Origin of the sequence: Rhodanobacter terrae (assembly GCF_042657005.1) — a bacterium.
Classification (GTDB): domain Bacteria; phylum Pseudomonadota; class Gammaproteobacteria; order Xanthomonadales; family Rhodanobacteraceae; genus Rhodanobacter; species Rhodanobacter terrae.
The window spans coordinates 57,672-115,342 of sequence record NZ_JBHSNG010000008.1; the positions used below are offsets into that span (position 1 = coordinate 57,672).

Below are 57,671 nucleotides of genomic sequence, written 5' to 3' on the forward strand. Positions count from 1 at the left end.
ATGTCGATCAGGCCGTCGCCCTTGACCGTGACCTTGGCCACGCCGTTCTTGCCGGAAAGATTTTTCAGGTCGAGACTGATCCGCGCCTTGTCGCCCGCGGCCATCACCCGCGGCGTGCTCGGCTCGACCACCAGCGGCGCGCGCACGGTGATGTTGCCGTCGGCGTTGCCGTAGCGCGCATCGGTATACGCCAGCGCGGACAAGCGCAGGCTGCCGTTGAAGTCCGGCACGTCCACCTGCAGCGTGGCCTTGCCGCTGGCGTCGAATGCGGCCGGCCCCGCGAACAGGTCCACGATCTGCACTTTCGGATTGAGCCGCGCGGCATGCGGCATCGCCTTGCCGCTCATGTCGCCGCCGTAGCGCAGCTTGGCCTCGGTGCCGTCCATCGCCTCGATCAGCCGGCTGTACAAGTCGTACGCGTCGGTGGCCAGCGAGCGCTTGGCGAACAGCCAAGCCCACGCATCGGGCACCGGGTAGTTGGTGATGTTGAGCACACCCTGGTCGACCGCCGACAACGTGACGTACGCCTGCTTGCCGGCCAGGCCGTCGGCCTGCACGGTCACCTTGAGCGGGTTGCCCGGACGCATCATCGCCGGTGCGTCCAGCTTCAGCGGGATGCGCCGGTCGGTGCGGTCCATGTTGACGTGTTCGATGCCCATCGAGCGCGCCGGCGTGGTGTGTTCGTCGGCCGCGCCGCCACGGAACACCAGCGCCACCACATAGACGTCGTGGCGTTCCCAGTCCCTGGTCACCGGGATGTCGAAGGTGGCGCCGGCGGTGGCATTGATGTTTTTGGTGTAGAGCAGATGATCCGATTCGACCAGCAGCACGCCGGGGCCGTCATGCGGCGGCGTCACGCTGACCTTCATGGTGTCGCCGGCGCGATAGCGCGCCTTGTCCAGCTGCAGCTTGACCTTGTCGGGGCGCGCTTCCTTGCCGAGATTCTCGTCGTCCCAGCTGTAGCCGGCGAAGAACGGGAAGGTGGTGGTCAGCTTGGTCTGCGGGTCGTACACCTGCAGCTGGTAGCCGCCCCATTGAACCGGGAAGTCGAGCTTGACGCGCTGGCCGGCGGCGACGTCGACATCTTTTTCCTCGACCAACTGGAGCTGCTGGTTGGCGGTGGATTTCCAGTTGTCGCCGTGTTCGTACAGCCAGTAGAAATCGCGCAGCTCGCGCTGCAGCCGCACTTTCAGATGCGAGCCGGCAACCAGCTTGCCGTCGACGTTCGCGCGCAAGACTTCGAAACTCGCCGTGCCTTCGCTTTCGGAGCCTTGTTTCGGATCGAACAACGGGCGCACGCCGACCAGCTCCGGCGCCGGCCAGTACACCCGCTTCAATACGCGGGTGACCGCGCGGCCGCCGCTTTCGTACACGCTGCCGGACAGGCTCACCGCGAACGGTGCCACCGGCTTGACGTCATCGGGCAGGCTGACATCCTGTTCCAGCTGGCCGTGTGCATCGAGCTTGGCATCGACCGCATCGTCGGCGCTCTTGGGCAGGTCGATCAGCGGGTCGCCGAAGAACGTATCCGGCAGGTTGGCGAGCGGGTGCACTTCCGGCGCGACCAGCAGCTTGGCGGTGAAACGGTTGCCGTCCGCCGGCGCGCCATACAGATAGCTGGAAGCCACCTTGAGCTTCAGCGGCTCGTCCGGCATCAGGCGTGCCTGCGGGCTGGACAGATCGACTTTCAGCCGCTCCGGCAGAAACTCCTCGACGTGGAACGGGAAGGCCTGCACCGATTCCTTCGAAGCGGGATCGAGGCGGAATTCCAGCTGCCACAGACCGGTCGGCGCATCGGCCGGAATCGCCTGGCTCAAATCGAAATAATTCAGCTCGCGCGGCTCCATCCGCTTGTCGATCAGGCTGCGCCCGTCCGGCTGCTTCAGCCGCACGAACAACGACTGCTGTTTCATCGGCATGCCGTCGTAATCGCGCAGCAGCGCCGACACGCGCAGCGTCTCGCCTGGCCGGTACAGGTCGCGGCCGGACCACGCATACACCTCAAACGGCGCCTGCTTGCGCCCGGTGATATCGAAGTTGGAAACGTCCAGCGCGGGCCGGTTGAACGGCAGCACCGAGACATCCTTGCCGTGCCGCGCGATCAGCACGTCGGTCGCGTCGATCTTGTAGGCGATCAGCGCATTGCCGCTGGCGTCGGTGGTGGCCTTGAGTTTGCTGTTGCCGCCCGCGCCGTCGATCTCCACCGCCACGCCGCTTACCGGGGAACCGTCGCGCAGCGAGGCGACGTGCAGCAACACGTTGTCGCGATACACGCGAAGATGCAGCCCGAGGTCGCTGACGAAGAACACCGAGGTGTCGTACGAACTCTTGAACGTGCCGCCCTGCTTGATCACCGCCATGTACACGCCGGGCTCGGCGAGCTGCCTGATGTCCTGCACCGGCAGGTAGGTCACCGCACGCTCGTTCTCGGCGCCGCCCAGGGTGTAATGGTTGGCGTAGACCGAGTCGGCCATGTCGGTGATCGGACGGCGCGTGCGCGTGCCGCTGTCGCAGTTGTTCCAGGGGCTGATCTCGTGATCGAGCTCGTAGCTGTCGCGATGCTTGTTGGCGGGATAGGCGCAATACAGATCCGACAGTGCGTCATCGTGCACGCGGAAAAATTCCACATCCGCGTCGTGCACGTTCATCGACACCACCGGCAGCCCGCGCGTGCCGCGTGCCGGCAGCACGCTGCCGTGCGAGGCGAAACCCACCGCCGGCGGCAGATTGCCGGAGTACACGTCGTGCTTCAGCTCGCGCCCCAGCGTGTGGCCATCCGCGGCCAGCAGGCCGGCATGCAGCTGCACCGCGTAACGCTGGTTGGCATTGACGAACGGAAAGCTCAGCGTCTTGCCGTCGGGCTTCAGGCTCCAGCTGCCGCTGACCACTTCGCCGTTCGGCCCGGTCACCGCGATCTGTTGGTCGAACGTCTGCGCCGATGCCAGCGGCGCGTTGAATTGCAAGGTCAGCGCGCTGCGTGAATCCTGCGTTTCCGAACTGGCCGATACCAGCGCGAAGGCCGACCTGCCGGCCGCCTCCGCAGACTGCGCCGAGGCATTGCTGGCGGGTACGCCCTGCAATGTGGGTTTGCCGCCGTCGTGGCTGCGGTTGCAGGCCGCCAGCAGCAGGCCGAGCAGCAACGGAAACAGCGCGCGCGACAGCACGCTTTTCGACAGCAGACGGCGCGAAAAGCACTCGAACGATTGAACTGACATGTGACCCCTCTCCCTAGGATTGCATAACAGTATTGCCGGATTTCATGGCGGCTTGGTGGCGCCGATCGGGCGCGCGGATTTCACTGATGGGGCGACGCCACGGCCCGATCGTGCACGTGCCGGCCCAGCCAGTCTGCCAGCTGCATCATGACCTGGCTGCGTCCGGGCTCGGCTTCGTTGAACAGTTCGTGATAAAGCGTCGAGAAGAAGCGTGTGGTCAGCTGGCCGGTCGACGTGGCCTTCCGGGCGAAGGCACGGCTGCCGGACGGATCGACCAGCTCGTCGCTGTCGGCGACCAGCAGCAGCGTCGGCTGCGCCAGGCTGGCGGCATCGGCAATGCACCCCGCGCCTTCGCGGAAGATGAAATCGGCCAGCCGCGGCGTGACCCAGCCATGCCGCAGCGGGTCGCTGCGATAACCGGCCGCCACTTGCGGATCGTGCGAGAGCTTGTCGGAATCCAGCCCGTTGCGCAGCGGCAGACTCGGCGCGACACGGCTCAGCATCCCCGCCAGCTTGATCAGCCGGGGCGATTCCCAGCTGCGCAGGGCCGGCGACGACAGCAGCAGGGCCGGTGGCGCGATGCGGCCATCCAGCGTGGCGCGCAGCGCGACCAATCCGCCCATGCTGTGGCCCAGCAGCAGCGGCGCGTGGGGCAGCCCACCGCTGTAGTCGTTGTAGACACTGGCCAGATCTTCCAGCAGATCGTCGCGATGGCGCAGCGCCCCGCGCTGGCCCGGCGTCCGCCCGTGGCCGCGCTGGTCGTAACCGCGCACCGCATAGCCGCGCTGGTTGAACCACTGCGCCAACCATTGGTAGCGGCCGCTGTGTTCACCCAGCCCGTGCACGATCAGCACCGCGCCACGTGCCTGCGGCAGCGGCCAGTCGCGCAGGAACAGGCGCTGGCCGTCGGGCATGGCGAGCCATGCCGTATCCCGCGCGCGGTCTGCACCACTCTTCTGCTGCGCCGGTTGTCGGTGTTGTTCCACGTCTGCGCTTCCCCTCCGGTGTCCGCCACTATCTGTCCGGCAACGCCATCGACCGGACGGCTCATGCGAGGCCACGACGTGCCGGCCGCTCCTGCCCGGGCCGCCTGGCCGATGCTGGCGCTCAGTGCTCCATGACTTTCAGGTTTTTCGTCAGCCCGTCGAGCTTGCTCTTCATGTCGGCCTGGGGATGCGTTCCCTCGATGCCGTAGAACGCCGTGTACAGCACCGTGGGCGACTTGCCGCCAGCGGCAGCGGGCACGACCACGGCGTCGATCTTCATCAAGCTGTCCTCGTAGCGCGCCACGGCGTTGTAGGGATATTGGCGCTCCGACAATTTCTGCCAGCGGCTCGTCATGTCGTCGTCCAGTCCTGACGGCGGCGCGACGAAACGCTGGACGTTGACGTTGTTGTGATCGTCGGAGGCCGTGGTTTTCCAGACATCGATATCCGCCACATCCCAGACCGGTCGACCGTCGTCCAGGGAGAATCTGAAACCGAGGAACATCAGGTTGTCCGGCGTGATCGCCTGCACTTCGGGCGTGTACGAAAAAGCCACCCGCGGCGACGCATAGCTGAAGCGTCGGCCGTAGTCGAAGTCGATGTGGATGTTCCTGAGCGCGGCCGGCTGCAAGGCCGGCTCGGCCAGGAACGCCTTCCATTGCGCCAGGCTGCCTTCGTATGTGACGTAAACGAAGTTGCTCAATTCGTCCAAGTCCAGCTTCGTGTCGTGCTCGTTGGCGGCAGGCACGAACCGGCTCAGCATCACGCAGCCATCCGGGACCGGCAGCGAGTACTGCACGATCAGCGCATTCGCGTAGGGCAGCGGCCAGACCTCGACGTGCCAGGGGCGTTGCCAGCGGTCGATGTGCACGGACTGCAGGGTCGGCTTGCCGAACGAGGTCACCTTGATTTTTTCGCCGCCGACCGTGCGCTGGAACATGCCGGTTCGGGCCAGCAGATCCATGCGCAATGTCGCGTCGCCATAAAACTTCGCCGCGTCCACACCGTCCGGCCGGCGCAGATGGAGCAGGCCGTTGTGCCCTACGGCGCCGGCGTCCACGTATCCGTTGCCGTCCAGCACAAAGTGCTGTGCCTGCCTGCCCATACGTTCCCATTCCCCGTTGCTGCCGCGCACGATCAGCGTGGGGAAATTGTCGAGTGGCGTTTGCTGGTACAGCAGCCGCGCGGAGCCTTCGCCGTTGGGAAACAGGTGGGCCGACTCCTTCGCGAGCAAGGCCTTGATCTGCTGATCGCTGAAGGCGTCGAAATGTTTCTTGAACTCGCGATAGAACGCGGAAAGACCGAGCGGCAGCTTGAACTGCGCCTTGAAGGTGCCGTTCTGAAGCGTATCGAAAATATCGAGCTGATAGGCGGCACGGGAGTCCATCACGGCCTGACCGTCCGGCGCAGCCAGCACCTCGCTGATCGGCAGTGCATAGTTGAGGTTCTCGTTCGCCGATTTCATCAGCACGATGCCGATCAGCTTGCCGTCCTTGTCCAGCAGCGGGCCGCCGCTGTTGCCGGGCGAAGCGGCCGCCGAGAAACGCATCCATTTCCAGCGGCCGTCCTGCTCCTCCGGGGTGTCGGAGGTGTAGAGGCCATCGCGGATCACCACGCCGGTACCCAGCGCGTTGCCGACCGCATAGACCACCTCGTTCAACGCCGGCTTCGCGTTGACCTCGAGCGCGGTGGCCGCCGCCGGCTGCTCCGCCAGCGAAAACACCACGAAATCCTGCTGCAGCGAAAACTTCTCGATCTTGTCTATGGGATACACATGGCCGCCGGCATCCCGCAGCGCGGGCGCGCCCCACAGACTGCCGACACCGACCTGCAGCACGTGGGCCGCGGTGACGTAGCGGTTGTCGCCCAGCGCGAAGGCGGTGCCGATCGAATAGTACTTGTCGTTGCGTTCCTGATACGGCAGCAGCTCCAGCGGCAGCGGCTTCTCGTAGGTCAGCGGGTCATTGACCGGCTTGGCCGCCACCACCTCGAACGTGGCCGCCTGGATCTTCGGCAGCACCGCCGGATCGAGGCTGGCGGCATGCGCGGTGGCGCCGTACAGACCGACGAGGGCAAGCAAGGCCAGCCGGCGGAAAGCCGAGCGCATGGTGCCGGCCTTGCGCGGAATCGTTTCGAGAGCGTGCATGAGAATCCTTCGCATGAAGGCCGCCGCCGGATTCCCTCATGGGGGCCCCTGACCTGCGCCAGCCGAGCCCGAATATTGACATGTCGGAATGGCGCTTGCATCGACAGAAAGACGACTTTCGACGGCCGATTCGATGACGGATTGCACGGATCGCGGACGGTCCCCATATATGATCGGGTGAACTTTTCTCCGCCGCCGCACGGGCAGCCACCGATGCGTCTGGATCCAAGCCCGCTGGACGATTTCCATCCGGCCGTCGCCGCCTGGTTTCGCCATGCCTTCCCGGCACCCACCACGGCGCAGGCGGCCGCGTGGCCGTCGATCCACGCCGGCAACCACACCTTGGTCGCCGCACCGACCGGCTCGGGCAAGACGCTGACCGCGTTCCTCGCCGCGATCGACGCGCTGGTGCGCGAAGGCGTGGCCCACGGCGGCGTACTGGCCGATGCCACCACGGTGGTCTACGTGTCGCCGCTGAAAGCCTTGTCGAACGACATCCACATCAATCTGGAAGCGCCGCTGGAAGGCATCCGCGCCGAGCTGGAGAAGCTCGGCCTGCCCGACGTGGCGATCCGCACCGCGGTGCGCACCGGCGACACGCCGCAAGTGGAACGCAACCTGCTGCGCAAGCAGCCGCCGCACATCCTGGTGACCACGCCGGAGTCGCTGTACGTGCTGCTCGGCTCGGACTCCGGCCGCGCGATGCTGGCCGGAACGCGTACGGTGATCGTGGACGAGATCCACGCCATCGCCGGCAGCAAGCGGGGCTCGCACCTGGCGCTGTCGCTGGAGCGGCTGGAGTCGCTATGCCAGCGACGCTTGCTGCGGATCGGGCTGTCGGCAACGCAGAAGCCCATTGATATGGTCGCCGACTTTCTGGTCGGCGGTCCTGCTCCCTCTCCCCTTTGGGGAGAAGAGGCGAACGCGAGAAGCGACGTCACCATCATAAATACGGGACACACGCGTCCGCGCGACCTCGCGATCGAGGTGCCTCCGGTGCCGCTGGAAGCGGTGATGTCGAACGGCAGCTGGGAGCTGGTCTACAACCGGCTCGCGCAACTGGTGCAGGCGCATCGCACCACCCTGGTCTTCGTCAACACGCGGCGGATGGCCGAGCGCGCCGCGCGGCATCTGTCCGAACGGCTGGGCAAGGAAGCCGTGGCGGCCCACCACGGCAGCCTGGCCAAGGAGCAGCGACTGGATGCGGAGCAGCGGCTCAAGCGCGGCGAGCTGTCGGTGCTGGTGGCGACGGCGTCGCTGGAGCTTGGCATCGACATCGGTGAAGTCGACCTGGTCTGCCAGCTCGGCTCGCCGCGCTCGATCGCCGCGTTCCTGCAGCGCGCCGGCCGTTCCGGCCACAGCATCGACGGCACGCCGAAGGCGCGACTGTTCCCCGCCACGCGCGACGACCTGATCGAATGCACCGCCTTGCTCGATTGCGTGCGCCGCGGCGAACTCGACGCGCTGATCATGCCGCCGCAACCGCTGGACGTGCTGGCACAGCAGATCGTGGCCGAGGTCGCCTGCCGGGAATGGGACGAGGATGCCCTGTACGCTCTGGTGCGCGGCGCCTATCCGTACCGCGAGCTGGCGCGCGCCAGTTTCGACGCAGTGGTGCGCATGCTGGCCGAAGGATTCACCACCCGCCGCGGCGCCCGTGCGGCATACATCCACCGCGACGCAGTGAACCGCCAGCTGCGTGCGCGGCGCGGTGCCCGGCTCACCGCGCTGACCTCCGGCGGCACCATTCCCGACACCGCCGACTACAAGGTGGTGCTGGAACCGCAGGCCATCATCGTGGGCACGGTCAACGAGGATTTCGCGGTCGAGAGCATGGCCGGCGACATCTTCCAGCTCGGCAACACCAGCTACCGCATCCAGCGCGTCGAACGCGACCGGCTGCGGGTGGAAGACGCGCGTGGCGCGCCGCCCAGCATTCCGTTCTGGCTGGGCGAGGCGCCTGGGCGCAGCAATGAGCTGTCGTTCGGCGTGTCGCGCCTGCGCGATGAAATCTCCGCCCAACTCGACGCGGGCGGGATACCGTCGGCGATGGCGTGGCTGCACGACGCAATCGGCCTGGACTTGGCGGCCGCGCAGCAGCTGGTCGACTACCTGGCCCGCGCGAAGGCCGCGCTCGGCGTGCTGCCCAGCCAGCACACGCTGGTGCTGGAACGCTTCTTCGACGAATCCGGCGGCACCCAGCTGGTGATCCACACGCCGTGGGGCAGCCGCATCAACCGCGCGTGGGGGCTGGCGCTGCGCAAGCGCTTCTGCCGCCAGTTCAACTTCGAGCTGCAGGCGGCGGCGACCGAGGACGCGATCGTGCTGTCGCTTTCGACCAGCCACAGTTTCCCGCTGGAGGAGGTCGCGCATTACCTGCACTCGAACACCGCCGAACACGTGCTGATCCAGGCGCTGCTGGACGCGCCGCTATTCCCCGCGCGCTGGCGCTGGAACGCGGTGACGGCGCTGGCGCTGCCGCGTTTCACCGGCGGCAAGAAGACCCCGCCGCCGCTGCAGCGGATGAAGAGCGAGGACCTGCTCGCCGCAGTGTTCCCCGATCAGGTCGCCTGCCTGGAGAACATCGTGGGCGAGCGCGAGGTGCCCGATCATCCGCTGGTCAACCAGACCATGCACGACTGCCTGCGCGAGGCGATGGACGTGGATGGCCTGCTGCGGATCCTGCGCAAGCTCGAAGGCGGCGAGATCGCCATCGTGGCGCGCGATCTCACCGCGCCCAGCCCACTCGCCGCCGAAGTGCTGAACGCGGCGCCGTATGCGTTCCTCGACGACGCACCCCTGGAGGAACGCCGCACCCAGGCCGTGCAGACACGCCGCTGGAACGAGGCCGACAGCGCCGACGACCTGGGCCGGCTCGATCCCGACGCGATCGCCGCGGTGCGCGAAGAGGCGTGGCCGCAGGTGCGCGACGCGGACGAGATGCACGAGGCGCTGACGTTGCTGGGTTTTGTCACCGCGGCGGAAGTCGATGCCAACACTGGCTGGAACGAGCGGCTGCAGGCGCTGGCGACAGCGAAGCGCGCCACCTTGCTCGCGATCGACCCTGTAGGAGCGGCCTCGGCCGCGATGCCTTTGACCACTGCCGCGCAGAGCATCGCGGCCGAGGCCGCTCCTACAGGGAAATCCAGCGTCTGGACCTCCGCCGAAAAGCTGCCGCTGTGGCAGGCGCTGCATCCTGCAGCCTCGATGCATCCGCCGATCGCCGCACCCGTCGAATACGCCTTGCAAACATGGACACGCGAGGATGCCTTGCTGGAACTGGTGCGCCATCGCCTGGGCGGACTCGGCCCGGTCACCGTGGCGGCGCTGGCGCAGTCGATGTCGGTCGGGCGCGGCGAGATCGAAGCCGCACTGACCCGGCTGCAGTCCGAAGGCTACGTGATGCAGGGCCGTTTTACGGCCGATGCCGTCGACACGGAATGGTGCGAGCGGCATCTGCTGGCGCGCATCCATCGCTACACCATCGGCCGCCTGCGCCGCGAGATCGAGCCGGTCAGCCGGCGCGCGCTGATGCGCTTCCTGTTCGACTGGCAGCACGTGTCGGCGGCCACAAGGCTGAGCGGGCCGGATGCCCTGGTCGCCACGCTGGCGCAGCTGGAAGGCTACGAGGCGGCGGCCGGCGCCTGGGAGTCGGAAGTCCTGCCGGCGCGCATCGACGATTATTCGATCAGCTGGCTGGACGAGCTGTGCCGCGCCGGGCGGATCGGCTGGAGTCGCCTGCGCGCCGGCAGCGGTGGTGGCGGCGGACCGTTGCGCGGCACGCCGATCGTGCTTCTTCCGCGCCGCGACATGGCCGTATGGACGTCTGTTTCCGCGGGTGACGATGCGCAGGAAATCCTGCTGTCGTCGCGCGCGCAGGCCGTCGCCGATGCGCTGCGCGAACAGGGCGCCTTGTTCTTCGACGAGCTGCTGGATGCCACCCGGTTGCTGCGCACCGAACTGGAGGACGCGCTGGGCGAACTGGTCGCCGCCGGCCGGGTCAGCTCCGACAGCTTCGCCGGCCTGCGCGCCCTGCTGCTGCCCGCGGCGAAGCGCGACGGCGGCCGCCACCGGCGCCTGCGCCGGCACCAGCTCGGCGGCATCGAGGACGCAGGGCGCTGGGCGTTGGCACGGATCGCAACAAAGGGCGCTGTCGTCCCCGCAACTAAAGGTGGCAGCCCGGTAGATCCCGAGACGATCGAACACATTGCCCGCACCCTGTTGCGCCGTTACGGCGTGGTGTTCTGGAAGCTGCTTGAGCGCGAGGCGCCTTGGCTGCCGTCGTGGCGCGAACTGCTGCGCGTCTATCACCGGCTGGAGGCGCGCGGCGAGATCCGCGGCGGGCGCTTCGTCGAGGGCCTGGTCGGCGAACAGTTCGCCCTGCCCGAGGCGATCGCGCCGCTGCGTGCGGTCCGCCAGCGCGCCGACGACGGCGAACTCGTCTGCCTCAGCGGTTGCGATCCGCTGAACCTGGTCGGCACGGTGCTGGTCGGCGACAAGGTGCCGGCGCTGGCCGGCTCGCGCGTGCTGTATCGCGACGGTGCGGCGATTGCCGCGCTGATCGGCGGCAAGGTCACGCCGCTGATCGATCTGTCCGCCGCCGACGCCCAGTTGGCGAGACACGCCTTGCTGCGCTATCCACCGTCGTTGCCGGAAGCCGCGGCGGCGGCAGGCGGGGGCCGCTGAGTGCCGGCACCGCGAAGCACCAGGACATCAATTGGTGGGAGCGACTTCAGTCGCGACGTTTTTGGTCGTGTGGCGGGATTGTCGCCAGAAGCATCGCGGCTGAAGCCGCTCCTACAAGAGCGCGGGGCAGTTAGAGTTTGAGGCGGATGCGTCGGCGATCCATGGCCCGCACGATCAGCCACCACACCGCCACGAATACCACCGCGAGGGCCAGTGACGGGACGTAGGGGCCGAACCGCGGCATCATCCAGCTGGCAGACAGGTGTCGATAAAGCCAGCCCTGCCCCAGTCCCGGCAGCAGGATCTGCATCAGTTCGGAACCGGCATACGCGGCGATCGCATTGACGCCGAAGCGCCGTCCCCATGCCGGCCAGCCGCGCCGGTCGATCGGCAGATGGAACGCCAGCAGCGCCAGCGCGGCCCAGCCTGCCGTCCACAACACGAACGACGACGTCCACAGATTCTTGTTGAACGGCAGCCACAGCGACCGCGACCCACTGGGTGCGCGGCCTGGCGTAGAGCGCGAACAGCGCAACGCCCCCGTAGCACACGCCGATCCGGTGCAGCACGCCGGGAAAGCGCAGGTGCGCGCCGGGCATCCACCACCACGCAAGCACGTTGATCAGCACGCCGAGGCCGGCGATGCGCAGGGCACGTATCGATGCGGCACGCGTCAGCGCCGCGCGATCGGCGCCATGTTCCAGCCGCGGCAGGATCGCCAGCACCACCGACACGCCGACCGCGAACGGAAAGAACGGAAACACCAGGTCGGTCGGCGTGCAGCCGTTCCACGTCGCGTGCTCGAGCGGCCAGTAGACGTGACTCCAGTCGCCCGGGTCGTTGACCGGCGGCATCGGCGCCACGGTGCAGCCACGCAGCGCATCGCGCGAGGCGAGCCGGCGCGTCGGGGGTTCACGGCGCCACTCCTTCCGGCAGCAGCGCGACGCGGTCCAGCGCGTATAGCGGACCGTCGATGGGCGCGGTGTAGAGCAGGCACAACGCATGTTGCCCATGCTGCGCCGGCAACGCCGCATGGAGTTCGAATTTTCGGGCACTGTGCGCCGGATCGGGCAACGGCATGCTCGCCAGCACCGGCCCGCCGCATCGATCCAGATGCACCACCAGCTCGCCGAACGGCGTGGTGTGCGGATGCGACACCACCAGCTTCGCCTCATGCGCCAGCGCGTAGTTCCGTTCTAGCCGCACGGCATCGACATGGATCGTCGCCAGGCCGTCCATCGGCGTGGCCGGATACAGCTGGCAGCTGTTGAACAGGTTGGTGCTGTACACCGGCGCCAGCGAGGTGGCGTCGGGCAATGGCTGCACGCGCAGGCGGAAATCGCTGCCCGGACAGTTCGGCATCTGGTGGCCGCTGACGCTCAGCAGATCCGCTCGCGAGAGCGCGCGCTGGCGGGGCGCGGCAAGCGTGCTGCCGTCGGCGGCCAGGGTCACCGCGCGCACCGTGGCGGGCAACTTCACCGTCAGCGGTGCCTGGTACTGCGGCGAGTCGCGCCCCGGCACGCTGCCGTCCAGCGTGTAGTGGAGGGCGCCGCTGCCGGCCTGGTTGGACAATGTGACCTGCGCGGTGCCGCTTACCAGCGCCGCATTGCGGTCCAGCGCGATATCCACCGCGAACGCGCTGTCGGCGTAGGCGATGCCTTGGGCGCGATAGCGCGCGAACTGCGCCGGCAGCCGGCGGGTGAAACTGTTCCAGTCGCGCGACGCCGCCGGCGACCAGTCCACCTCGCTCAGCGCTGCGAGGCGGGGGAACACCGCGTGCTCGACGTGCTGCATCGTCGGCATGTGCTCGGTCCATGCATTCGCCTGCGCGCCCAGCACGTGTCGCGCCTGCGCCGCGTCGAGCTCCTTCGGCACCGGCTCGAACGCGTAGACGCTGGCGAGGTCGCGCACCGGCATGCGTCCGGCGGTTTCGTCGATGCGGTCGCTCTGCAGCTGGTCGAAATACAGGTCCGGCGCGGGCGACAGCACCACGTCGTGCCCTTGCTGCGCCGCCTTGATCGCGCCTTTCGTTCCGCGCCACGACATCACCGTGGCATCGGCCGGCACGCCGCCGTCGAGGATCTCGTCCCAGCCGACCAGCCGGCGCCCGTGGGCGTCGAGGTAGCGGCCGACGCGGTCGATCAGCCAGCCTTGCAGCGCATCTTCGTCCTTCAGGCCCAGCGCATGCATCTTCGCCTGCACTGCCGGCGAGGCCTGCCACTGGTCCTTGACCGCTTCGTCGCCGCCCACATGGATGTACTTCGAGGGGAACAGCGCCATCACCTCGTCCAGCACATGGGTGATGAATCGGAAGGTGGCGTCGTCGACGTTGTAGAGGTACGGATTGACGCCCCAGTCCACCGACACCGGCGGACGCCGGCCGGTGACGCCGAACTGCGGATACGCCGCCACCACCGCCTGCGCATGGCCCGGCATGTCGATCTCCGGCACCACCGTGATGTAGCGCGCGGCGGCGTAGGCGACGACGCGGCGGATGTCGTCCTGCGTATAGAAACCGCCGTAACGCTGCGGCTCGCCGTCGTGTCCGGCATCGGGCGGCGTGCGCCACGCGCCGATGCGGGTGAGTTCGGGATAGCGCTTGATCCGGATGCGCCAGCCCTGGTCGTCGGTGAGATGCCAATGGAACATGTTGAGCTTGTGCTCGGCCATCTGATTCAGCAATTGCTCGATCTCGGCCACGCTCTGGAAGTGCCGCGCGGAATCGAGCATCAGCCCGCGCCAGGCGAAACGCGGCTGGTCGCGGATATGCAGAGCCGGCAGCTGCAGCGCGCCGTGTTGCGCGTCCGGGGTGAGCAATTGCCACAAGGTCACCGCGCCGTAGAACAGCCCGGCATCGTCGCGCGCGGTGATGCGGATGCCGTCGGGCGTGACATCCAGCGCATAGCCTTCGCGGCGCTCTACCGGCGCACGCGGATCGCGCTGCAAAACGATGGCGCCCGACGTGGCGCCACCTTGCCGCACCGAAAGATGCAGGCCGCGGGTGTGGGTCAATCGATCGGCCAGCCAGTGCGCCGTGCGGCGAGTGGCGCGGTCTGGCCCGGCGACCACGATCGGCGTGCGGGCGTCGAGCCGGAACTCGCCGCTGGCGAGGCTGATCTGGCTCGGCAACGGAATCAACGACGGCACAGTGGCGGCAGGCGCCGCGTGCAGCGGCGACAGCACCAGCAGGCAGAACAGCAGGAACGAGCATCGGCGGATCATCGGTTTTCTCCGTCGCCAGCGCCGGATCATGCCATGCACGGCGGTTGCCCAACGCCAAAAAAACGGGCCCGCAAACGTGTGTTCGGGCCCGGAAGGGGGAAAATTGTGCGCGCCGTCCCTGGCGCGCGGAGATGCGGCTTCGGATCAGAACTTGAAGTTCACGCTGAGGTAGTACTGGCGACCGTTCGTGTAGAACGCTTCCGGGGCCTTGCTGAAGCCCAGGCCGGCCTGCGAACCCTTGATGTAGTAGCGCAGCGTCGGGTTGTTGAGGTTCATCGCGTCGAACGAGAAGCTCACGTGGTCGTTGAGCGTGTAGCCTGCCGAGAACGACAGGTAGCCCGTGCCCGCCTGCCAGTACGGCAGCAGCGGCATGCCCGCACCCGAGTTGCTCATCATGCCGTCGTAGAACGCGGAGCGGTAGGTGTAGTTGATACGCGCGTTCCAGCGACTGTCTTCGTAGAAGGCGGACAGGTTGGCCGTGCTCTTGGAGGTGCCGAACAATGGGCGGCTGCCTGCCGCCACGTTGTTTGCCAACGTGCCATCGGCATTGTAGAGGTACGTGCCGCCCGACGAGTGGCCGTTGCTGTAGGTGTAGTTGACCTGCGTGCCGAAGTGGTCGCCGATCGGCTGGACGTAGTTCAACTCCACGCCCTTGAGGGTGCCGTTGACGTTGACCGGCACGCTGACCAGATAATTGCTGTAGACCGGCGTGTGCGACGGATTGCTCACGCCGTAGGTCAGGTAGTTGTTGAGATAGGTGCGGGTGACCGCGCCGTAGTCGTAGTAATCGTGCATGTCCATCTCGTACACGCTGGCCGACAGCAGGCCGCGCTTCGAGAAATACCACTCCAGCGATGCATCGAAGTTGGTCGAGATGAGCGGCTTCAGGTAGGGATTGGGGCCACTGCCGGAACCCAGGGCGCCGGCTGTCTGCGGGTCGGTCAGGCTCACGAAACCGGCCAGCTGGCCATAATCCTGCCGGGTCAGCGTCTGCGAGGCCGCGAAACGGGCCAGCAGGCTGCCATCCTCGTTCAGATTGAACTTCAGGTTGAAGCTCGGCAGCAGCTTGCCGTAGTGGGCCTTGTAATGGTTCATGTACCAGCCGGCGGGATAGAACGCCGAATTGAGGTACGGCCCGCTGTAACTGGATTCCAGGATGGAAGGACTGGTATAGCCGACGTTCTCGTTGGTGGATACGTAGCGAACGCCGACATTGCCGCTCCAGTTGGAACCGGTGAAGTTGGCCTGCATGTAGGCCGCGGTGTTCTTCTCCGTCATGGAGTAGATGCCGTTCGGATAGAGGCGCGAGCTGGTGTCGCCAGTCACCTTCCGATTGGCATAAGCGTCATTCAGTGCCTTCAGCTGCGCGGGCGTCCAGTACCAGATATTGGATGGCATCTGGCCCACGCCAAGATCACTGGCGAAGCTGCCGGGGTAGTTGCCGCCACTGGCCGGGTAGATGGTGGAACCGGTACCGAACTGTACGGCCGACGCCCAGTTGGGACCCTGGGCGACATCCGTCGGGCTGTCGTGCGTATGCTTGTCGTATCGCGCGCCGAACTGCAGCGAGGAGAGCGGGCCGTCGCCGTCGAAGTCGAATTCGCCGTCGGCCTGGAACCAGTGCGCCTTGTCGATCACGTGGACGTCCTGCTCGCCGAAGATCCAGTCGAGACCGGCAGTCGCCGGATCGAACGCGTTGTTGGTTCCGCCCAGCGTCCAGTTGGCCGGCTTGCCGAGACCATTCAGCGAGTAACCGCCGGCTTGGCCGAAGCCCGTGTCCATCTCCATCACGTCCTGGGTCGGGGTATTGCCCGTGCCCCGGGTAACGCCGCCCTGGAACTTGAAGTCGAGGTTGCTGGTGGCCCGCCAGTCGGCGTCCAGCGTGAGGTACGAACTGGATTCGCTCTCGCCCGGACGCGAGATCATGTCGTAGATGCCCTGCGACACGCCGGGCTGCGCCGCTATCCCTGCGCTGGTGAGCACATTGCCGCTGATCGTATAGCTGGTCAGCGTGTCGCCCGGCAGGCGATCCCGGGTGCGCAACATGTAGTTGCGGTTGTAGTCGGTGGCATCCATCTTGGAGTAGAAGCCATCGAGGTTCAGCGTCAGGTTGTCGAGCGGCTTCCACTCCACGTCGATCGAGCCGCCCTTGCGCTTGCGCTCCTGTGTGAACAGCGCGGCGCCCGGCAGGTTGGGATAGAACACGCCGGTGCTGCCATTGCCCTTGTCGGTCAGGCCCAGTTGCTGGGCCACCGCCGAACCCGCCGGGATATACGAGTAGCCGAGCATTTCCTGGCCGTCGCGCTGCAGGCTGCGCTCTTCATAGAAGCCCTGCAGCATGACGCCGAACGTATTGTCATCGTTCTTCCAGTTGACCAGCCCATTGAACTGCGGCTTGGTGGTCCCCGGAAGATCGGCGTACGCGCCACCCACGCTGGCCTCGGCGGAAAACGGCTTGCCGAATTCCAGCGGCTTGCGGGTGATGATGTCGATGGAACCGGCCGCACCGCCTTCGAGCAAGCTGGCCTCGGAAGTCTTGTGCACCACTACCTGGCTGACGATTTCCGACGGCAGCATGGAATAGCTCACGCTACGGGTGCCGCCTCCGCCAACCACGAACCAGTCGCCCGAGGCGAGGGCATGGCCGTTGACCGTGGTCAGGGCGAGCGACGGCGCGCTGCCGCGGATGCTGGCGCGATCGGCCTCGTCAAAACCGCCTTCGGCGCCGGCGGCATCGGCGATGTTCACGCCGGGCAGCTGGCCGATGGTGTCGGCCACGTTCTTGGCCGGCAGTTTGCCGATGTCCACGGCGGATACCACCTCGACGTGCGAGTCGGCAGCCTGCTTGGTATCGAGCGAGAGCTGTTCGCTGTTGCGGATGCCGGTGACGATCACGGTGTTCAGAGTCGTGGCGTTGGTCTTGGCCTTGGTCTTGGCCTTGGGTTGGTCCTGTTTGGCCTGGTCGCTGCCGGTCGCGGCCTGACTGTTGTCCTGCGCAAACACCGCACCGGATATGCACAGACCGGTGATGATGCTGGCGGCTAGTAGTGTCTTGCGATAATTCATGATGTCCTCCCCTCAGAGGCTGGCTTGAATCAGAGCCGTCGTGGCGACGGCCATGGACTTGTGTTGCGGCTGGCTTGGCGCCGTGTCACTGGATGGTGCTCAACTCACTCTCCCTGCCGCTCATCCAGGAACCAGCCTGCGGCGCCAATGACACCAAGCTGGCCGTGCTCGAGCAGTCGTACCGGAACCTGTTGCAGATAGGCGCGCATCACGCCCTTGTTGAAGTAGCGTTCGGCGAAACTGCTGGCCAGCAGCAACGGCTGGATCTGCGGCAGGATGCCGCCGGCCAGGTAGACCCCGCCGCGGGCGCCGTACAGCAGCACCAGATCGCCGACGAAGCTGCCGAGCAGGCCGCAGAACACTTCCAGCGTTTCCACCGCGGCGGCATCCCCGCCGGCCAACGCGGCACCGGTGATCTCGGCCGGCGTCAGCAGCCGTGCAGCGCCACCGCGCAATTCGCACAGCGCGCGATAGAGCTTGAGCAGGCCTGGACCGGACAGCGCGTCCTCGAACGACACATGCGGGCGATCGCGGCGGAACACGCGCAGGATCTCGATCTCGCGCTCATTGCCCGGCGCCAGCGAAATCTGTCCGGCCTCGGTGGCCAGCACCTGCGCACGCGGCTGTCGCGGCAGCAGCACCGCCGAGCCCAGTCCGGTACCCGGCCCCATCACCAGCACCGGGCCGCCGACGGCGGACGGGGAGGCTTCGATGATCGACCGCGTTTCGCCGGGCTCGATGAACTGGGTGGCGTAGGCGACCGCCTCGAAATCGTTGATCACCGCCAGCCGGCTGATGCCGAGGCCGTCGCGGATCTCCCGGATCGACACCGGCCACGGCAGATTCTCGTTGACGATGGCGTCGTCCAGCACGTAGCCGGCGCAGGCCACCGCGCACTGGCGAATCTGGCCCTGCGCCGCCGCGTGCGGCGTGCGGGCCAGCTGCTCGACGAAATCCCGCAGCATCGCGGTGAGGCCGGTCCAGTCGGCGCAGCTGTAACGGTGGTAGTGCAGCACGCTGACCGGATGCTTCCCCGCCGTATTGCGGACGACCAGGCCGATGCGCGCATGCGTACCACCGACGTCGGCGGCCAGGAACGGCTCGCCGGACCCCGATGCAGCAGCCAACGCTGCCGACGGTTCCGCTGCATGACGCTGGTTGGCGACTTCCCCCACTCCACCCTCCCCGTGGCCGGCAACCTCCGGTTCGATGCGTCGATGATTCGCCGCCGACCGGGCCTTGGCCTGATTCGGACGGAGTCTGCTGTCGAAATGACAACGTTGTCAACCGGGTCAGCGACAAATTCGGGAACTTTCGATACTGCATTGCAGCAATACCGCCGCAGTAGTCCGCAAGATCATTCATGGAAGCATCGTGGATGGCTTTACACGGCGGCTTTCAGAAAAATCTTGCGGCTCCGTGGCGCCCCGCGGCAGTGCCGCACAGGCACGCCGATATAGCCGTCTGGATGGCCCGATCGGGGCTGCGGACGGTCGTTCTTGGCGCGGTATTAATTGACAACGTTGCACTTTCCGGCGATTAAGGAGACATTCCTGTCTGTCCCGGTCATTCGGCCGGTGCTGTACGGTCGGACTCCGGGGAGAAACAAGACCATGGCAACCACGATGACGGCGGCGCCGTCCGAACGCACCAACCTTGGCCCGATGCTGATCATCGGCCTGCTGTTTTTCATCTTCGGCTTCGTCACCTGGCTCAACGGGCCGCTGATCACCTTCGTCAAGCTGGCCTTCAATCTCGACGATGTGAATGCGTTCCTGGTGCCGATGGCGTTCTACCTGTCGTACTTCTTCCTGGCGCTGCCGGCGTCGTCGGTATTGCGCCGCACGGGCATGAAGAAAGGCATGGCGCTGGGACTGTTCGTGATGGCGATCGGCGCGGTGCTGTTCGGCCAGTTCACCACCATGCGGATGTATCCGGGCGCGCTGACCGGACTGTTCGTGATCGGCGCCGGTCTCTCGCTGCTGCAGACCGCCTCCAATCCGTACATCAGCATTCTCGGCCCGATCGACAGCGCGGCACAGCGCATCGCGTTCATGGGCATCTGCAACAAGCTGGCCGGCGCGATCGCGCCGTTCGCCTTCGGCGCACTGGTACTGAGCGGCATCAGCACCTTCGGCCAGCAGGTCGAGTCGGCGCCTACGCCGCAGGCGCGCGAGGCCTTGCTCAACGCCTTCGCCGGCAAGGTGCATCTTCCGTACATGGTGATGGCGGGGCTGCTGGTACTGCTTGCCATCTGGATCGCCCGCTCGTCGCTGCCGGAGATCAAGCCGGCCGGCGCCAACAGCGAACAGGCGATCGGCCACAAGCTCGGCAGCATCTTTAGCTTCCCGCACCTGTGGCTGGGCGTGCTGTGCCTGTTCCTGTATGTGGGCGTGGAGGTCATGGCCGGCGACGCGATCGGCACTTATGGCGCCAGCTTTCACCTGCCGCTCGATGAGACGCGCTTCTTCACCTCGTTCACGCTGGGCGCGATGCTGCTCGGCTACGTTGCCGGCCTGCTGCTGATTCCGCGCTTCATCTCGCAACAGCGTTATCTGGCGGTCTCGGCGGTGCTCGGAGTGCTGTTCACGCTGGGTGCGTTCGCCACCAGCGGATACAGCTCGGTGCTGTTCGTCGCTGCGCTCGGCTTTGCCAATGCGATGATGTGGCCGGCGATCTTTCCGCTGGCGATCAATGGCCTCGGCCGCCACACCGAAGCAGGTTCGGCGCTGCTGATCATGGGCATCGCCGGCGGCGCGGTGGTACCGCAGCTGTTCGTGCACCTGAAACAGCACATCGACTTCCAGCTCGCGTTCATGCTGCTGATGGTGCCGTGCTACCTGTACATCCTGTACTACGGACTGGCCGGCCACCGGGTCGGCCAGAAGGCCGGTGGATGAGTCCGCTTCGCGGCGGGCGTGGCCATAAGCTAGGATGCGTGCGATGCGGCGCATTCCTGCGCGACGTGGTCGGCGCCACGACCCTACATCACGATAGGCGTCTTACATCACGATGCACGAGGTTCAGCGGGTGCGTAGCGCCACTATCAAGGATGTAGCCGAACGGGCCGGCGTTTCGCTGAAGACCGTTTCGCGCGTGATCAACAACGAGCCTTCGGTGCACGCCCGCACGCGCGAGAAGGTGCAGCGCGAGATCGACGCGCTCGGCTACCAGCCCGATCCTTCCGCGCGCAGCCTGCGCAGCACCCGCGCGTATGCGCTGGGGCTGGTCTACGACAACCCGAACGCGCACTACATCATCAACCTGCAGCGCGGCGTGCTGTCGGTGTGCCGCAGCAGCGGCTTCGGCCTGCAGATCCATCCCTGCGACTCGTCATCGCCGAAACTGGCCGACGAGTTGCGCGACCTGGTGCGCCGCTCGCGCCTGGCCGGGCTGGTGCTGGCGCCGCCGATGTCCGAGCAGCCGGCGCTGATCCGGGCGCTGAGCGAGGCGAAGATCCCGTTCATACGCATCATCTCGGCGCGCAAGGATCCGCAGGACGGCTCTCCCTGCGTGTATGTGGACGACCGCGACGCCGCCTACGCGATCACCGAGCACCTGATCCAGCTCGGCCATCAGCGCATCGGCTTCCTGTGGGGCGGCACCGATCACCGCTCCAGCGTGGAACGCTACCAGGGTTACGAAGACGCGCTGAAGGATTACGGCATCGCCCTGGATCGCAAGCTGATCATCCCGGGCGACTACACTTTCGACGACGGCTTCCGCGGTGCGCGCAAGCTGCTGGCGTTGAAGGACCGGCCCAGCGCGATCTTCGGCTCGAACGACGAGATCGCCGCCGGCGTGCTGGCGGCGGCACATTCCGACGGCATCAACGTGCCGTACGAATTGTCGATCGCGGGCTTCGAGGACAGCCCGTTCTCCAAGCAGTCGTGGCCGGCCCTGACCACGGCGCGCCAGGCCACCGAAGAGATTGCGCGGCATGCCGCGCAGCGATTGATCGGCGACCTGCAGCGCGAAGCCCATGGCGAGGCGATCAGCAGCACCAACGAGGGCTTCAGTCCGGAGCTGGTGGTGCGGGGCTCGACTGCGCCGCGGCATACCGCGCCGCCCAGGCGTTGAGCGCCCGGGCGGCGTACGGCCGCCTCAGTGCCTGACGTTGTCGGTCTGCCCGATGAAGCGGGCGACGTTGTCGTGCAGCTGCTTCAATGACGCCTCGTGCGCGTACACCATGTGGCCGGACGGGTACCACGAGTAGCTGATATTGCTCTCGAGGCTGGCCGGGATCGGCAGGTGATGCATTTCGTAGTCGGCGGCGAAGAACGGCGTGGCCAGATCGTAGTAACCGCCGTTCAAGTACACCTTGAGGTTGGGATTGGTCTTCATCGCCATGGCCAGATCCGGCATCACGTTGGTCGAGGATTGCAGCGCCTCGCCGTGCACGCCCGGCGCCTTGTGCGAGAAGTCCCAGTGCTTGATGTCGGCAAACTCCCGGTATTGCTGGCCGTCGCCGAATTTCAGGTCGCGTCGCACGTAGTCGTTGAACGCGGCGATATAAGCCGAGCTGATCGCCGAGGACTGCGGATCGTAGTCGGAATCCTTGCTCATCGGATCGATCGACGGACCGGAGAAGCGGCTGTCCAGCCGGCCGGTGGTGATGTCCTCGCCGGTCTGCAGCTCGTGCTCGAACATGCCGCCGCTGACGCGCAGATTCGCCTTCAGCAGATAGTCCACCGGCAGGCCGGTGTACTGGTGCAGTTTCTCCGCCACCGCCTGCTTCTGCGCGTCGGCGAGTCGCGAACCGGCCATCAGTGCCTGCGCGTAATCGCCCTGCGCGTACTGCTCCACCTCCTTGAGGAACGGTTCCAGCGCCGCCGGCTGCTGCGGCAGCTTGTGGTGGTAGAACGCGGTGGCGGCGAACGTCGGCAACGCCAGTTCATACGGCAGGTCGATGCCCGGATTGAACTCGGGACCGTCGATGCTGGTGTCGAAACTGAGGATCTGGGAGAGCAGGATCACGCCGTTCAGATCCACGCTGTCCTCGTTCTCCAGGATGTTCGACAACACGGCCGAGCGGGTGGTGCCGTAGCTTTCGCCGAACAGGTATTTCGGCGAATTCCAGCGACCGTACTTGGACAGGAACTGGGTGATGAACTGCGCGAACGCATGGCCGTCGCCGTCGACGCCGTAGATCGCCTTGCGCCTATCCTTCATCTGTTCGTCGCGCTTGGACTTGTCGGCATCGTCCGCGATCAAGCGGCTGAAACCGGCACCGGGCGCATCGATGAACACCACGTCGGAGGCATCGAGCAGGCTGTAGTCGTTGTTGACCAGGCCGTACGGGGCGGCCGGCGTATGCGTGTCGTCAGAGGTCACCACTCGCTTCGGCCCGAACGCGCCCATGTGCAGCCATACCGTGGCCGAACCGGGACCGCCGTTGTAGATGAAGGTTATCGGCCGTTGGGTCGCCTCGGCGCCCTTCTTGAAATAGGCGACGTAGAACATGCTGACTTCCGGCTCGTTCTCCTTGTCGCCGCTGCCGTGCAGCACCAGTGTGCCGGCCACGGCCTTGTAATCGATGCGATGGCCTTCGACCGATACGGAACCCTCGCTGTTCGACGTCTGCGGATGCAGCAGGGCGGCATCGGGTTTCGCCTCGGGCTTGGCCTTGTCGTCCTTCTTGTCGGGGCCGGCGACGGCCATGGTGCTGAACAGCAGCGCGGCGAGCGCCGCGGCGAGGGGAAGTTTGCGCATGGACGGGACATCCTCAGCTGGCAGAGGCGAAGGCCGCCTCGGGGAACCGGCAGCATAGGCATCGATACGACGGGCTTTCATCTCCCAGAAGTCACTGCCGGTGACCGGTTCAGGCGCGGGCAATCAAGCCGATCGCCGCCAGCGCCAGCAGCACGCCGCCGAGGTTGATGCGGCTCAGCCGCTCGCGAAACAGCAGCAGGCCGACCAGCGCACCCAGCGCCACCACGCCAATATTCATGCTGGCGAACACCAGCGCCGGATGCTGCGGCAGCGCCTGGTGGCCGCGCAGGTAGAACAGGATATTGCCGAAGTTGGCCAGCCCCAGCGCGACACCCGCCAGCGCACTGCGCGCGGTGAATCGGCTGCGGCCACGCAGGCGACGCCACAGCTGCAGCGCCAGCGCGACCAGCAGTGCCAGCGCAAACATCGCCTGCAGCGACGCACCCAGCGGCACGCCGGCCTGCGCCACGCGCTTGAACAGGATGTCGATCGCACCGAAGCCGCCGAACACCAGCAGCGGATACAGCCAGCCGGCGGGGCCGCCTTCCGCCATGCCGTCCCTGCCGCGCCACACCATGCACAGCAGAGCGAGCAGACCCAGTCCGATGCCCAGCGCCTTGAACGCAGTGAGCTGTTCGCCGAACAGCGCGAACGCCGCCAGCAGCGAGAGCAACAGCGACAGCCGTTGCGCCGCATCGCTGCGCACGATGCCGGCATGCCGCACCGATGCGGCCAGCGCCAGGAAGATCGTCGGCAGCAACACGCCCAACCCGATCAGCGCCAGCCACGGCACACCCGGCTCGCGCAGCGTCGTCAGCGAGGGCTGCAGCAGCATGGCGGTGAGCGCGCCGGCGACCAGGTAATTCCAGGCGATGGCCTGGCCGATGTCGATGCCATAGCGCCGCGCCAGCTTCAGCAGCACCGACACCAGCACGCTGCACACGACACTGAGCAGTACGTAGATCATCCATCACCCCGCAAATGGCAAACCGCCATTGTGCCGCAGTGTGACCCACGCACCGCGCCCGCGCCGAGGCGTCACGGCCCGCTCAGAAGGAATCCAGCGGGATCTTCAGATAGCGCACGCCGTTATCCTCGGCCGGCGGCAGCTGGCCGGCGCGCATGTTCACCTGCACCGCGGGCAGGATCAGCGCCGGCATGGCCAGGGTGGCATCGCGTGCGTCGCGCATGCGCACGAAGTCGTCCTCACCGATGCCATCGCGGACGTGGATATTGCCGTTGCGCTCGGCCGCCACGGTGGTCTCGTGGGCAAACGCGTCGCGGCCGCCGACCTTGTAGTCGTGGCAGAGGAAGATCCGCGTGTTGCCGGGCAGCGCGAAGATGTGCTGGATCGAGCGGTACAACGTGCGTGCGTCGCCGCCGGGAAAATCGCAGCGCGCGGTGCCGTAGTCGGGCATGAACAAGGTATCGCCGACGAAGGCCGCATCACCGACCAGATGGGTCACGCACGCAGGCGTGTGACCGGGCGTATGCATCGCCACGGCTTCGATGTCGCCGATCATGTAGCGTTCGCCGTTCTTGAACAGATGGTCGAACTGGCTGCCGTCGCAGCGGAATCCGGGGCCGGCGTTGAACAGTCGGCCGAACGTGTCCTGTACGTCGCGGACGTGTTCGCCGATGCCCAGCCGGCCGCCGACTTGCGCCTGCACGTACGGCGCCGCCGACAGATGGTCGGCATGCACATGGGTGTCGATCACCCAGTCCACCCCCAGCTTTTGCGCCCGCACGAACGCGACCAGCGCGTCGGCAGATGTGTGCGCTGTGCGACCGGAGGCGGCGTCATAGTCGAGCACGCTGTCGAACACGGCCGCCCTGCCCGTGGCCGTGTCCCATGCCACGTAGCTGAAGGTATGACTGACTTCGTCGAAGAACGCCTGCACGCCGGCGCGCTTCATCGCCGGATTCCTCCGGCACGCGGGTGCTGGTGCCAGCCCGGCCGATAACCGTTCGGCGCGCCGCCGGACAAGGCGTCGAGGCAGGAGTGCATGGTCTCGCTTCCTGTGAATACGGACGTGGGGATTATCGCCTCTGCGCGATCGGCAGTTGCATCATGCGGGTCCGATGGCCTGGTCGCCGGCAAGGCGTCGGGCGACGCCTGGTCCAGTCCCTCATGCCGACCTTTCAGGCCGACGATGGACGCAGTGCGAAGTAGCGACCCGGCGATTGGCCGAAGCTGCGCCGAAACATCGCCACGAAGGCGCTCACGCTGGCGTAGCCGAGCGCGTCGGCGACGGTGGCGACCGGCTCGCCTTCGGCCAGCTGTTCCAGCGCGCAGCTGAGGCGAGCCTGCTGACGCCATTGCGCGAAGCTCAGCGCGGTCTCGGCGCGGAACAATCGGCTCAGGCTGCGTGCGGACAGCCCGGCACAGGTGGCCCAGTCCTCCAGGCTGCGGTTGTCGTGCGGCTGTTCGAGCACGGCCTGGGCGATACGCAGCAGGCGTCGGTCCAGCGGCATCGGCAGATGCAGCGGTTCGTGCGGCGCGCGGCGCATCTCGTCCAGCAGCACCGCCATTACCCGGTCCTGCTCCGCGTCCAGCCGCTCGTGCCAGGTCCACGAGCTGGCCCGGCGCACCAGCGCGCGCATCAAGTCGCTGACGCCGATCACGCAAGGATGCCCGGGCAGGCCGTGGTCGAGATCCGGCGCGATGAATACACCCCAGCCGCTCATCACTCCGCTGATGCTGACCGTGTGCAGCTCACCTGGGGGCATCCAGCCGGCACGGTGCGGCGGCAACATCCACGAACCGTGTTCGGTGTGTACATGGACCAGGCCGCTCTCGACGCAGAAGAACTGTCCACGCAGATGACGATGCCAGTCGTAGGTGTGGGTTTCCTCGCCGTATTCGCTGGCGGCTTCGCGCTCGATCCGATAGGCGATCAGCGCCGGGCCACCGGCTTGCTCGATCAGTTCATGGACCTGCGGCCTGGAAGGCGTCATGGCCAGTTCTCGACATAAGTTGACCAAATAACGTTATCAGCTTGCCTGTCGCCGGCCTATGCTTCCGGGTGCCGGACCGCCGTCTGGCACCAGCGCCGCGGCCTGCGCCACATCGCGAACACCCGCTTGCAGTCACGCCACGCGCCGCTCGCGCGTCTTTGCTGCAGATGCCCCCACATCAGCTGCGTTGCAAACCGAGGATGACCCCCATGTCACCGATCGAGCTGCTTTCCAAGCCCAAACCGACGACGTCCCCGCTGGAAACCTTTGTTGCCTGTGCCCACCAAATGCTGGATCCGGCCACGCCCGAGCAGGTGCGCCGCGCCGTGGAGCCCCGGCTGCTGGCCCAATTGCCGTCGTTGCGAGCCCTGGGCGTGTTCGAGCTGTTCGAGCTGCGCGACCCGGGCCTGCGCGCGTGGCTGACCGACGAACTGGACGGGCTGGCGATCGCGTCGCCGCCGCCATGCCCCGACCTTTTGCCTGAACAAACATAGACAAACACATATTTGCCTTGACAAATATATTTCGGGCAATAGAATGCCCGGCATGAATCAAAACGACCCCACCCCGACCTCCATCACCCATGAGCCTCATGCGCCGAGCCTGGGCATGCTGATCACCATGGTGCGCTCCGAGATAGTGCGTGCGATCGAGGCCGAACTTGCCGGCCAGGGACTGGATCTCAGCTTCACCCAGTACCTGATCCTCAAGAAATCGCAGCAGCTCGGTCCGGTGTCGGCCACGGAACTGGCCCGTGCGGTGGAGCTGGATGGCGGTGCGATGACACGCCAGCTGGACCAGCTGGAGCGCAAGGGTTACCTGCGTCGTTCGCCGCATGAACAGGACCGCCGCGCGTTGCGCATCGAACTGACCGAAGCGGGCCACACGGTCTGGCAGAACACCGCATCCGTGTGCAGCCTGCGCGTGATGAAAGCGGCGCAGCGCTCGCTGGATCCGGCCGAGCAGGCGCAGCTGCACGACTACCTGGAGCGCATGCTGCAAGCGCTTCGCGACAAGAACTGACCTTACTTCCGGACCACAACCCATGCGTCTGCACTTCCTTGCGGCAGCTATTGCATCGACCCTCGCGCTGGCCGGCTGCGTCAGCAGCGGCGGCCTGCACCCGGACGGCACGCCGACCGATCCCGCCTCCCTGAAAGCCGACCGCAGCCTGGCCGGCTTCCATCTTTCGCCTGCCGCATGGCCTGCCGCGGACTGGTGGACCGGGCTGGGCGATACGCAACTGGACACGCTGATCGCCGAGGCGCTACAGGACAACCCGGGCCTCGCCGCGGCCGATGCCCGCGCCCGCGCGGCCCAGGCCGAAGCAGGTGTCGCCGATGCCGCCCGCGGTCCCAGCGTGAACGGGGGCGCCGCGGTCGCTGGCGCCCATCCGCCGGCCGCGTTGCTCGGCAACAAGGCGCATTTCGAGATGGCCAAGTACGGCTACGCCAGCTTCAAGTGGGACCTCGACCTGTGGGGCGGCAAGCGTGCCGCGTGGGAAGCTGCGGTGGGCCAGGCGCGCGCGACCGAGATCGATGCCCGCGCCGCGCGCATCGAACTTTCCGGCAACGTGGCCCGCGCCTACGCCCAGCTCGGCTACGCGTTCACCCAGCAGGATCTGGCAGCGGGCGAATTGCAGCGCGCGAGCCAGTCGCGCGAGCTGACCCGCCAGCGGGTCGCCAGCGGCATCGACAACCAGATCCAGCTGAAGGAAAGCGACGCCGAAGTGGCGACCGCCGAGCAGGACGCGGCGCTGGCCAAACGCGCGGTCGACGCGGCGCGCTCGTCGCTGGCGGTGCTGCTGGGCAAAGGCCCGGACCGCGGGCTGGATATCGCCCGGCCACAACTGCTGAAACCGGCCGAGCTGGCGGTGCCGGCCAACCTGCCGGTCGATCTGCTCGGCCATCGTGCCGACCTGGTCGCCGCACGCTGGCGCGTCGAGGCTTCGGCCAGGGACATCAAGGCGGCGAAAACCGAATTCCTGCCGAACATCAGCATCGGTGCGATGGCCGGCGTGATCAGCATGGGCGGGGGCAATCCGCTCACGCTGCCGTCCCGCTTCTACCAGTTCGGGCCGTCGCTCAGCCTGCCGATCTTCGACGGCGGCAAGTTGCGCGCGAACCTGTCCGGCAAGGATGCGCAATACGACCTCGCCGTGGCGCAGTACAACCAGACCCTGGTCAGCGCGCTGAACCAGGTCGCCGACGAGTTGTCCGCCCTGCAATCGGTGCGGGACCAGCTCGCTGCGCAGCAGCGCGCGCAGGATGCGGCGCAGCAGGCGTGGGAGCTGGCGCTGCAACGCTACAAGGCCGGCATCGGCAGCTATCTCGAAGCACTCGTCGTGCGCCAGCAATTGCTCACCGCGAACCGCGGCATCGCCGCGCTGCAGGCGCAGCAGGTCGACCTTTCCGTTCAATTGATTCAGGCCCTAGGCGGCGGCTTCCAGCCGCAGGCCGGGGTACCAGCCATGCCTTCCCCGTCTTCCCACTCTTCGCGTTCCTGAGGCAGCCCCATGTCCAGCCAGACTCCTACCGCGGCCGAAAATACGGCCGGCGCATCACCGAACACCGCGGCACCCAAGAAAAACCCGCGCGGCATGATGCTGCGCGTACTCGCCATCGTGGTGTTGCTCGCCGTCGTCGGCTGGGCGCTGTGGTATTTCCTCGACGGCCGCTGGTACGAAGGTACCGACGATGCCTACGTCAACGGCAATGTGGTGCAGATCACGCCGCAGGTGCCCGGCACCGTGGTCAGCATCGGTGCCGACGACGGCGACCTTGTGCACGCCGGCGACGTGCTGGTGCAGCTCGACCCCAGCGACGCCGACGTGGCGCTGGCCGAGGCGAAGGCGAATCTAGCCAACACCGTGCGCAAGGTGCGCGGCCTGTATTCCAACGTCAACGGCGCGCAGGCCGATGTGGCCGCGCGCAAGATCGCGGTGGAAAAGGCCCGTGCCGACTACAACCGCCGCGTCGCGCTGGCCAGGTCCGGCGCGATCTCGGCCGAGGAGCTGGCGCATGCCAGCGACGCGCTGACCAGCGCCGAGAGCGGCCTGATCGTCTCCCAGCAGACGTACGAGACCAGCAAGGTGCTGGTCGACGATACCGTGGTGGCTTCGCATCCGGACGTGCAGGTTGCCGCGGCGCGTCTGCGTGCCGCGTTCCTCGACGATGCGCGCGCCACCCTGGTCGCGCCCGTGGACGGCTATGTGGCCAAGCGTTCGGTGCAGGTTGGCCAGCGCGTGCAGCCGGGTGCTCCCCTGATGGCGGTCGTGCCGCTGCACGGCGTGTGGGTGGATGCGAACTTCAAGGAAACCCAGCTCACCGGGATGCGGCTGGGCCAGCCGGTGGAGATCGAGTCCGACGTCTACGGCGGCAAGGTGAAATACAAGGGCAAGGTGGAGAGTCTCGGCGTCGGCACCGGCAGCGCGTTCTCGTTGCTGCCGGCGCAGAACGCCACCGGCAACTGGATCAAGATCGTGCAGCGCATCCCCGTGCGCATCGTGTTCGACGACCCGACCCAGTTGGACAAGCATCCGCTGCGCCTGGGCATGTCGCTGACCGTCGACGTCAGTCTGCATGACCAGGGCGGCCCGATGCTGGCGCAACAGTCGCCGACCCAGCCGGTCTTCAGCACCGACGTATACAAGCGGCAGCTGGCCAAGGCCGACGCGGCGATCACCCGGATCGTCCACGCCAACATGGCCGGCGGCAAATGATCCCCTTGTAGGAGCCCGCTGGCGGGCGATGCCCCAGCTTTGATCTTTCCTACCCAACCATCAAAGCAACAGCATCGCCCGCAAGCGGGCTCCTACACACATCTGACGACCGATACCGATGACCGCCCAATTCCGTCCACCCAATCTGGCACTCAGCACGATCGGTCTGTCGCTGGCGACCTTCATGCAGGTCCTGGACACCACGATCGCCAACGTGTCGTTGCCGACGATCGCCGGCAACCTCGGCGTCAGCAACAACCAGAGCACCTGGGTGATCACCTCGTTCGCGGTGAGCATGGCGATCGCGCTGCCGCTGACCGGATTCCTCACCCGCCGCTTCGGCGAGGTGAAACTGTTCGTGGCGTGCACCTTGCTGTTCGCGATCACCTCGTTCCTGTGCGGCATCTCGCAGAGCATGGGCATGCTGATCGTGTTCCGCGCGCTGCAGGGCGCGGTGGCCGGGCCGATGTATCCGATCACGCAGAGCCTGCTGATCGGCATCTATCCGCCGGCCAAGCGCGGCATGGCGCTGGCGCTGCTGGCGATGGTGACCGTGGTGGCGCCGATCGCCGGCCCGATCCTGGGCGGCCTGATCACCGACAATTACTCGTGGCCGTGGATCTTCTTCATCAACGTGCCGATCGGCATCTTCGCCAGCACGGTGGTGGCGAACCAGCTGCGCGGAAAGGTCGAGAAGACCGAGCGCCCGAAGATCGACTACGTCGGCCTGATCACCTTGATCATCGGCGTAGGCGCACTGCAGATCGTGCTGGACAAGGGCAACGATGCGGACTGGTTCAACTCCACCTTCATCATCGTCGCCAGCATCGTCTCGGCGATCAGCATCGCGATCTTCCTGATCTGGGAGCTGACCGACAAGGATCCGATCGTCGACCTCAAGCTGTTCCGCCACCGCAACTTCACCGCCGGCACGATCGCGCTGGTGCTCGCCTACGCGGCGTTCTTCGCGATCGGCCTGCTGGTGCCGCTGTGGCTGCAGCGCAATCTCGGCTACACCTCGACCTGGGCCGGTTACGCCACGGCGCCGCTGGGCGTGATCCCGGTGTTGCTGACCTTCTTCGTGGGCAAGTACGCCGGCCGCTTCGACCTGCGCCTGCTGGCGTCGGTGGCGTTCGTGGTGATGGGCATGACCTGCTTCATGCGCGCGGACTTCTTCATCGGCATCGACTTCTATCACGTGGCGATGGTGCAGCTGCTGCAAGGCCTGGGCGTGGCGCTGTTCTTCATGCCGATCCTGACCATCCTGCTGTCGGACCTGCAACAGAACGAGATCGCCGCCGGCTCGGGCGTGGCCACTTTCCTGCGCACGCTAGGCGGCAGTTTCTCCGCCTCGCTGACCACCTTGCTGTGGGAGCGCCGCGCGGTGAGCCACCACGAACAGCTGGCCGAACACATCACCGTCTACAGCTCGACCTCGCAGGAGGCGATCAGCCGGATCGGCCAGGGCAACCCGCAGGCCGGTGCCGGCGTGATCAACGACATGATCACCCAGCAGGGCTACCAGATCTCGTTCAATGAGGTGTTCCACGCGCTGGGCTGGATCTTCATCGGGCTGGTGCTGGTGATCTGGCTGGCCAGGCCGCCATTCAGCGCGAAAGCCGGCCCCGCCGCCGGCGGGCATTGATCGAACGCCGCCGCCGCGAGCTACGGATTGAAGGCCACGCCCACCAGAGCCATGGTTTCGCCGCGGTTGGGGTGGTGCAGATTGCCGTTTGAAATGTGTCGGATCTGCACGCTGAAACGCCGCCCCTGCCAGCCCAGCGTGCTGACGAACTCGTAGGGCGTGCTCAATGCCTGCGTGCGGCCGGTATGCAGGGCCGGCTGGAAACTGAGAAACAAGGGTCGATACCAGTCGCCGGCGTCGCCATAGTGGAGACGCGCCCCGCCTGCCACCAGCCAGATCGGGTCCCGCGTGGTGTAACGACCGCCATCGAAATGGGCGATATCGCGGCCATCGAGCCAGCCCAGCGAGACATCCGGCGACCAGCTGAAGCGGCTGTCGCCGATGCGGTGTTCGTCCAACACGCCTTCGACGAATACGGTATTCGTCGCGTAGCTATCCATGTAACTCCGGCCGCCCTGGATTTCCAGACGGGTAGCGGCGGCGGGAAAGGCAAGCGAGGCAAGGGGTAGCGCAAGCAGAACGAGGGGTGCGCGGAAAGGCAGACGCATGGAGGGACCTATAGGGGACTGGGTCGCGGTTGGTTTGTGTACCCCATAGTTTATTAAACAATGTCGTGCACGGGTGAAGCCCCCCGGCGGAAACACTATGTTTCTTCGCCATGTGTTTCGGTTGCGAAATGCCCCGGCGGCAGCCGCCGGGGCTTCCCCCCTGGGACGGTGCGGCCGCCGGCTTATCGTGCGATGGTTTTCGGCCCGACGGCTGCCGGTTGCAGGCTGGGGCTGCCCAGATCGAGCGCGCTCGACTTCAGCAGCACCGCCTTGGGATGCGCCTGGCGGATCGCCGCACCGAACTGCGCGGCGTCGCCCACCACCACCACCTTGCTGCCGTCGGCGTCCAGGTGCCTCGCCGCGTACTTCTCGATCTGCTTCGGCGTGACCGCCTGCACCTGCTCGATGTACTTGCCGATCTGCTCCAGCTTCACGCCGTAGATGGCCAGCTCGCCGACCTGTTCGGCGAGGCCGGCGGTGGTTTGCAGACTGTTGACGTAGCTGCCGATCAAGGTCGCCTTGCGCGCCGCCAGTTCGCTGGCGGAAACGCGTGTCCTGCCGAGCCGCTTGAACGCGCCCAGTACCAGCTCGACCACTTGCGGCGCCGAGGGGTTCTTGGTCTGCGCGGCGGCCAGCCACATGCCGGCATCGTCCAGCGGCTGCAGCCGGCTGCTGGCGCCGTAGGACAGCCCCCGCTTGATGCGGATCTCCTCGTTGAGGCGCGCCGAATACGAGCCGCCGAGCACCGCGTTGGCGACGATGCCGACGTAATAGTCGGCATCCTTGCGCGGCGGCGCCGCATGCGCGACGACCACGCCGGCCTGGCCGGCGCCATGCTGGTCGATCAGCAGGATCGCCGGCACGTGGCTGGCGGCCATGCCCACCGGCCGGGGCAGCAGTGGCGTGGACGGCCTGCGCCAGTCGCCGAAACTGCTCTGCGCCAGCTGCTTCGCCTGCTCCGGCGCGATGTCGCCGGCCAGGATCAGGATCGCATTGTCCGGCCGGTACAGCTTGTCATGCAGATGCTGCACGTCTTCGCGGCTGATCCGCACGATCGACGCCGGCGTGCCGCTGCGCGAGTGGCCGTAGGCGCCGTCGCCGAAGACACCGCGACCGGCCGCCAACGAGGCCAGTGCAATCGGCCGGCTCAGCGACAGGCGCAGATCGTCGATCGCCTGCGCCTGCGCGCGCTTCAGTTCGGCCGCACTGAAGTCCGGCCGCCGCACCACCTCGGCGAGCAGTCCCAGCGCCTGCGGCAATTTCGGCGTGGTCACGGTGACGCCTACCGCACTCCGGTCCCAGCCCGCGGCGGCGCTCAGCGAACCGCCCAGCGCTTCGACAGCAGCCGCGATCTGCGGCGCGGTCTTGCCGGCGGCGCCCTTGCTCAGCAGGTTCGCGGTAAGGTCGGCCAGGCCGGCCAACGCCGGCGGGTCCATCTCGCCGCCGCCACGCAACACCAGCTCGGCGGTGACCAGCGGCAAGCCGGCGCGGCGCACGCTGATTACCTGCAGGCCGTTGGCCAGCATCTGCGTGGATGGCGTGGGTACGCTCAGTTTCGGCGCCGGGCCCGGCACCGGCGGCGTGGCCGGGAAATCATCGGCGGAAGCCGAGGCGGCGAACACGCCACCGGCGGCCATCATCAGCATGGCCGTAAAGACGGCCAAACGAAGTGCTTTCGCGTGGCGGCTCATTGCGTTGCTCCCTTGCCGGCAGCCGTCGCTGCCGTGGCGGCCTGCGGCAGATAGTCGATGGTGACGCTGTGAGCGCCGAGGACGTACTTCTGCATGACCCGGTGGACATCGTGTTCGCTGACTTTCTGCAGCGCAGCCAGATCGGTGTTCACACGGTCCGGATTGCCTTCGATCAGGCTCGCCTGACCCAGCGCGAAGGCGATGCCCTGCGCGGTCTGGCGTTGTTTCAGCTCGCTGGTCAGCAGCTGGGTTTTCACCTTGTCGAGCTCGCTGGCCGGGATCGGCTGGGTCGCCAGCCAGATGATCTCCTCCTGCAGCAACTTCTCCGCGTCGGCCGGGGAATGCCCGCTGGCGAGGATCGCGTAGGCAGTGAACAGACCCGGGCCGACCCGGCCATCGGCGTCGGCCCCGACTTGCTGGGCGACCTGATGGCGATAGACCAGCGACTGGTACAGCCGCGACGAATCGCCTTGCGACAGCAACGCGGCGGCGACCTGCAGCGGGATGCTGTCGGCACTGTCGGCCGCGGGCGGGATCAGCCAGGTGATCGCCACCGCGGGCAACGGCGCGGTCGAGCTGGTCACGGTGTAACGCAGATCCTTCTTGCGCAGCGGTTCCTGCACGACGACCTGCGGTACCGGCGTGGCCGGTTTCGGCATCCAGCCGAAATACTGGTCGACCCAGGCATCGAGCTGCTTCGGATCGAAATCGCCGGTGACAATCAGAGTGACGTTGTCCGGCCGGTAGAAGGCTTTGTGGAAATCGATCACGTTCTGCAGCGAGGCCGCTTCCAGATCCTCGATGCTGCCGATGGTCGGCCGCCGGTACGGATGCACCGTGTACGAGTGCGGATCGATCGCGTTGAACAGCTTGCCGTACGGATTGGCCAGCACGCTCTGGCGGTACTCCTCCTCCACCACCGCGCGCTCGGACTTGAAATTCTTCTCGTCCACATTGAGGTTGGACAAGCGCTCGGCCTCGGCCCACAGCAAGGTCTGCAGGTAGTTGCTGGGAACGATCTCGAAATAATTGGTGACGTCGTCACCGGTCGACGCGTTGTTGGAACCGCCGACGTCTTCGGTGAACCGGTCGAGCTGCTCGGCGGGCATGTGCTTCGTGCTCTTGAACATCAGATGTTCGAACAGATGCGCGAAGCCGGAGCGACCCTGCGGATCGTCCTTGGAACCGACGTGGTACCACATTTGCACCGACACGGTCGGACTGGCGTGGTTCTCCACACTCAACACCTGCAAGCCGTTCGGCAAGATGCGCTGGTAGTACGGGATCGGCGGGATAGCCAGCTCGGCCGCAGCCAGCGGGGGCGACACGGTTGCCACGAACAGGACCAGTGAAGCCAGCCAAGCGATCGGACGCTGATGCATGGTCATCCGTTCAATTCCTCCGGGCGAAAGGCCAACCATAGCAAGTCGACGAAGGCGCTGGCTCTGCTGCCGGACGGCGGCACGGGTCTCGGCGCCACCCTTGACAGGCAATTTGACCCGGGTAGAATCCGTCCGTTATTTCACCCGGGTAAAATCAAATGCACCAGCCGGATCCGCCTACCTGCAGCGCATTCGACCACCAGCGCCTGATCGCCAGCGGCCCGCTGATCGAGGTGGTCCGTGCAACGAAGCAGGCGCTGGAAGCGGGCGCGCAGGGGCCGTTGCTGATTTTCGACGATCGCAGCAGTCGCCAGATAGAGATCGATTTTCGCGGCACGGCGGAGCAGGTGCTGGCGCGACTGCCGCTGGGCGAAACCGCACCGGAGCTCGTAGCGCGCGGCCCCGGCCGACCGAAGCTGGGGGTGGTGCCGCGCGAGGTCACCTTGCTGCCCCGCCACTGGGACTGGTTGTCCAGCCAGCCCGGCGGCGCTTCGGCGGTGTTGCGGCGACTGGTCGAACAGACCATGCGCCATCATGGCGCGAAGGATCGCGCGCGGCTTGCGCAGGAGTCGGTCGATCGTTTCATGCTCGCGATGACCGGCGACCTCGGCCGGCACGAGGAAGCGTCGCGCGCGTTCTACCGGCACGAGCGCGAGCGCTTCATCACCCTGACCGAACCGTGGCCGCGCGATGTGCGCGATCATCTGCGCCGGTTGGCCGCCGCGGCCTGGGACGACATGGCGGCCAGCTGACCGCGACGGCCCGCGCCTGCACCACACCTGCACGTTCCACTACGACGCCGGCCCACCAGCGGCGCCCAAGGACTTCACCATGCAACCCTCTTCTCGCGATTCACTGTTCGCCAATCATCGATTCACCCTGCTGTTCGGCGGCAGCACGATCTCGGCGATCGGCGATCAGTTCACCCTGGTCGCATTGCCGTGGCTGGTGCTGAAGCTCACCGGCGATCCGGCCGCACTCGGCCTGGTGCTCGCCGCAATGGCGCTGCCGCGGGCCGCCTTCATGCTGATCGGCGGCGCGGTGGTGGACCGGATGTCGCCGCGGCGGGTGCTGCTGGGTGCGCGCGGGATCAACACGCTGCTGGTCAGCCTGCTCGCCGTGCTGGTGCTGGCCGGGGCGATCCACATGTGGATGATCTACGTGCTCGCGCTGGGCATCGGCCTGTCTACCGCATTCGCCTATCCGGCCGGTTCGGCCATCCTGCCGCAGCTGATCCAGCCGCAGCAGTTGCAGCCTGCCAACGCGCTGTTCATGGGCATGCGCCAGCTGAGCATGATTGTCGGCCCGGCGATCGCTGGACTGCTGATCAGCACCGGTGCGCACGCCGGCCACGGCATGGACGACTCCGCCGGCCTCGGGCTCGCCTTCGGCATCGATGCGGTGAGCTTCCTGTTTTCGCTGGGCTCGCTGATGCTGATCCGCATCCACAGCGACCGTCATCCGAAGGTGCCGGTCGGCAGCGTGCTGGCCAATGTCGCCAGCGGCATCCGCCATATCTGGGCCGATCTGCCGCTGCGCGCGTTCATCCTCTACGCCGCCGTGGTGTCCGTGTTCGTGGGCGGCCCGATCCAGGTCGGCCTGCCGGTGCTGGCCGATACCCGGCTGGATCTGGGCGCCGCGTCGCTGGGCATCCTGATGACCGCGAACGGTGGCGGCATGCTGCTGGGCAGTTTTCTTTCCGGCGTCGCGGCGAAGCTGGTACGCGGCCGGCTCGGCCTGATGGTGCTGGGCATCGACAGCCTCGCCGGACTGGCCCTGGCCACGATGGCCCTGGTGCACTCGACCTTGGCCGGCGCCGCGCTGCTGGCCAGTGTCGGCGTACTCGCCGGCATCGCCCAGATCGCCATCGTCAGCTGGATCCAGCGCCGCGTGGCGCCGGAGATGATGGGCCGCACCATGAGCGTGCTGATGTTCACCTTCATGGGACTGGGCCCGTTGTCGGCCGCGATCGCCGGCAGCTTGTTGAAGGTGGTCTCGCTGGCGACCTTGTTCACCGCGGCGGGACTGACGCTGACGCTGATCGCCCTGAGCTGCATGACCAACCCGGCACTGCGCAGCATCGGCGCGGCGCGGGCGGCGGAAGCCGGCTGAGGATTCTCCGTAAGGCGTGCCGTTATTTCGGCAACGCCGGTATCTGCTGTAGCAGCGCACGCTGGCGTCGGATCTCGGCGCGCAGCTGCTTGCGTTTCGCCTTGCGTTCGCGGCGGTCGTAATTCCACAGGTAGATCGCTGGCGTGCTGAGCAGGGTCAGCAGCTGGGACACCAGCAGGCCGCCGACGATGGCGATGCCCAGCGGCTGGCGCATTTCCGAGCCGATGCCGAAACCGATCGCCAGCGGCAGCGCCGCGCCCATGGCGACGAGAGTGGTCATGGTGATCGGGCGGAAGCGCACCAGCGCGGCCTCGCGGATCGCCTCGGGCGCGGACAAGCCTCGTTCGCGCTCGGCGACCAGCGCGAAGTCGACCATCAGGATCGCGTTCTTCTTGACGATGCCGATCAGCATCAGGATCGCGATGATCGCCATCATCGAGATCTGCGTCTGCGTCACCAGCATCGCCAGGAACGCGCCGGCGCCGGCGGCCGGCAAGGTGGAGAGAATCGTCAGCGGATGGCCGAGGCTTTCGTAGAGGATGCCGAGCACGATGTACATCGCCAGGATCGAGCCGAGCAGCAGCACCATGCCGTTGGACTTCATCTGCTGCAGGCGCTGGTTGGCGCCCGTGAAATCGACCTTGACGCCGGCCGGCAGGCCGGCCGCATACGCGGCCTGCTCGACCAGCTTGACGCCGCGGTCCTGCGGCACGCCCTTGGCCAGGTTGTAGGTGATGGTGACCGCTTCCAGCTGGTTGTGATGGCGCACCCGGATCGGGCTGATGTTCGGCTCGATATGCGCCAGCGCGGACAGCGGGATCATCTTCCCCTCATCGTTGCGCACGCGCACGTTCAGCAGCGACTGCGGGCTCACGCTTTCCTGCGGGCTGGCGGTCAGCACCACCGAGTACTGGTTGATGTCGGAATAGATCTGCGACACCTGGCGCTGGCCGAACGAGTTGTACAGCGCCGAGTCGATCGTGCCGATGCCGACATGCAGGCGCCCGGCGGCCTCGCGGTCGATCTTCAGCAGCTGTTGCTTGCCGACCTGGTCGAAGCTGCTGCCGACGTCGCGGAATTCCTTGATGGTGCGCATCTGCCGTACCATCTTCAGCGCCCACGGCTGCAGGTCGCCGCCGTCGGTGCTGACCAGCTGGAATTCATACTGGCCGCCCTTGTCGCCGCTGCCGCCGCCGCCGAGAAACTGGGCGGCGCTGACCGAAACCTTCACGTCGGGCAACAGGTCGTAATGCTTGGAAAGCCGATCGACCACCTGCTTGATGCCCTCCTTGCGCCGGCCCGGACCGCTGCCGCGCGGTTTCAGGTCGACGAACATCTGCGCGCTGTTGCCGACCGCGCCGTTGCCGCCGCCATTGCTGCCGAGCATGGTCAGCTGGTCGAGCACGGCCGGATCGGCCAGCATGATCTTCGCCACGGCCAGCGTGCGTTCGGTCATCTGCTGCGGCGAGATGTTGGCGTCGGCATGGATGTCGACCTGCAGCTGGCCGGTGTCCTCGTCCGGCATGAAGGTGCCGCCGGCGGTCTTCGCCACCGCGAAGCCCAGGACAACCGTCAGTATCAGCAAGGTCAGCGGCTGCCAGCGCATGATGCGCCGGTGGTGCATCGCCCAGTCCAGCGCACGCTCGTAGCTGCGCAGCAGGCTGCGGTCGAAGTTCTCCACCGCCTGCTCTAGCCGCCCCGGCGGCTTGCGGTTCACCGGCTCGTGCCGCAGCAGGTAGGCGCACAGCGCCGGAGTCAGCGTCAGCGAGACCAGCGCCGAGATCACCACCGCGGCGGTCAGCGTCACCGAGAACTCGCGCAGCAGCATGACCAGCATGTTGTTGCCGAACAGCAGCGGCGCGAACACCGCCACCAGCGACAGCGTGATCGAGATCACCGTGAAGCCGATCTCGCCCACGCCGGTGAGCGACGCCTGCAGCGGCGTCTCGCCGTGTTCCATGTGGCGCACGATGTTCTCGATCACCACGATCGCATCGTCCACCACGAAGCCGATGCACAGCACCAGCGCCACCAGCGACAAGGTGTTGAGGGTGTAGCCCAGCGTCCACATCACCACGAACGCGCCGGCCAGCGACAGCGGCACGCTCAGCGTGGCGATCAGGGTCGGCCGCAGCCGGCGCAGGAACACCAGCATCACCAGCACCACCATCACGATCGAGATCAGCAGCGCCACCTGCACTTCATGCAGCGCCGACTTGGTGGTCTGGGTCAGGTCGAACACCGGCGTCATCGTGATGTTCGACGGCAACGACGCGCGCAGCTGCGGCAGCTTGGCGCGGATCGCCTCCACCGTGGCCACCGCATTCGCCTCCGGCCGCTTGGAGATCTGCAGGCCTACGGTACGTGCGCTGCCCGTCTGCTTGGTGTCGAACCATGCCGCCTGATACTGGTCCTGCTGGCCGCTGTAGACCCTGGCCACGTCGGACAGCCGGACCGGCGTGCCGTTCTTCACCGAGATCAGCAGGCGCGCGAACTCGGCCGGCTCGTGCAGGCTGTCGCTGGCGGTCACCGTCATCTGCGTGCGGCCGTCGCTCAATGTGCCCTGCGGCGAGGTGACGTTGGCCGCGCGCAGCGCGTTGGCGACGTCGTTCGTGGTGAGCCCCTTGGCCGCCAGCGCGTTGTCGTCCAGCTCGATGCGTACCGCGTGCGGCGTGCCCCCGAATACCTGTACCTGCGCCACGCCGTCGATCTGCGCCACCGCCGGCTTGAGCAAGGTGTCGGCCAGGTCGAACAGCCGGTCCTGCGGCAATCCGGTCGAGGTCAGCGTGATGAACAGGATCGGGATCTGCGAGGTGTCGAACTTGAAGTACTGCGGCGGCGACGGCATTCCCGTCGGCAGGTCGACCGCGGCCGCGTTGATCGCCGCCTGCACGTCGCGCGCGGCGCTGTCGGCGGTGCGCGTCATGCTGAAACGCACCATCACCGAGGCGGATCCTTCGCTGGCGTTGCCGTACATGTCGTCGATGCCGGGAATCCGCCCCAGGTGCCGCTCCAGCGGCGCCAGCACGGTATTGGCCATGGTCTGAGCACTGGCGCCCGGCTGGTTGGCCACCACGTAGACGCCGGGGAAATCCAGCGACGGCAGCGCAGCGACGCCGAGCAGGATGTACGCCCATGCTCCGGCGAGGATCAGGCCGACGGCGAGCAGCGAAGTACCGACCGGGCGGCGGATCAGGGGTGCGAAAATATTCATGGCGCTTCCGTGGCGAGCCAGCACGGCGGCGAAATGCGGCCGACGGATCGTCGTGCCGGGGACCGCATGCTGGCGACAGCGGAGAATGGTATCTCGATCATGCCGGCTTTATGCCTGCAATCGCGCCCCGGCGTATGTGCCTGAAGTCCACACCCTGTCGGAAGACAGGGGGCAAAGGATACGACAACGATGCGATGCAGGGGCGGCTTCAGCCGCGATGCCCTTCGGCACCCCGGCCGGAAGCATCGCGGCTGAAGCCGCTCCTACAAACAGCGCAACAATATCGGGCGCCGGACCTCAGCGCGTGGCCGGGCTGTAGCGCAGGGTCACATACCAGGCGCGACCGGGCTGGTTGTAGTAGTACACCGTCTCGTACGGGTGATCCAACGCATTGGCCAGCTTCGCCTCGACCTGCCAGTCCGCTGCGAAATGCCAGCTTGCACGCAGGGCCAGCGTGCTGTAGCCGCCGAGGCGGTGCAGGTTGGCGACGTCGTCGTAGCTCTTGCCGGCCGCGTACCAGGTGGTGCCCAGGCCGAACGCGCCGAAGCGGCGATCGATGTCGATGCGTGCGGTTCGCTCAGGGCGACGCGGCAGCAGATGGCCGTTGTTGGCGCCGCCGTCGTGGTTCTCCGGCTGCTGCAAGGTCAGATAGCCCTGCACCTGCCAGCCGTCCAGGTTCGCGCCGAGCTGGCCTTCCAGGCCGCGGATGCGCGCCTTGCTGACATTGAACGGCACGTAGTTCTGGTCGGGATCCAGCACGATCAGGTCGTCGATGTCGGTCTGGTAGGCATTCAATGCCCAGTTCCAGATATCGAGTTTCTGAGCCAGGCCCAGTTCGCCGCTGCGCGATTTCTCCGGCTTGAGATCCGGATTGGCCGACGGCGTGCCGAAGAACGGCGGGTAGTACAAGTCGTTGAACGTCGGTGCGTGGAACGCCGTGCCATAACTGGCCATCAGGCGCAGGCCGCGATCGAAGCTGTAGCCCCAGGCCAGCGCGCCGGTATCGTGGCCACCGTACTGCGAGCTGTCGTCATGTCGCGCCGACAGCTGCAGCTCGTTGCTGCCGAACGTGCCTTGGTACTGCGCGTAGGTGCCGGTATCGTTGCGGTTGTCGGCCAGGTAGCCGGTGCTGCTGTCGACATGCTCCCGCTGGTAGTCCACGCCCACCGTCAGCAGCTGGTTCGAGGCCAGCGCGATGTCGTTCTGCCATGACGCCTGGTCGCGCCGCGAATTGGAATAACCGGTCTGCGCGAACGGGTAGTAGGTGCCGTAATAGGTACCCTGGTAATACGTGGTGGCCAGATCCTTGCTCTGCCCCGCGTTCAGCGTGACCTTCCATGCCTCCAGCGGCGAGAAGCTCAGCCGTGCGCCGGCCACGCGCTGCTCGTTGACGGCGTCGTTGCCGCCATATGGGCTGCCGGCGTATTCCACGTCGTTCTTGCTGCGCAACCAGGTGACAGCCAGCTCGGTGCCGTTGTCCCAGCGGTAGCCGGCATTGGCCGCGCCATTCCAGTTGCGGAACGCGTCGTCGCGCGGATCGTCGACGAAGCAGCCGGCACCCATGCCGCCGTTGGCCTCCGCCGCGCCTATCTTGCAGCCAGGAAAACCGCTGGTGTACTGGCCGCCCAGGCTGAGGTTGTACCAGGCGTGCGCGTTGCCGCCGGACAGCCCCGCCTCGGCGCCGAACAAGCCGTTGCTGCCGGCGGTGACGCTCAGCGACGGCAACGGGCTCGACAAAGGCTGGCCGCCGTCGGCCTGACCATGCCGGGTGAAGATCTGGATCACCCCGCCGATGGCGTCGGCGCCGTACAGGCTCGAGCGCGGACCGCGCACGATCTCGATGCGCTCGATCTGCTCCACCGGAATCTGTTCCAGCGACGCGAAACCCGCCGTGACCGAACCCAGGCGCACGCCGTCGAGCAACACCAGCGTGTGGGTGGAATTGGTGCCGCGCACAAACAGCGAAGTCTGCTGGCCGAGGCCGCCGGCATTCGCGAAGCTCACCCCCGGCAGTCCGGTCAGCAGATCCTGCACCGACACCGGCTGCAGCCGCTCGATGTCGGCGCGTGTGATCACGGTGACCGACGACAGCGCATCGTCGACGGTGATCGCGGTGCGCGTGGCGGTGACGATCACCGGCCCCAGCGCGGCCGCGTCGTTCTGGTCGGCCGCGTGCGCGGTCATCATGCAGCTCAGGAGTGCCGCTGCCAGCAAGGTCTTCTTCAAGGTCGTTCCTCGGCCGCGCACCCGCGCACGGCTCATGCGTTCAATGAGCTGGAAGCCGGAGTGGGGAAGACGGAACAACGGGCAGGCCGAAACGCCACGCACGTGGTTCGGCCTCGCCCACCGCGAGCCACCAAGAATCGTTCGGGCCGGTCTCCGGGCTGGCGAGTGGCGCGCGGCGAACCGCGTGCCCCGAACGGCGCCTTCCCGTGCTGTGCACAGTGGCGTCCGCCGTTCGTGAATCTCGCTTACCGTTGCGGGGGCAGCGCCGGCCTTGCGGTGTCGAACGACACCACGCACCGGCTTCCCGTTTCATCCCTAGGGCGCTGAGCCGTCGGGACACCTGAACCGCGTCACTTTAGCTTCGGATGGCTATTTGGGCAATGCACGCCGTCGAACCGGTCTCGTTGAGCGACTGTGGGAGCGACTTCAGTCGCGATGCTTTTCCGCACACGCCGCCAAGAGCATCGCGACTGAAGTCGCTCCTACGCCGCGCCGCCGATCCAGCTCTGCTGCACGCGGTAATCGTCATCCAGCACCACCAGATCGGCCTGGTAGCCCGCGGCGATGCGGCCGTGGCTGGCGCCGAAGCCAAGGAACTCGGCCGGATAGGTGCTGGCCATGCGCACCGCTTCGTCCAGCGGCAGACCGAGCAGCTGCACGGCGTTGCGCACGGCGCCGGCCATGTCCAGCGCAGAGCCGGCCAGTACGCCTTGCGCGGTCTGGCAAATGCCGTCCTTGGCGGTGATGGTTTCGCCGTTGAGCACGTAGCTCGGATCGGCCGCGCCCACCGGCGGCATCGCGTCGGTGACCAGCAGCATCTTGCCGCGCGGCTTGGCGGCGATCGCCACGCGCAGGCTGGCCGGATGCACGTGATGGCCGTCGACAATGATGCCGCACCAGCTGTCGGCGTCTTCCAGCGCGGCACCCACCACGCCAGGCTCGCGGCTGCCCAGCGGCGTCATCGCGTTGAACAGGTGCGTGAAGCCGCGCACGCCGGCAGCCAGCGCGGCGTGCGTGGTCGCGTAGTCGGCCGCGGTGTGGCCGGCGCAGACGATCACGCCGGCGGCAGCCAGCGCACCGATGCTGGCCGACGGCACGCGCTCGGGCGCCAGCGTCAGCAATCGCGCGCCGCGATGCGGTGCACACAGCAGCGCCAGTTCCTCGCTGCCGGGGGCGTGAAAGAATCTCGGGTCGTGCACGCCCTTGCGGGCCGGCGCCAGATACGGCCCTTCCAGGTGAATGCCGAGTACGCCGGGCACGCCTTCGGCCAGCGCCTGCTCCACCGCGGCAAGCGCCGCGCGCATCACCTCGACGCTGTCGCTGATCAGGGTCGGCAGGAAGCCGGTGGTGCCGTAACGCCGGTGTGCCGCACCGATGCGGCGGATCGTTTCCACCGTGGGCGCGTCGTTGAACAGCGCACCGCCACCGCCGTTCACCTGCGTGTCGATGAAACCCGGCAGCAGCATCGCGCCGCGCAGATCGTGCACGGTCGCCGCGCCTACGCGCGGATCGGACGGTGGCAGCAGATCGGCGATGCGCTCGCCATCGAGCAGCACGGCGAGGTCGTTGCGCCAGCCATCTGAGGTGAGGACGCGGGCGTTGGTGAGGGCGAGAGTCATGACAAATATCCGTAATGCGCGAAGGACTGTGGGAGCGACTTCAGTCGCGATGCTCTTTGGCCAAATGCAGGAAAAGCATCGCGACTGAAGTCGCTCCTACAAGCCTTTCAGACCGTTTCGGTCACCTTGTTGAGATGCGGCGGCACGTCGGGATTGAAACCGCGGCGCAAGGCCAGCTCGCTCGCCGCGCGATAGAAGCTCTGGATGATCAGCAGCGGCGTGCACAGCGCCGGCAGGCCACCGATCACCGGCAGCACGCCCGCACCCTGCAGCCCCGGTGCCGCCACGAAGACCTGCGCGCCGCGGCCGCGGAATTCGCGCGCCACCGCCAGCGTGCCGTCCAGCGTGTCGTCGTCCTGCGCGAAGCACAGCACCGGAAAGTCCGGGCCGACCAGCGCCATCGGCCCGTGCTTCACCTCGGCCGCGCTGAACGCCTCGGCGTGCAGGCCGCAGGTTTCCTTGAACTTCAGCGCCGCCTCCAGCGCGATGCCCAGGCCGAAGCCGCGCCCGACCACGAACAGGTTGTGCGCGTCGACCAGGCCTTCGCTCAATGCCGACCAGTCGGCGTCCCAGCCGGCGCGCAGGGCATCGGGCAACGCCTGCAGCGCGGTGCCCAGTTCGGCATCGCCGCGCCAGCGCGCACACAGGTGCAGCACCGCGGCCAGCGCGGCGATATAGCTCTTGGTCGCCGCCACGCTGCGCTCCGGCCCGGCGTGCAGCGGGATCACCGTGTCGGCCAGCGCCGCCAGCGGCGAGTCCTCCACATTCACCAGTGCCACCACGCGGGCGCCGGCAATCTTCGCCGCCTGCGCGTTGCGCAACAGGTCCGGGCTCTTGCCCGACTGCGAGATCGCGATGAACAGCGCATCCTGCCATTGCTGCTCGGCCGCATATACCGAGGTGACCGACGGCGACACCGACGCGGTGACGATGCCGAGTTGGGTTTCGAACACGTATTTCGCATACGCCGCGGCGTGATCGGAACTGCCGCGCGCACAGGTGACGATGAAGCGCGGCGGCCGTGCGCGCAGCTCTTGCGCCAACGCGGCGACCACCGCCTCGTTGGCGGCAAACTGGCGCGCGACCACGTCGGCAGTCTCCTGCGCTTCGCGGTACATCAAGGTGTCGCGGGCAGTGATGTCGGATGTGTTCAAGATGGCCTCAGTCGGTTTGCAGTTCGGCGACGAAATCGTAGATGTCGCCGCGATACCAGGAACAGGTGAACTCGACCACGCGGCCGTCGTCCAGGAAACTGCGCCGCTCGATGCTCAGGCCGGCGCTACCTACCGCCACGTGCAGCAGCCGGGCCTGCTGCGCGTTCAGCGACACCGCGCGCAGCCGTTGCAGTGCGCGGCGCGGGCGGGCATTGAGTTTTTCGAGTGCTTCGTACAGCGAATCGTGCACCAGCAGCGGATCGGGCAGCACGCTGGCCGGCACCACGCTGCGCTCGATCGCCAGCGGCTCGTCCTGGCCGTAGCGGACGCGGTGCAGCCGCACCACCAGCGAACCGGGCGACAGGTTCAGCGCCATCGATTCCTCGGGAGTCACCTCGCCGATGCCGCGCTCGAAGAATTCCGAACGCGGATGCAGTCCGCGCTCGTGCAGATCCTCGGTGAAACTGGTCAGCCGCGACATCGGCTTGACGATGCGCTCGGCGATGAAGGTGCCGGCGCCATGGCGCTGGGTCAGCAGGCCTTCCTCGACCAATCCCGCGATCGCCTTGCGCACGGTCACCCGCGACAGCTTCAGCGCCTGTGACAGATCGCGTTCGCTGGGCAGTGCCTGACCCGGTTCGATGTCGCGATGCTCGACGATATTGCGGATCGCCCGACGCAGGCGCAGATAGGCCAGTGGCTGATGCGTGGCCGGGTCTTGGCAGATCCTGCGGTATTCGTTGGCCAGGGCGGTTTCCATCCAGCAAAGATACCAATAGCAAACCAGTTAGCGCAAGCCCGCCTTGCCGTGCCTGTATCGCAAGTCACGTCTGGCGCGGATTTCGAAAAGATGACAGGCGGTAGTGAATTCGTATGCAGCCCGGTAGTCGTTCTGGTATTTCACTGGTACCATCTGCAGAACCCGGGCGTTGCGCCATTCGGCCCCTGCCCGCCATCCGGCATCGTGTCGAGGTGACTGCGTGACTGCTTCCCCCCAATCGGTCGAACCGTTCGACCTGGTGATCTTCGGCGGCACTGGCGATCTCGCCGTGCGCAAACTGCTGCCGGCCCTGTTCCACCGCTTCCTCGACGGCCAGATCCCGGCCAGCAGCCGGGTCGTGGGCATCGCCCGCGAGGCGCTGAACGACGCGGGCTACCGCGCGTTGCTGCGCGAGGCGCTGATCGGCATCTGCGACGCGGCGAAGCTCGACGTGTTCCTGCAGCAGGTGTTCTACCGCTCGCTGGATGCGCGCAAGGATGCCGGCTGGGACGAATTCGCCGGGTTCATCGGCGCGCAGCCCGATCATGTGCGGGTGTTCTACCTGTCGACATCGCCAGAACTCTTTGTCGACATCTGCACGCGCCTAGGCCATTACGGGCTCAACCAGGGCGCTTCGCGGGTGGTGCTGGAAAAACCGATCGGCCGCGACCTCGCCAGCGCGAACCAGATCAACGATGCGGTCGGCAAGGTGTTCACCGAATCGCAGACGTTCCGCATCGACCATTATCTGGGCAAGGAGACCGTGCAGAACCTCCTGGTGCTGCGTTTCGGCAATGCCTTGTTCGAGCCGCTGTGGAATGCCGGGCACATCGACCACGTGCAGATCACCGTGGCCGAAACGCTGGGCGTCGGCCATCGCGGCGCGTACTACGACCGTGCCGGCGCGTTGCGCGACATGGTGCAGAACCACATGCTGCAGCTGCTGTGCATGGTGGCCATGGAGCCGCCTTCGTCGCTGGCGCCCGACGCGGTGCGCGACGAGAAGCTGAAGGTGCTGAATTCGCTCAGAGCCATCGACGACAGCAACGTCTCTCAGCTCACCGTGCGCGGCCAGTACCGCGCCGGCGTGGCCGAGGGCGGCAGCGTGCCGGGTTATCCGGACGAACTGGGCAACAACCGGTCCAACACCGAGACCTTCGTGGCATTGAAGGCCGAGATCGCCAACTGGCGCTGGGCCGGCGTGCCGTTCTACCTGCGCACCGGCAAGCGGTTGCCGAGCCGGGTGTCGGAAATCGTGGTCACCTTCAAGCCGGTGCCGCATTCGATCTTCGCCGCCGATGCCGGCACCTTGTCGCAGAACCGACTGGTGCTGCGGCTGCAGCCGGATGAGGGCGTGAAGCTGTGGCTGACCATCAAGCACCCCGGCCCCGGCGGCCTGCGCCTGCGCCACGTGCCGCTTGACATGAGCTTCGCCGAAGCGTTCGGCGTGCAGCAGCCCGATGCGTACGAGCGCCTGCTGCTGGACGTGGTGCGCGGCAACCCGACCTTGTTCATGCGCCGCGACGAGGTCGAGGCCGCATGGCGCTGGGCCGGTCCTATCCTGGCCGCCTGGTCCGCCAGCGGCGAGGCGCCGCGACCGTATACCGCCGGCAGCTGGGGACCGAGCGCGGCGGTGGCGTTGATCGAGCGCGATGGCCGCACCTGGAATGAAGACCAGTGAATAGCTTGGCATTCACGCGCTCGCTTCACTTCGCCATGCCGGCGCATTCGGCAGACTTTGCGTTCCCCTCTCGTTAGACGCGCAGCGGCACTCACTCGGCACGCTGCGCGCCATCACCATCCATGACCGCCCAACTCAACGTCACCACACACAGCTTCACCGATTGCCAGGCGCAAGCCGTGGCGCTGGCCGAACGGGTCGCGGTTCGCCTGCGTGCCGCGCTGATCGAACGCGGGCGCGCCGTGCTCGCGGTCTCCGGCGGCAGCACGCCCAAGGAATTTTTCGCCCGTCTCTCGCATGCGGCGCTCGACTGGGCGAACGTGCAGGTCACCCTGGTCGACGAGCGCTGGGTGCCGGACAGCGACGAGCGCTCCAATGCGCGGCTGGTGAAATCGCTGTTGCTGCAACACGCCGCCAGTGCCGCGCAGTTCGTGCCGCTGTACACCGGAGCGCCGACGCCGGAACAAGGGCTTGCCGAGGCCGACGCGCGCATCGACGCCCTGCCGCTGCCATTCGATGCGGTGATCCTGGGCATGGGCGACGACGGCCACACCGCCTCGTTCTTTCCCGGCGGCGACCATCTGGCCGAGGCGCTGGATCCGGATGGCCGCGCCCGCGTGCTGCCGATGCGTGCGCCCGCTGCCGGCGAGCCGCGCATCACGCTCAGCCTGCCCACCGTGCTGGAGACCCGCGCGCTGTATCTGCTGGTCTCCGGCGAAAAGAAACGCGACCTGCTTGCCGATGCGCGGCTCGGCCTCGATACCGCGCGGAACTACCCGGTGCGCGCCGTGCTGACCCAGCAGCGCGTGCCGGTGGCGGTGTACTGGTGCCCGTAGGAGCACACCCTGTGCGCGATGCTCTTGCGGCTATTCGGTCATCCCATGGGCGGGCCAGACCCGCCGTTCGCGCACAAGATGCGCTCCTACACCCTCGGAATGAGTCATGAACACGCTGCATCCTGTTGTCGCCGAAGTCACCGAACGCCTGCGCGAGCGCAGCCGCGAGACGCGGGCGGCCTATCTCGCGCGGATCGACGCGATCGATCGTAGCGGCCCGCAGCGCGAACACCTGTCCTGCGGCAACCTCGCACACGGCTTCGCCGCCTGCGGCAGCGAGGACAAGGCCGCCCTGCGCAGCGGCCGGCGTGCCAACCTCGCCATCGTTACCGCCTACAACGACATGCTGTCCGCGCATCAGCCGTACGAGCGCTATCCCGCATTGATCCGCCAGATCGCCCGCGATGCCGGCTTCACTGCTCAGGTCGCCGGCGGCGTACCGGCGATGTGCGACGGCATCACCCAGGGTCGCGCCGGCATGCAGCTGTCGCTGTTCTCGCGCGACCTGGTGGCGATGGCCACCGCGGTGGCGCTGTCGCATGACATGTTCGACGGCGCGCTGTACCTGGGCATCTGCGACAAGATCGTGCCGGGCCTGCTGATCGGCGCGCTGAGTTTCGGCCATCTGCCCGGCGCGTTCGTGCCCAGCGGACCGATGCCCAGCGGCATCCCGAACGAACAGAAATCGAAGGTGCGCCAGGCCTGGGCCGACGGCAAGGCCAGCAAGGCCGAGCTGCTCGAAGCCGAAGCCGCGTCGTACCACACCGCCGGCACGTGCACCTTCTACGGCACCGCGAACTCCAACCAGATGCTGATGGAGATCATGGGCCTGCACCTGCCCGGCGCCAGCTTCGAGGCACCGGACACGCCGCTGCGCGACGCGCTCACCGCCGAGGCGGTTCGGCGCGTCGCATCGCTCAGCGCGCTGGGCGAGCACTACCTGCCGATCGGCCACATCATCGACGAACGCGCCATCATCAACGGCGTGATCGGCCTGCACGCGACCGGCGGCTCCACCAACCACCTGCTGCATCTGGTGGCGATCGCGCACGCCGCCGGCATCCAGTTGCGCTGGGACGATTTCGACGCGCTGTCCGGCGTGATCCCGCTGCTGGCTCGCGTGTACCCGAACGGCTACGCCGACGTGAACCAGTTCCACCAGGCCGGCGGCATGGCGTTCCTGATCGACCAGCTGCTGGCCGCCGGCCTGCTGCACGGCGATGTCGACACCATCTTCGGCAGCGGCATGGACAGCTATGCGCAAGTGCCCCATCTCGACGACCACGGCGCACTGCACTGGAAACCCGTCGACAAGCAGAGCGGCAACCGCGGCGTACTGCGCGGCACCGACGAACCGTTCCGCGCCGACGGCGGCCTGCGCATGCTGCAGGGCAATCTCGGCCGCGCGGTGATCAAGGTGTCTTCGGTACCGGACGACAGGTTGCTGATCGAGGCTCCGGCCATCGTGTTCGAGGACCAGGACGAAGTGGCTACCGCGTTCAAGCGCGGCGAGCTCAATCGCGACTTCATCGCGGTGGTGCGCTTCCAGGGCCCGCAGGCGAACGGCATGCCGGAACTGCACAAGCTCACCCCCACGCTGGCACTGCTGCAGGATCGCGGCCACCGCATCGCGCTGCTCACCGACGGACGCATGTCCGGCGCTTCCGGCCGCGTGCCGGCGGCGATCCACGTCACGCCCGAGGCGGTCGCCGGCGGCAATATCGCGAAGATCCGCAACGGCGACATGATCCGTCTCGATGCGGTGAACGGACGTCTGGACGTCCTGATGGAACAGCACGAACTGGATGTGCGCCTGCCGCATACCACCGACCTGTCCACCCAGCACAGCGGCATGGGCCGCGAGCTGTTCGGCCTGTTCCGGCAGGCTGCAGCCACCGCCGATCTCGGCGCCGGCGTGCTGTGAACAATCTCCGCAGGAGCGCACCCTGTGCGCGAACAACCCGGTCGTGTCGCGGCACGATTCGCGCACAGGTGCGCTCCTACACAAAACCCACCAGCGAGTGACCTCATGAGCGGCATCGAACTCAAGCAGCAACAGATCGAAACCACCATGCGGCTGGCGCCGGTGATACCGGTGGTGGTGATCGACGACGTACGCGCCGCGGTGCCGATGGCCCGTGCGCTGGTGGCGGGCGGCACTCCGGCGATCGAGGTCACCTTGCGCACTTCGGCCGCGTTGGAGGCGATCCGTGCGATCGCCGCCGAAGTGGAAGGCGCGATGATCGGCGTCGGCACCGTGCTCAGCGCACGCGACTTGAAGGCTGCACAACAAGCCGGCGCACGCTTCGCGGTATCGCCCGGCGTGTCGCCGCACCTGCTCGATGCCGCCGACGACAGCGAATTGCCGCTGTTGCCCGGCGCCGCCACCGCCAGCGAAGTGATGGCCATGCTCGAGCGCGGTTATCGCCACCTGAAATTCTTTCCGGCGGTGCCGGCCGGCGGCCACAAGCTGCTCGGCGCGTGGGCCAGCCCGTTGCCGCAAGTCCGCTTCTGCCCCACCGGCGGCATCAGCCTCGCCAGCGCACCGGATTTCCTCGCTCTGCCGAACGTGATCTGCGTCGGCGGCTCATGGCTGACCCCGGCCAACCTGCTTGCCAACGGCGACTGGCCCGCGATCGAACTGCTGGCACGCGAAGCCGCCGGCCTGCGCAAGTCCGGATAATGCCGCCTGCCAGATAGCCGACGCGACGATCACCCGCACACGCTTGTAGGAGCCCGCTAGCGGGCGATGCCGTTGCTCTGATGTCTGGGAGATTTAAAGCAGCAGCATCGCCCGCTAGCGGGCTCCTACCTGCAGATCCAGACGTGCCATTACCGCCTCGGTGACGCGGGCGCAGCGCTGGCCCATGAACGGGAACGCCTCGCTCATGGTAACGGCCAGAGTGCCTTGCAACGAGGTGCGCAACAGGCGGCGGGCGCGATGCAGGCGGGTCTTCACCGTCTCCGGCTTGATCGCCAGCAAGGTGGCGGTTTCCTCGACCGTGCATTCCTCGATCTCGCGCATCACGTAGACGGTGCGGAATGCCTCGGGCAATTCGTCGATGGCGTGTTCGAGCAGATGGCGAATCTGGGCGCGGGCAGCGGACACGGCTGGATCCTCATTGCCGAATTTCGAGGGAAACCGGATGACGTGATGCGTATCGTCCGGTGCGGCGTCGATCTGCTCCAGCCCCACCATGGTATGGCGCTTGCGCAGCCGGCCGCGTGCCTCGTTCAGCACGATGCTGGTCAGCCAGGTCAGCAGGGTCGAATCGCCGCGGAACGTGTCCAGCTTGTTGTAGGCACGCATGTACGATTCCTGCAGTACGTCTTCGGCTTCCGCATCCTCGCCGACCACGCTGCGTGCGATACGGAACAACCGTTGGTTGCAGCGCTGCATGATGTGTCGGAACGCTTCGCGCTGGCCGCTGCGGACTTGCGCCACCAGGGCGTTGTCGTCCAGCGCGGCGTAATCGACAGGTACCAGTCGGACAGGCGATGTCATGGTTCTCTCCTTCTACACCTGATCGGATGCGGCGGCATCGCCTGAGGTTCCCGGCTCATCCTGCCAGCTGCGCCAGGATCTCGCGGCGTTGCGGCTCCTGCGCGAACTGCCCCAGCAGGCGCCGGGTCAGCATCGACACTCCGTGCAGGCGCACCCCGCGCGAGGACAGGCATTCGTGGCTGGCCTGCACGATCACCGCTACCCCATGCGGTTGCAGCACGTGCGCCAGCGTGTCGGCGATCTGGGCGGTCAGCCGTTCCTGGATCTGCAGGCGTCGGCCGCAGGCCTCCACCAGCCGTGCCAGCTTGGAAATGCCGACTACCCGCCGGTTCGGCAGATAGGCGATGTGCACCACCCCGCGGATCGCCGCCATGTGGTGTTCGCAGGTCGACTGCAGCGGGATATCCCGCAAGACCACCAGGTCGTCGTACCCACCGACTTCCTCGAACGTGCGGCTGAGCAGGCTGGCCGGATCCTGCCGGTAGCCGGAAAACCATTCCTCATAGGCACGTACCACCCGCGCCGGCGTGGCCAGCAGGCCTTCGCGTGACGGTTCGTCGCCGGCCCAGCGGATCAGCGTGCGCACCGCCGCTTCCGCCTCGGCCCGCGACGGGCGCGCGGCTTCAGGGGCGACGGAAGCCGCCATGGCAACGGCGGCGGAGATGAGCTGATCGGATTCGAGCATGGCTGCGGATTCGGTAGTGGGTGACACCGATCCGATGCAGCGGCCCGCGACGAGGTTCCCGGCGGTGGCACGCAAAAGCCGGAACCTGTCCGCCGCTGCTGCATCTCATGGACGCAGGCTAGGGCGCGGCCGGTTCGACCGCGACCCTCGCCGCATTCGTTCGTCCATTTCAAGGAGACAACACTCATGAACAAGCCACTGCTCGCTCTCGCCCTCGCCTTCGGCATCGCTTCCGTTGCCAACGTGCAGGCCCAGACCCCGGCCGCTAGCCCCGCCCCGGCCATCAACGACGCGCAGATCGCCCACATCGCCTATACCGCCGGCGAGATCGACATCACCGCCGCCAAGCAGGCGCTGAAGAAATCCAGCAACAAAGACGTACGCGCGTTCGCCGAGGAGATGGCGCGCGATCACGCCGCGGTCAACCTACAGGCACTGGCACTGGTGAAAAAGCTGGGCGTGACGCCACAGGACAATCCGACCAGCCAGTCGCTGTCGAAGAATGCCGCTGCCGAAATCAAGAAACTGGCCGCACTCAAGGGGAACGCGTTCGACAAGGCCTACGTCGACAACGAGGTGGCGTACCACAAGGCCGTCAATGGCGCGCTGAGCGATACGCTGATACCGTCGGCGCAGAACGCGGAACTGAAGTCGCTGCTGGAAACCGGACTCAAGCTGTTCCAGTCGCACCAGATGCATGCCGAGCATCTCGCGCAGAGCCTGAAGTAAGGAACACACTATGCTCCGCACGATGATTCTTCTCGCCGGCTTGCTGGCGCTGACCGGCGGTATCGCGCCGGCCAGCGCTGCCAGCAACGCGAAACAGACGGCGACGACGCAGGCTCATCGCGTGCATGTGATCGTGATCGACAAGATGCAGTACGGCCCGATGCCGACCGACGTGCGCGCCGGCGACATCATCGAATGGACCAATAAAGACATCCTCGAACACAGCGCCACCGCACGCGACGGTCGCTTCGACGTCGACCTGAAACCGGGTGCCAGCGGGCGCATCACCGCCACTGCCGGCACGCTCGCGTTCTTCTGCAAGTTCCACCCCACCATGACCGGCACACTGGTAGTCAAGTAAACCGGCAGGGACTCTGAAGCCCGCTTCGGAGGTTGCGTCGCCGTGTGTCCGCACGCGGCGACGCGACGCTGGTCGACCTGCTCTATCCCATCCCACGTCCGGCCATGGCTTGATCAGTTGCCGACGACAGCCTGCTTGACCGGCTTCACATAGGTATTGAACAGCTCGTCGATCCGCCGGTATTCGTCGTGCCACGAATCCGCATGCTCGAAGGCATGCCGTTCCATCGGATACAGCGAGATCCAGAAGTTGTGCTTGTGCAGCTCGATGAAGCGCTGATACAGGCGGATCGAATCGCTGGTCATCACGTTGTCGTCGATCAGGCCGTGCTCGATCAGCAGCGGATCGCGCAGGTTCGCCGCAAACTCGATCGGCGAGCTGGTCCGGTACGCCGCGGGATCGAGTTGCGGATCGTTGAGGATGTTGGAGGTGTATTCGTCGTTGTAGCTGGTCCAGTCCGATGGTGCGCGCAGCGCGGCGCCGGCAGCGAATTCGCCGGGTGCGCGCAGCAGCGCCATCTCGGTCATGAAGCCGCCGTAGCTGCCGCCATAGATGCCGACACGCTTCGCATCGACGCCATGGTTTTTGACCAGCCACGCCTTGCCGTCCAGCAGGTCTTCCAGTTCCGGGTGTCCCATCTGGCGGTAGATCGCGGTACGCCACGCGCGGCCGTAGCCTTCCGAGGCGCGGTAGTCCATGTCCAGCACCACATAGCCCTGCTGCACCAGCAGGTTGTGGAACATCTGCTCGCGGAAGTAGTACGTGGACGACAGCGTGACGTCCTGCAGATAGCCGGCGCCGTGCACGAAGATCACCGCGGGGCGTGACGCTGCAGCGCTCTCGTCGGCCGGCCCGTAGTACTTCGCGTAGATCACCCCGGCGCCGTGCGAGGACGGCACCTCGACGATCTTCGGCGCAATCCAGTCATGCGCGGTATACGCCGGCTTCATCGTGTTGGTCAGCTCGCGCGCCGCACCGCCGCCGCTAGGCTGCACCGCCAGCTGCGCGAACACGTACGGCGAGGAATGCAGCACGGCGAGCCGACTGCCGTCGGGCGACAGCTTGAAGTCGTCCATGCCCTGGTAGTTCGTGATGCGGCTGAGCGCACCGCCGCCGACCGGCAGGCGATAGACATCGTAGCTGTACGGCGCGACCTGGTTGGTGCGCACGTAGAACCACTTGCCGTCGTCGCTGAGCAGCGGATGGCTGACTTCGTAGTGCCCGCTCGTCAGGGCTCGTGCCTTGCCGTCCGGCGTCTTGGTGTAGAGCTGCGACCAGCCGGTCTCCTCGCTCATGTACCACAACGTGCGGTTGTCCTTGAGCCAGCCGAAATCGTTGAAGTTCCAGTTGATCCACGCGTCGTCATGCAGACGCTGCTGGTCGACCAGTGCGTGGCGGCCGAAATCGACGCTGGCGATCCAGCGATCCTTGTTGTCGATCGCACGCAGCTGCACCGCGAGATGGCTGCCGTCGTCGCTCCACACGATGCCGCCGCCACCGCCGTCTTCCGACCTGGCGATGATGCGCACGGCACGCACATCGGGTGCCTTCAGCGCTTTCGCCTGATCGGCCTTGCCGGCCTTCTCCAGCGCGGCGACCGTCTGTGCGCGGATCGTCTTGAGCGGGTCGTCTTTGATGCCAGGCAGCGTGTCGGTCTTCAGCGGGTATTGCCGGTGATCGCGCAGATCCAGCAGCAGCAGCGACTGCGCCGCAGGATCGTTGCGCCCGACATAGGTGCGCGCGTCCCTCGGCTCGGTATAGCCGCTGTCAGTGACGTAATGATTGACCTTCGGCGCTTCGCCCTTGGCGTGATCCTTGGGCACGGTGACCACCAGCATCCAGCGACCATCCGGCGATAGTTCGGTATCGATCGCCCGGGACTTGCCGCCCAGCCAGAACGGCTGCGGCGCACGGCCCGTATCGGCGGCATCCAGCGCCTTGTCCTCGTCGCGCATGGCCTGCTTGTCGGCCTTGATGTCGCGCAGGGTCTTGAACAGCTTGAGCTGCAGCTCGCCCAGATCGTCGGGCTGCCTGGCCTGCGGGTCGTCGGCGAACTTCAGCACGGCCGCCGGTGCGGCGACGCCGGCGGCGAGATCGTAGCTGTACCAGTCGTTGCCGTCACGGTACTGCAGCACGCGGCCGTCGGCGGAGAACTGCGGCGCGGACTCCTTCTGCGGCGTGCTGGTCACCTGTTGCCGGCGACCACTGGCCAGATCGACCACAAACACATCGCCATGCAGGATGAACGCCGCATGCCGGTGCGCGCGATCGAACACCGCCGGCCCGTCGGCCTGCGCCATCGCGGCCGGGTCGAGTTTCTCGCCCTGGCCGCTGGCCGGATCGACCTTGTACAGATCGCGCACCGGGCTGCCGTCGCGCTTCAGCGAGTAATACAGGCTGCGCCCATCCACGCTCCAGTACGGCGACTCCACCGCCTGCCCGATCCAGTCCGGATTGGCCATGATGGTCTCCAGGTCCAGCGGTCCCGGTGCGGGCACGGTGGCCGCCGCCAGCGGCAATACGGCGAAGGCCACAAGAGCGGCAGGCAGCAGTCGGCGCATGGATTTCCCCCAAGGCAAAGAAGCAGCATAACCGAGCGCCACAGCCGGAAGCGGCCCACCGTGCCAGAAGTCAGGCACGCGGATGCGGCAGGACCGGCTGCAGTCGCTTCGCCGGCGCGCTACCCTGCGAAACCCGATCCGTTGCGGAGTTGCCATGCGCCTCGTCTTCTTCGTCGCCGCCACGTTGTTCGCCGCCGGCGCCGTCTGTGCGACACAACTGCCGCTCTCCGAACAGAAAAGGCCGCCGCGCGATGTGTCGCTGATCGCCGGCCCCGCGCCGCTGCCGCCGCCGACGCCGCAACACGCCGACGCCAGCGTGATCCATGGCGTCACCGTGGAAGATCCTTACCGCTGGCTGGAAAATCCGGACGACCCGGCCGTGCGGCAGTGGATCAAGGGGCAGAACGCGTACACCGAAGCCGAGCTGGCCGCGATGCCGCAGGGCAAGGCGCTCACCGCTCGCGTGCAGCAACTGGCGATCACCTCGACCACGCGCTCTGGCCCCATGCTGGCCGGAGGCATGCTGTTCTACCTGCAGCAGACGCCGCCGCAGCCGCAGCCGGTACTGATCGCACAGGCGTGGCCGGGCGGCGCGGCGAAGACCCTGGTCGATCCGAACGCCGATCGCGGCAGCACCGCGATCACCGGCTACTGGCCGTCGCCGCACGGCCGCTATCTTGCCTACGGCACCGCCGAAGGCGGCAGCGAATTGACCACGATCCACGTGCTCGACGTCGACAGCGGCAGGACGCTGGACGACACGCTGCCCTGGGCCGGCGGCGGCACCACGCCGCAGGGCGTGGCCTGGGACGCCGACGAGAAAGGCTTCAGCTACGTGCGCCTCCCGCCACCGGCCGCGGGCGAGCCGGTGGAGCAGTTCAACGCCACGCTGGCGCACCACACGCTGGGCCAGGCCGCCACGGCGGATACCGTGGTGTTCGGCAAGAACTACTCGAAGGTCGCCGAATACGTGCTGGTGGATGCGCCGGGCACGGCGCAGGCCGCGGTGCTGGCGTACGACGGCGACGGCGGCCCGGCCGAGGTCTTCCTGCGTCACGGCAACCCGTTCCGGCGCGCGCTCGATCGCGCTGCGAACGTGCGCACGGCCGCGTGGGTGTCTGGACGTCTATATGTCGCATCGTTCCAGGACGCGCCGCGCGGCAAGGTCGTGGCGATCGGCGCGGACGGCAGGCCCGTGACGGTACTGGCCCAGCGCGACGGCGCGATCCAGCAGATCGCCCCACTGGGCA

The 57,671-nt window shown here is 66.8% G+C and carries 38 protein-coding genes, 1 pseudogene and 1 riboswitch (2 of these 40 cut by a window edge); of the genes and pseudogenes, 17 read left to right on the top strand and 22 right to left on the bottom strand.

Going from position 1 to position 57,671, the window contains the following annotated elements:
- From ACFPPB_RS09625 to ACFPPB_RS09635, 3 genes are all read right to left on the bottom strand, one after another.
- On the bottom strand, positions 1-3,215 hold the 5' portion of the coding sequence (locus ACFPPB_RS09625; protein ID WP_377326547.1) for an alpha-2-macroglobulin family protein. Its footprint begins 1,804 nt before the window's first position; 3,215 of the gene's 5,019 nt are visible here — the first part of the coding sequence; its start codon is at positions 3,213-3,215; its stop codon lies beyond the left edge, outside the window.
- A gap of 80 nt (positions 3,216-3,295) precedes the next feature.
- Entirely contained in the window at positions 3,296-4,129 is an 834-nt protein-coding gene (locus tag ACFPPB_RS09630) for an alpha/beta hydrolase (RefSeq protein ID WP_377326620.1), read from the bottom strand.
- 193 nt (positions 4,130-4,322) lie between these two features.
- Positions 4,323-6,347 (bottom strand): S1 family peptidase, encoded by a 2,025-nt coding sequence (locus ACFPPB_RS09635; protein WP_377326548.1) that lies wholly within the window; start codon positions 6,345-6,347, stop codon positions 4,323-4,325.
- A gap of 213 nt (positions 6,348-6,560) precedes the next feature.
- Between ACFPPB_RS09635 and ACFPPB_RS09640 the strand changes: the two genes are divergently transcribed.
- Positions 6,561-11,033, top strand: a complete 4,473-nt coding sequence (locus ACFPPB_RS09640; protein ID WP_377326549.1) for a DEAD/DEAH box helicase — start codon at positions 6,561-6,563, stop codon at positions 11,031-11,033.
- Between the two features lie 130 nt (positions 11,034-11,163).
- Here the strand turns inward: ACFPPB_RS09640 and ACFPPB_RS09645 are convergent.
- From ACFPPB_RS09645 to glk, 4 genes and pseudogenes are all read right to left on the bottom strand, one after another.
- Positions 11,164-11,887 (bottom strand): annotated as a pseudogene (locus tag ACFPPB_RS09645) (heparan-alpha-glucosaminide N-acetyltransferase domain-containing protein).
- A gap of 58 nt (positions 11,888-11,945) precedes the next feature.
- A complete protein-coding gene (locus tag ACFPPB_RS09650) occupies positions 11,946-14,255 on the bottom strand; it encodes a beta-N-acetylhexosaminidase (protein WP_377326550.1) in 2,310 nt (769 codons plus the stop codon).
- A gap of 144 nt (positions 14,256-14,399) precedes the next feature.
- Positions 14,400-17,321: a TonB-dependent receptor gene (locus ACFPPB_RS09655; RefSeq protein ID WP_377326551.1), complete on the bottom strand. Its 2,922-nt coding sequence runs from the start codon at positions 17,319-17,321 to the stop codon at positions 14,400-14,402.
- Between the two features lie 104 nt (positions 17,322-17,425).
- Complete coding sequence (glk, locus tag ACFPPB_RS09660) at positions 17,426-18,496, bottom strand: glucokinase (protein ID WP_377326552.1); 1,071 nt, start codon at positions 18,494-18,496, stop codon at positions 17,426-17,428.
- Between the two features lie 438 nt (positions 18,497-18,934).
- Between glk and ACFPPB_RS09665 the strand changes: the two genes are divergently transcribed.
- Together ACFPPB_RS09665 and ACFPPB_RS09670 are read left to right on the top strand one after the other, a co-directional pair.
- Positions 18,935-20,221: a sugar MFS transporter gene (locus ACFPPB_RS09665; RefSeq protein WP_377326553.1), complete on the top strand. Its 1,287-nt coding sequence runs from the start codon at positions 18,935-18,937 to the stop codon at positions 20,219-20,221.
- 130 nt (positions 20,222-20,351) lie between these two features.
- Positions 20,352-21,401 (top strand): LacI family DNA-binding transcriptional regulator, encoded by a 1,050-nt coding sequence (locus tag ACFPPB_RS09670; protein WP_377326554.1) that lies wholly within the window; start codon positions 20,352-20,354, stop codon positions 21,399-21,401.
- 24 nt (positions 21,402-21,425) lie between these two features.
- Here the strand turns inward: ACFPPB_RS09670 and ACFPPB_RS09675 are convergent, their stop codons facing one another.
- The 4 genes from ACFPPB_RS09675 to ACFPPB_RS09690 form a co-directional block, all read right to left on the bottom strand.
- Positions 21,426-23,033 carry a S10 family peptidase gene (locus ACFPPB_RS09675; RefSeq protein WP_377326555.1) on the bottom strand — a complete coding sequence of 536 codons (1,608 nt, stop codon included), beginning with the start codon at positions 23,031-23,033 and terminating at the stop codon, positions 21,426-21,428.
- A 109-nt stretch (positions 23,034-23,142) separates the two neighbouring features.
- A complete protein-coding gene (locus ACFPPB_RS09680; RefSeq protein ID WP_377326556.1) occupies positions 23,143-24,000 on the bottom strand; it encodes an EamA family transporter in 858 nt (285 codons plus the stop codon).
- Positions 24,001-24,082: 82 nt separating this feature from the next.
- Positions 24,083-24,949, bottom strand: coding sequence for an MBL fold metallo-hydrolase (locus ACFPPB_RS09685; protein WP_377326557.1), 867 nt, complete (start codon positions 24,947-24,949; stop codon positions 24,083-24,085).
- 226 nt (positions 24,950-25,175) lie between these two features.
- Positions 25,176-25,991, bottom strand: coding sequence for an AraC family transcriptional regulator (locus ACFPPB_RS09690; protein ID WP_377326558.1), 816 nt, complete (start codon positions 25,989-25,991; stop codon positions 25,176-25,178).
- Positions 25,992-26,200: 209 nt separating this feature from the next.
- On the opposite strand from ACFPPB_RS09690, the gene ACFPPB_RS09695 reads away from it, so the two are divergent.
- The 5 genes from ACFPPB_RS09695 (at position 26,201) to ACFPPB_RS09715 (ending at position 31,357) form a co-directional block, all read left to right on the top strand.
- Positions 26,201-26,485, top strand: a complete 285-nt coding sequence (locus ACFPPB_RS09695) for a hypothetical protein (protein WP_377326559.1) — start codon at positions 26,201-26,203, stop codon at positions 26,483-26,485.
- A 52-nt stretch (positions 26,486-26,537) separates the two neighbouring features.
- On the top strand, positions 26,538-27,014 hold the full coding sequence (locus ACFPPB_RS09700; RefSeq protein ID WP_377326560.1) for a MarR family winged helix-turn-helix transcriptional regulator: 477 nt from the start codon (positions 26,538-26,540) through the stop codon (positions 27,012-27,014).
- 22 nt (positions 27,015-27,036) lie between these two features.
- Complete coding sequence (locus tag ACFPPB_RS09705) at positions 27,037-28,497, top strand: efflux transporter outer membrane subunit (protein WP_377326561.1); 1,461 nt, start codon at positions 27,037-27,039, stop codon at positions 28,495-28,497.
- A 9-nt stretch (positions 28,498-28,506) separates the two neighbouring features.
- Positions 28,507-29,712 (top strand): efflux RND transporter periplasmic adaptor subunit, encoded by a 1,206-nt coding sequence (locus tag ACFPPB_RS09710; RefSeq protein ID WP_377326562.1) that lies wholly within the window; start codon positions 28,507-28,509, stop codon positions 29,710-29,712.
- A 118-nt stretch (positions 29,713-29,830) separates the two neighbouring features.
- Positions 29,831-31,357, top strand: coding sequence for a DHA2 family efflux MFS transporter permease subunit (locus ACFPPB_RS09715; protein ID WP_377326563.1), 1,527 nt, complete (start codon positions 29,831-29,833; stop codon positions 31,355-31,357).
- 20 nt (positions 31,358-31,377) lie between these two features.
- On the opposite strand, the gene ACFPPB_RS09720 is transcribed toward ACFPPB_RS09715, so the two are convergent.
- The 3 genes from ACFPPB_RS09720 to ACFPPB_RS09730 form a co-directional block, all read right to left on the bottom strand.
- On the bottom strand, positions 31,378-31,797 hold the full coding sequence (locus ACFPPB_RS09720; RefSeq protein WP_377326564.1) for an acyloxyacyl hydrolase: 420 nt from the start codon (positions 31,795-31,797) through the stop codon (positions 31,378-31,380).
- Positions 31,798-32,087: 290 nt separating this feature from the next.
- Complete coding sequence (locus ACFPPB_RS09725) at positions 32,088-33,596, bottom strand: M16 family metallopeptidase (RefSeq protein WP_377326565.1); 1,509 nt, start codon at positions 33,594-33,596, stop codon at positions 32,088-32,090.
- Positions 33,593-34,978 carry a M16 family metallopeptidase gene (locus tag ACFPPB_RS09730; protein WP_377326566.1) on the bottom strand — a complete coding sequence of 462 codons (1,386 nt, stop codon included), beginning with the start codon at positions 34,976-34,978 and terminating at the stop codon, positions 33,593-33,595. Before ACFPPB_RS09730 ends, ACFPPB_RS09725 begins: the two co-directional genes overlap by 4 nt.
- 158 nt (positions 34,979-35,136) lie before the next feature.
- Here ACFPPB_RS09730 and ACFPPB_RS09735 point away from each other — a divergent pair, with 158 nt between their 5' ends.
- Together ACFPPB_RS09735 and ACFPPB_RS09740 are read left to right on the top strand one after the other, a co-directional pair.
- On the top strand, positions 35,137-35,730 hold the full coding sequence (locus ACFPPB_RS09735) for a DUF2239 family protein (protein ID WP_377326567.1): 594 nt from the start codon (positions 35,137-35,139) through the stop codon (positions 35,728-35,730).
- Positions 35,731-35,809: 79 nt separating this feature from the next.
- The gene (locus ACFPPB_RS09740) at positions 35,810-37,090 is read left to right on the top strand and encodes an MFS transporter (protein WP_377326568.1); all 1,281 of its coding nucleotides are present in this window, start codon (positions 35,810-35,812) and stop codon (positions 37,088-37,090) included.
- A 22-nt stretch (positions 37,091-37,112) separates the two neighbouring features.
- Here the strand turns inward: ACFPPB_RS09740 and ACFPPB_RS09745 are convergent, their stop codons facing one another.
- The 5 genes from ACFPPB_RS09745 to ACFPPB_RS09765 form a co-directional block, all read right to left on the bottom strand.
- Positions 37,113-40,304, bottom strand: coding sequence for an efflux RND transporter permease subunit (locus ACFPPB_RS09745; RefSeq protein WP_377326569.1), 3,192 nt, complete (start codon positions 40,302-40,304; stop codon positions 37,113-37,115).
- A gap of 297 nt (positions 40,305-40,601) precedes the next feature.
- Complete coding sequence (btuB, locus tag ACFPPB_RS09750) at positions 40,602-42,530, bottom strand: TonB-dependent vitamin B12 receptor (protein ID WP_377326570.1); 1,929 nt, start codon at positions 42,528-42,530, stop codon at positions 40,602-40,604.
- Positions 42,531-42,657: 127 nt separating this feature from the next.
- Positions 42,658-42,889: riboswitch (cobalamin riboswitch) on the bottom strand.
- A gap of 123 nt (positions 42,890-43,012) precedes the next feature.
- On the bottom strand, positions 43,013-44,149 hold the full coding sequence (nagA, locus tag ACFPPB_RS09755) for an N-acetylglucosamine-6-phosphate deacetylase (RefSeq protein ID WP_377326571.1): 1,137 nt from the start codon (positions 44,147-44,149) through the stop codon (positions 43,013-43,015).
- Positions 44,150-44,256: 107 nt separating this feature from the next.
- Positions 44,257-45,267 (bottom strand): SIS domain-containing protein, encoded by a 1,011-nt coding sequence (locus tag ACFPPB_RS09760; protein ID WP_377326621.1) that lies wholly within the window; start codon positions 45,265-45,267, stop codon positions 44,257-44,259.
- Between the two features lie 43 nt (positions 45,268-45,310).
- Positions 45,311-46,063 carry a GntR family transcriptional regulator gene (locus ACFPPB_RS09765; protein WP_377326572.1) on the bottom strand — a complete coding sequence of 251 codons (753 nt, stop codon included), beginning with the start codon at positions 46,061-46,063 and terminating at the stop codon, positions 45,311-45,313.
- Positions 46,064-46,283: 220 nt separating this feature from the next.
- Between ACFPPB_RS09765 and zwf the strand changes: the two genes are divergently transcribed.
- The 4 genes from zwf to eda all read left to right on the top strand — a co-directional run bounded on the left by zwf (position 46,284) and on the right by eda (position 51,263).
- Entirely contained in the window at positions 46,284-47,744 is a 1,461-nt protein-coding gene (zwf, locus tag ACFPPB_RS09770; RefSeq protein ID WP_377326573.1) for a glucose-6-phosphate dehydrogenase, read from the top strand.
- A 122-nt stretch (positions 47,745-47,866) separates the two neighbouring features.
- Entirely contained in the window at positions 47,867-48,580 is a 714-nt protein-coding gene (gene pgl, locus ACFPPB_RS09775; protein ID WP_377326574.1) for a 6-phosphogluconolactonase, read from the top strand.
- Between the two features lie 106 nt (positions 48,581-48,686).
- Complete coding sequence (gene edd, locus ACFPPB_RS09780) at positions 48,687-50,504, top strand: phosphogluconate dehydratase (protein ID WP_377326575.1); 1,818 nt, start codon at positions 48,687-48,689, stop codon at positions 50,502-50,504.
- A 105-nt stretch (positions 50,505-50,609) separates the two neighbouring features.
- Positions 50,610-51,263: a bifunctional 4-hydroxy-2-oxoglutarate aldolase/2-dehydro-3-deoxy-phosphogluconate aldolase gene (gene eda, locus ACFPPB_RS09785; RefSeq protein WP_377326576.1), complete on the top strand. Its 654-nt coding sequence runs from the start codon at positions 50,610-50,612 to the stop codon at positions 51,261-51,263.
- Positions 51,264-51,377: 114 nt separating this feature from the next.
- Here the strand turns inward: eda and ACFPPB_RS09790 are convergent, their stop codons facing one another.
- Entirely contained in the window at positions 51,378-52,085 is a 708-nt protein-coding gene (locus ACFPPB_RS09790) for an RNA polymerase sigma factor (RefSeq protein WP_377326577.1), read from the bottom strand.
- 55 nt (positions 52,086-52,140) lie between these two features.
- Complete coding sequence (folE, locus tag ACFPPB_RS09795) at positions 52,141-52,770, bottom strand: GTP cyclohydrolase I FolE (protein ID WP_377326578.1); 630 nt, start codon at positions 52,768-52,770, stop codon at positions 52,141-52,143.
- Positions 52,771-52,956: 186 nt separating this feature from the next.
- On the opposite strand from folE, the gene ACFPPB_RS09800 reads away from it, so the two are divergent.
- A complete protein-coding gene (locus tag ACFPPB_RS09800) occupies positions 52,957-53,499 on the top strand; it encodes a DUF4142 domain-containing protein (protein ID WP_377326579.1) in 543 nt (180 codons plus the stop codon).
- A gap of 10 nt (positions 53,500-53,509) precedes the next feature.
- Positions 53,510-53,860 carry a cupredoxin domain-containing protein gene (locus ACFPPB_RS09805; RefSeq protein ID WP_377326580.1) on the top strand — a complete coding sequence of 117 codons (351 nt, stop codon included), beginning with the start codon at positions 53,510-53,512 and terminating at the stop codon, positions 53,858-53,860.
- A gap of 113 nt (positions 53,861-53,973) precedes the next feature.
- Here the strand turns inward: ACFPPB_RS09805 and ACFPPB_RS09810 are convergent, their stop codons facing one another.
- Positions 53,974-56,421 carry a S9 family peptidase gene (locus ACFPPB_RS09810; protein ID WP_377326581.1) on the bottom strand — a complete coding sequence of 816 codons (2,448 nt, stop codon included), beginning with the start codon at positions 56,419-56,421 and terminating at the stop codon, positions 53,974-53,976.
- Between the two features lie 154 nt (positions 56,422-56,575).
- Here ACFPPB_RS09810 and ACFPPB_RS09815 point away from each other — a divergent pair, with 154 nt between their 5' ends.
- Positions 56,576-57,671 carry the 5' portion of a prolyl oligopeptidase family serine peptidase gene (locus tag ACFPPB_RS09815; RefSeq protein ID WP_377326582.1) on the top strand. The gene runs 1,061 nt beyond the window's last position, so only the first 1,096 of its 2,157 coding nucleotides appear in the window; its start codon is at positions 56,576-56,578; the stop codon falls past the right edge of the window.

What these genes read in the sequence shown, in the direction of transcription:
- ACFPPB_RS09630 (WP_377326620.1), bottom strand. Translation starts at nt 4,129, where the DNA reads ATGCCCGACGGCCAGCGCCTGTTCCTGCGCGACTGGCCGCTGCCGCAG.
- ACFPPB_RS09635 (WP_377326548.1), bottom strand. Translation starts at nt 6,347, where the DNA reads ATGCACGCTCTCGAAACGATTCCGCGCAAGGCCGGCACCATGCGCTCG.
- ACFPPB_RS09640 (WP_377326549.1), top strand. Translation starts at nt 6,561, where the DNA reads ATGCGTCTGGATCCAAGCCCGCTGGACGATTTCCATCCGGCCGTCGCC.
- ACFPPB_RS09650 (WP_377326550.1), bottom strand. Translation starts at nt 14,255, where the DNA reads ATGATCCGCCGATGCTCGTTCCTGCTGTTCTGCCTGCTGGTGCTGTCG.
- ACFPPB_RS09655 (WP_377326551.1), bottom strand. Translation starts at nt 17,321, where the DNA reads ATGAATTATCGCAAGACACTACTAGCCGCCAGCATCATCACCGGTCTG.
- ACFPPB_RS09665 (WP_377326553.1), top strand. Translation starts at nt 18,935, where the DNA reads ATGGCAACCACGATGACGGCGGCGCCGTCCGAACGCACCAACCTTGGC.
- ACFPPB_RS09675 (WP_377326555.1), bottom strand. Translation starts at nt 23,033, where the DNA reads ATGCGCAAACTTCCCCTCGCCGCGGCGCTCGCCGCGCTGCTGTTCAGC.
- ACFPPB_RS09680 (WP_377326556.1), bottom strand. Translation starts at nt 24,000, where the DNA reads ATGATCTACGTACTGCTCAGTGTCGTGTGCAGCGTGCTGGTGTCGGTG.
- ACFPPB_RS09685 (WP_377326557.1), bottom strand. Translation starts at nt 24,949, where the DNA reads ATGAAGCGCGCCGGCGTGCAGGCGTTCTTCGACGAAGTCAGTCATACC.
- ACFPPB_RS09690 (WP_377326558.1), bottom strand. Translation starts at nt 25,991, where the DNA reads ATGACGCCTTCCAGGCCGCAGGTCCATGAACTGATCGAGCAAGCCGGT.
- ACFPPB_RS09695 (WP_377326559.1), top strand. Translation starts at nt 26,201, where the DNA reads ATGTCACCGATCGAGCTGCTTTCCAAGCCCAAACCGACGACGTCCCCG.
- ACFPPB_RS09700 (WP_377326560.1), top strand. Translation starts at nt 26,538, where the DNA reads ATGAATCAAAACGACCCCACCCCGACCTCCATCACCCATGAGCCTCAT.
- ACFPPB_RS09705 (WP_377326561.1), top strand. Translation starts at nt 27,037, where the DNA reads ATGCGTCTGCACTTCCTTGCGGCAGCTATTGCATCGACCCTCGCGCTG.
- ACFPPB_RS09710 (WP_377326562.1), top strand. Translation starts at nt 28,507, where the DNA reads ATGTCCAGCCAGACTCCTACCGCGGCCGAAAATACGGCCGGCGCATCA.
- ACFPPB_RS09715 (WP_377326563.1), top strand. Translation starts at nt 29,831, where the DNA reads ATGACCGCCCAATTCCGTCCACCCAATCTGGCACTCAGCACGATCGGT.
- ACFPPB_RS09720 (WP_377326564.1), bottom strand. Translation starts at nt 31,797, where the DNA reads ATGGATAGCTACGCGACGAATACCGTATTCGTCGAAGGCGTGTTGGAC.
- ACFPPB_RS09725 (WP_377326565.1), bottom strand. Translation starts at nt 33,596, where the DNA reads ATGAGCCGCCACGCGAAAGCACTTCGTTTGGCCGTCTTTACGGCCATG.
- ACFPPB_RS09730 (WP_377326566.1), bottom strand. Translation starts at nt 34,978, where the DNA reads ATGCATCAGCGTCCGATCGCTTGGCTGGCTTCACTGGTCCTGTTCGTG.
- ACFPPB_RS09735 (WP_377326567.1), top strand. Translation starts at nt 35,137, where the DNA reads ATGCACCAGCCGGATCCGCCTACCTGCAGCGCATTCGACCACCAGCGC.
- ACFPPB_RS09740 (WP_377326568.1), top strand. Translation starts at nt 35,810, where the DNA reads ATGCAACCCTCTTCTCGCGATTCACTGTTCGCCAATCATCGATTCACC.
- ACFPPB_RS09745 (WP_377326569.1), bottom strand. Translation starts at nt 40,304, where the DNA reads ATGAATATTTTCGCACCCCTGATCCGCCGCCCGGTCGGTACTTCGCTG.
- nagA (WP_377326571.1), bottom strand. Translation starts at nt 44,149, where the DNA reads ATGACTCTCGCCCTCACCAACGCCCGCGTCCTCACCTCAGATGGCTGG.
- ACFPPB_RS09760 (WP_377326621.1), bottom strand. Translation starts at nt 45,267, where the DNA reads ATGTACCGCGAAGCGCAGGAGACTGCCGACGTGGTCGCGCGCCAGTTT.
- ACFPPB_RS09765 (WP_377326572.1), bottom strand. Translation starts at nt 46,063, where the DNA reads ATGGAAACCGCCCTGGCCAACGAATACCGCAGGATCTGCCAAGACCCG.
- pgl (WP_377326574.1), top strand. Translation starts at nt 47,867, where the DNA reads ATGACCGCCCAACTCAACGTCACCACACACAGCTTCACCGATTGCCAG.
- edd (WP_377326575.1), top strand. Translation starts at nt 48,687, where the DNA reads ATGAACACGCTGCATCCTGTTGTCGCCGAAGTCACCGAACGCCTGCGC.
- eda (WP_377326576.1), top strand. Translation starts at nt 50,610, where the DNA reads ATGAGCGGCATCGAACTCAAGCAGCAACAGATCGAAACCACCATGCGG.
- ACFPPB_RS09790 (WP_377326577.1), bottom strand. Translation starts at nt 52,085, where the DNA reads ATGACATCGCCTGTCCGACTGGTACCTGTCGATTACGCCGCGCTGGAC.
- folE (WP_377326578.1), bottom strand. Translation starts at nt 52,770, where the DNA reads ATGCTCGAATCCGATCAGCTCATCTCCGCCGCCGTTGCCATGGCGGCT.
- ACFPPB_RS09800 (WP_377326579.1), top strand. Translation starts at nt 52,957, where the DNA reads ATGAACAAGCCACTGCTCGCTCTCGCCCTCGCCTTCGGCATCGCTTCC.
- ACFPPB_RS09805 (WP_377326580.1), top strand. Translation starts at nt 53,510, where the DNA reads ATGCTCCGCACGATGATTCTTCTCGCCGGCTTGCTGGCGCTGACCGGC.
- ACFPPB_RS09810 (WP_377326581.1), bottom strand. Translation starts at nt 56,421, where the DNA reads ATGCGCCGACTGCTGCCTGCCGCTCTTGTGGCCTTCGCCGTATTGCCG.